The 56,065-nt window shown below is 61.5% G+C and carries 55 protein-coding genes and 1 pseudogene (1 of these 56 cut by a window edge); 25 read left to right on the forward strand and 31 right to left on the reverse strand.

The genetic code is table 11. The annotated features are described in order from the left end of the window. Positions 1–234: 234 nt before the first annotated feature. Positions 235–1,005 carry a LysR substrate-binding domain-containing protein gene (locus HK439_RS22885; protein WP_235988073.1) on the reverse strand — a complete coding sequence of 257 codons (771 nt, stop codon included), beginning with the start codon at positions 1,003–1,005 and terminating at the stop codon, positions 235–237. A 39-nt stretch (positions 1,006–1,044) separates the two neighbouring features. Then, positions 1,045–1,167: pseudogene (locus HK439_RS27400) on the reverse strand (LysR family transcriptional regulator); the annotation flags it as partial. 159 nt (positions 1,168–1,326) lie between these two features. Here HK439_RS27400 and HK439_RS22890 point away from each other — a divergent pair. The 5 genes from HK439_RS22890 (at position 1,327) to HK439_RS22910 (ending at position 6,272) form a co-directional block, all read left to right on the forward strand. Next, positions 1,327–2,418 (forward strand): CaiB/BaiF CoA transferase family protein, encoded by a 1,092-nt coding sequence (locus tag HK439_RS22890; protein ID WP_419247600.1) that lies wholly within the window; start codon positions 1,327–1,329, stop codon positions 2,416–2,418. A gap of 2 nt (positions 2,419–2,420) precedes the next feature. Then, positions 2,421–3,374: a hydroxymethylglutaryl-CoA lyase gene (locus HK439_RS22895; protein WP_190293814.1), complete on the forward strand. Its 954-nt coding sequence runs from the start codon at positions 2,421–2,423 to the stop codon at positions 3,372–3,374. A gap of 81 nt (positions 3,375–3,455) precedes the next feature. Next, a complete protein-coding gene (dctP, locus tag HK439_RS22900) occupies positions 3,456–4,457 on the forward strand; it encodes a TRAP transporter substrate-binding protein DctP (protein ID WP_190293815.1) in 1,002 nt (333 codons plus the stop codon). A gap of 4 nt (positions 4,458–4,461) precedes the next feature. Continuing rightward, positions 4,462–4,992, forward strand: coding sequence for a TRAP transporter small permease (locus tag HK439_RS22905; RefSeq protein WP_190293816.1), 531 nt, complete (start codon positions 4,462–4,464; stop codon positions 4,990–4,992). After that, positions 4,989–6,272: a TRAP transporter large permease gene (locus HK439_RS22910; RefSeq protein WP_190293817.1), complete on the forward strand. Its 1,284-nt coding sequence runs from the start codon at positions 4,989–4,991 to the stop codon at positions 6,270–6,272. Before HK439_RS22905 ends, HK439_RS22910 begins: the two co-directional genes overlap by 4 nt. A 125-nt stretch (positions 6,273–6,397) precedes the next feature. On the opposite strand, the gene HK439_RS22915 is transcribed toward HK439_RS22910, so the two are convergent. Beyond that, positions 6,398–6,598, reverse strand: coding sequence for a hypothetical protein (locus HK439_RS22915; protein WP_190293818.1), 201 nt, complete (start codon positions 6,596–6,598; stop codon positions 6,398–6,400). A gap of 342 nt (positions 6,599–6,940) precedes the next feature. Here HK439_RS22915 and HK439_RS22920 point away from each other — a divergent pair, with 342 nt between their 5' ends. Further along, entirely contained in the window at positions 6,941–7,195 is a 255-nt protein-coding gene (locus HK439_RS22920) for a hypothetical protein (RefSeq protein WP_190293819.1), read from the forward strand. Between the two features lie 431 nt (positions 7,196–7,626). Here the strand turns inward: HK439_RS22920 and HK439_RS27285 are convergent, their stop codons facing one another. Then, the gene (locus HK439_RS27285) at positions 7,627–8,238 is read right to left on the reverse strand and encodes a GNAT family N-acetyltransferase (protein ID WP_190293820.1); all 612 of its coding nucleotides are present in this window, start codon (positions 8,236–8,238) and stop codon (positions 7,627–7,629) included. A 261-nt stretch (positions 8,239–8,499) separates the two neighbouring features. Here HK439_RS27285 and HK439_RS22930 point away from each other — a divergent pair, with 261 nt between their 5' ends. Next, positions 8,500–9,756, forward strand: a complete 1,257-nt coding sequence (locus HK439_RS22930) for a hypothetical protein (protein ID WP_190293821.1) — start codon at positions 8,500–8,502, stop codon at positions 9,754–9,756. Between the two features lie 59 nt (positions 9,757–9,815). Here HK439_RS22930 and HK439_RS22935 read toward each other — a convergent pair whose 3' ends face one another. The 3 genes from HK439_RS22935 to HK439_RS22945 form a co-directional block, all read right to left on the reverse strand. Next, positions 9,816–10,220 carry a curlin gene (locus HK439_RS22935; protein ID WP_190293822.1) on the reverse strand — a complete coding sequence of 135 codons (405 nt, stop codon included), beginning with the start codon at positions 10,218–10,220 and terminating at the stop codon, positions 9,816–9,818. Positions 10,221–10,270: 50 nt separating this feature from the next. Next, positions 10,271–10,660: a curli-like amyloid fiber formation chaperone CsgH gene (gene csgH / locus HK439_RS22940; protein WP_190293823.1), complete on the reverse strand. Its 390-nt coding sequence runs from the start codon at positions 10,658–10,660 to the stop codon at positions 10,271–10,273. 78 nt (positions 10,661–10,738) lie between these two features. Further along, positions 10,739–11,173, reverse strand: a complete 435-nt coding sequence (locus tag HK439_RS22945; RefSeq protein WP_190293824.1) for a curlin — start codon at positions 11,171–11,173, stop codon at positions 10,739–10,741. A gap of 289 nt (positions 11,174–11,462) precedes the next feature. On the opposite strand from HK439_RS22945, the gene HK439_RS22950 reads away from it, so the two are divergent. Then, complete coding sequence (locus HK439_RS22950; RefSeq protein WP_209012018.1) at positions 11,463–12,278, forward strand: hypothetical protein; 816 nt, start codon at positions 11,463–11,465, stop codon at positions 12,276–12,278. Positions 12,279–12,476: 198 nt separating this feature from the next. Here HK439_RS22950 and HK439_RS22955 read toward each other — a convergent pair whose 3' ends face one another. From HK439_RS22955 to HK439_RS22990, 8 genes are all read right to left on the reverse strand, one after another. Further along, positions 12,477–13,262: a crotonase/enoyl-CoA hydratase family protein gene (locus tag HK439_RS22955; RefSeq protein ID WP_190293825.1), complete on the reverse strand. Its 786-nt coding sequence runs from the start codon at positions 13,260–13,262 to the stop codon at positions 12,477–12,479. Then, positions 13,259–14,119 carry a hydroxymethylglutaryl-CoA lyase gene (locus tag HK439_RS22960; RefSeq protein WP_190293826.1) on the reverse strand — a complete coding sequence of 287 codons (861 nt, stop codon included), beginning with the start codon at positions 14,117–14,119 and terminating at the stop codon, positions 13,259–13,261. Before HK439_RS22960 ends, HK439_RS22955 begins: the two co-directional genes overlap by 4 nt. A gap of 3 nt (positions 14,120–14,122) precedes the next feature. Continuing rightward, complete coding sequence (locus tag HK439_RS22965; RefSeq protein WP_190293827.1) at positions 14,123–15,757, reverse strand: acyl-CoA synthetase; 1,635 nt, start codon at positions 15,755–15,757, stop codon at positions 14,123–14,125. Continuing rightward, positions 15,747–17,741, reverse strand: coding sequence for an acetyl-CoA carboxylase biotin carboxylase subunit (locus tag HK439_RS22970; protein WP_190293828.1), 1,995 nt, complete (start codon positions 17,739–17,741; stop codon positions 15,747–15,749). Before HK439_RS22970 ends, HK439_RS22965 begins: the two co-directional genes overlap by 11 nt. Beyond that, a complete protein-coding gene (locus HK439_RS22975; protein WP_190293829.1) occupies positions 17,741–18,256 on the reverse strand; it encodes an O-acetyl-ADP-ribose deacetylase in 516 nt (171 codons plus the stop codon). Before HK439_RS22975 ends, HK439_RS22970 begins: the two co-directional genes overlap by 1 nt. Before the next feature lie 99 nt (positions 18,257–18,355). Further along, the gene (locus HK439_RS22980) at positions 18,356–18,667 is read right to left on the reverse strand and encodes a hypothetical protein (RefSeq protein WP_190293830.1); all 312 of its coding nucleotides are present in this window, start codon (positions 18,665–18,667) and stop codon (positions 18,356–18,358) included. 14 nt (positions 18,668–18,681) lie between these two features. Then, positions 18,682–20,289 (reverse strand): carboxyl transferase domain-containing protein, encoded by a 1,608-nt coding sequence (locus tag HK439_RS22985; RefSeq protein ID WP_190293831.1) that lies wholly within the window; start codon positions 20,287–20,289, stop codon positions 18,682–18,684. Position 20,290: 1 nt separating this feature from the next. Further along, a complete protein-coding gene (locus HK439_RS22990; RefSeq protein ID WP_190293832.1) occupies positions 20,291–20,920 on the reverse strand; it encodes a TetR/AcrR family transcriptional regulator in 630 nt (209 codons plus the stop codon). Positions 20,921–21,097: 177 nt separating this feature from the next. Here HK439_RS22990 and ppk2 point away from each other — a divergent pair, with 177 nt between their 5' ends. Together ppk2 and HK439_RS23000 are read left to right on the forward strand one after the other, a co-directional pair. After that, positions 21,098–22,006, forward strand: coding sequence for a polyphosphate kinase 2 (gene ppk2, locus HK439_RS22995; protein ID WP_190293833.1), 909 nt, complete (start codon positions 21,098–21,100; stop codon positions 22,004–22,006). Between the two features lie 98 nt (positions 22,007–22,104). Further along, positions 22,105–23,118, forward strand: a complete 1,014-nt coding sequence (locus HK439_RS23000) for a Gfo/Idh/MocA family protein (protein ID WP_190293834.1) — start codon at positions 22,105–22,107, stop codon at positions 23,116–23,118. 259 nt (positions 23,119–23,377) lie between these two features. Here HK439_RS23000 and infC read toward each other — a convergent pair whose 3' ends face one another. After that, positions 23,378–23,917, reverse strand: a complete 540-nt coding sequence (gene infC / locus HK439_RS23005) for a translation initiation factor IF-3 (RefSeq protein WP_190293865.1) — start codon at positions 23,915–23,917, stop codon at positions 23,378–23,380. A gap of 351 nt (positions 23,918–24,268) precedes the next feature. On the opposite strand from infC, the gene HK439_RS23010 reads away from it, so the two are divergent. Next, the gene (locus tag HK439_RS23010) at positions 24,269–24,727 is read left to right on the forward strand and encodes a translation initiation factor IF-3 (RefSeq protein ID WP_190293835.1); all 459 of its coding nucleotides are present in this window, start codon (positions 24,269–24,271) and stop codon (positions 24,725–24,727) included. Here HK439_RS23010 and HK439_RS23015 read toward each other — a convergent pair. Continuing rightward, positions 24,724–25,098 carry a YkvA family protein gene (locus HK439_RS23015; protein WP_190293836.1) on the reverse strand — a complete coding sequence of 125 codons (375 nt, stop codon included), beginning with the start codon at positions 25,096–25,098 and terminating at the stop codon, positions 24,724–24,726. The two genes, HK439_RS23010 and HK439_RS23015, sit on opposite strands and share 4 nt — an antisense overlap. A 163-nt stretch (positions 25,099–25,261) precedes the next feature. Here HK439_RS23015 and HK439_RS23020 point away from each other — a divergent pair, with 163 nt between their 5' ends. After that, positions 25,262–25,699 (forward strand): DUF4399 domain-containing protein, encoded by a 438-nt coding sequence (locus tag HK439_RS23020; RefSeq protein WP_190293837.1) that lies wholly within the window; start codon positions 25,262–25,264, stop codon positions 25,697–25,699. Positions 25,700–25,926: 227 nt separating this feature from the next. Here HK439_RS23020 and HK439_RS23025 read toward each other — a convergent pair whose 3' ends face one another. Next, the gene (locus HK439_RS23025) at positions 25,927–27,615 is read right to left on the reverse strand and encodes an acyl-CoA dehydrogenase family protein (protein WP_190293838.1); all 1,689 of its coding nucleotides are present in this window, start codon (positions 27,613–27,615) and stop codon (positions 25,927–25,929) included. Positions 27,616–27,785: 170 nt separating this feature from the next. Here HK439_RS23025 and HK439_RS23030 point away from each other — a divergent pair, with 170 nt between their 5' ends. After that, positions 27,786–28,655: a YihY/virulence factor BrkB family protein gene (locus tag HK439_RS23030; RefSeq protein ID WP_190293839.1), complete on the forward strand. Its 870-nt coding sequence runs from the start codon at positions 27,786–27,788 to the stop codon at positions 28,653–28,655. A 21-nt stretch (positions 28,656–28,676) separates the two neighbouring features. On the opposite strand, the gene HK439_RS23035 is transcribed toward HK439_RS23030, so the two are convergent. Then, complete coding sequence (locus HK439_RS23035) at positions 28,677–29,573, reverse strand: DMT family transporter (protein ID WP_209012019.1); 897 nt, start codon at positions 29,571–29,573, stop codon at positions 28,677–28,679. Positions 29,574–29,809: 236 nt separating this feature from the next. On the opposite strand from HK439_RS23035, the gene HK439_RS23040 reads away from it, so the two are divergent. Next, positions 29,810–30,997, forward strand: a complete 1,188-nt coding sequence (locus HK439_RS23040) for an NAD(P)/FAD-dependent oxidoreductase (RefSeq protein WP_190293840.1) — start codon at positions 29,810–29,812, stop codon at positions 30,995–30,997. A gap of 67 nt (positions 30,998–31,064) precedes the next feature. Here HK439_RS23040 and HK439_RS23045 read toward each other — a convergent pair whose 3' ends face one another. The 8 genes from HK439_RS23045 to secA all read right to left on the reverse strand — a co-directional run bounded on the left by HK439_RS23045 (position 31,065) and on the right by secA (position 42,786). Continuing rightward, complete coding sequence (locus HK439_RS23045; protein WP_190293841.1) at positions 31,065–32,465, reverse strand: uracil-xanthine permease family protein; 1,401 nt, start codon at positions 32,463–32,465, stop codon at positions 31,065–31,067. A 228-nt stretch (positions 32,466–32,693) separates the two neighbouring features. Then, positions 32,694–33,491: an alpha/beta fold hydrolase gene (locus HK439_RS23050; protein WP_190293842.1), complete on the reverse strand. Its 798-nt coding sequence runs from the start codon at positions 33,489–33,491 to the stop codon at positions 32,694–32,696. Positions 33,492–33,569: 78 nt separating this feature from the next. Then, a complete protein-coding gene (locus tag HK439_RS23055; protein ID WP_190293843.1) occupies positions 33,570–34,769 on the reverse strand; it encodes an adenylate/guanylate cyclase domain-containing protein in 1,200 nt (399 codons plus the stop codon). Positions 34,770–34,830: 61 nt separating this feature from the next. Continuing rightward, on the reverse strand, positions 34,831–36,333 hold the full coding sequence (locus tag HK439_RS23060) for a glycosyltransferase family 39 protein (RefSeq protein ID WP_190293844.1): 1,503 nt from the start codon (positions 36,331–36,333) through the stop codon (positions 34,831–34,833). Positions 36,334–36,343: 10 nt separating this feature from the next. Further along, positions 36,344–36,772: a GtrA family protein gene (locus HK439_RS23065; RefSeq protein ID WP_209012020.1), complete on the reverse strand. Its 429-nt coding sequence runs from the start codon at positions 36,770–36,772 to the stop codon at positions 36,344–36,346. Beyond that, positions 36,769–37,794 carry a glycosyltransferase family 2 protein gene (locus HK439_RS23070; protein ID WP_235988075.1) on the reverse strand — a complete coding sequence of 342 codons (1,026 nt, stop codon included), beginning with the start codon at positions 37,792–37,794 and terminating at the stop codon, positions 36,769–36,771. Before HK439_RS23070 ends, HK439_RS23065 begins: the two co-directional genes overlap by 4 nt. Positions 37,795–37,964: 170 nt before the next feature. Beyond that, positions 37,965–39,749, reverse strand: coding sequence for a B12-binding domain-containing radical SAM protein (locus HK439_RS23075; protein ID WP_190293845.1), 1,785 nt, complete (start codon positions 39,747–39,749; stop codon positions 37,965–37,967). Positions 39,750–40,005: 256 nt separating this feature from the next. Beyond that, entirely contained in the window at positions 40,006–42,786 is a 2,781-nt protein-coding gene (gene secA / locus HK439_RS23080; RefSeq protein WP_190293846.1) for a preprotein translocase subunit SecA, read from the reverse strand. A 283-nt stretch (positions 42,787–43,069) separates the two neighbouring features. Here secA and HK439_RS23085 point away from each other — a divergent pair, with 283 nt between their 5' ends. From HK439_RS23085 to HK439_RS23100, 4 genes are all read left to right on the forward strand, one after another. Continuing rightward, complete coding sequence (locus tag HK439_RS23085) at positions 43,070–43,918, forward strand: peptidylprolyl isomerase (protein WP_209012021.1); 849 nt, start codon at positions 43,070–43,072, stop codon at positions 43,916–43,918. A 129-nt stretch (positions 43,919–44,047) separates the two neighbouring features. Beyond that, entirely contained in the window at positions 44,048–45,289 is a 1,242-nt protein-coding gene (argJ, locus tag HK439_RS23090) for a bifunctional glutamate N-acetyltransferase/amino-acid acetyltransferase ArgJ (RefSeq protein ID WP_190293847.1), read from the forward strand. 104 nt (positions 45,290–45,393) lie between these two features. Next, positions 45,394–45,801, forward strand: a complete 408-nt coding sequence (mutT, locus tag HK439_RS23095) for an 8-oxo-dGTP diphosphatase MutT (protein WP_190293848.1) — start codon at positions 45,394–45,396, stop codon at positions 45,799–45,801. Between the two features lie 107 nt (positions 45,802–45,908). Next, positions 45,909–46,079, forward strand: a complete 171-nt coding sequence (locus HK439_RS23100) for a Flp family type IVb pilin (protein ID WP_328804225.1) — start codon at positions 45,909–45,911, stop codon at positions 46,077–46,079. A gap of 12 nt (positions 46,080–46,091) precedes the next feature. Here the strand turns inward: HK439_RS23100 and HK439_RS23105 are convergent, their stop codons facing one another. Next, positions 46,092–46,982: a methyltransferase domain-containing protein gene (locus HK439_RS23105; protein ID WP_190293849.1), complete on the reverse strand. Its 891-nt coding sequence runs from the start codon at positions 46,980–46,982 to the stop codon at positions 46,092–46,094. A gap of 119 nt (positions 46,983–47,101) precedes the next feature. Between HK439_RS23105 and HK439_RS23110 the strand changes: the two genes are divergently transcribed. The 4 genes from HK439_RS23110 (at position 47,102) to HK439_RS23125 (ending at position 49,662) form a co-directional block, all read left to right on the forward strand. Next, positions 47,102–47,890, forward strand: coding sequence for a ComF family protein (locus tag HK439_RS23110; RefSeq protein ID WP_190293850.1), 789 nt, complete (start codon positions 47,102–47,104; stop codon positions 47,888–47,890). A 91-nt stretch (positions 47,891–47,981) separates the two neighbouring features. Further along, positions 47,982–48,239, forward strand: a complete 258-nt coding sequence (gene grxC, locus HK439_RS23115) for a glutaredoxin 3 (RefSeq protein WP_190293851.1) — start codon at positions 47,982–47,984, stop codon at positions 48,237–48,239. Positions 48,240–48,280: 41 nt separating this feature from the next. After that, positions 48,281–49,132 carry a carbon-nitrogen hydrolase family protein gene (locus HK439_RS23120; protein ID WP_190293852.1) on the forward strand — a complete coding sequence of 284 codons (852 nt, stop codon included), beginning with the start codon at positions 48,281–48,283 and terminating at the stop codon, positions 49,130–49,132. Beyond that, on the forward strand, positions 49,129–49,662 hold the full coding sequence (locus tag HK439_RS23125) for a DUF1178 family protein (protein WP_190293853.1): 534 nt from the start codon (positions 49,129–49,131) through the stop codon (positions 49,660–49,662). The genes HK439_RS23120 and HK439_RS23125 overlap by 4 nt, the downstream gene beginning before the upstream one ends. 70 nt (positions 49,663–49,732) lie before the next feature. Here HK439_RS23125 and HK439_RS23130 read toward each other — a convergent pair whose 3' ends face one another. Continuing rightward, complete coding sequence (locus HK439_RS23130) at positions 49,733–50,218, reverse strand: phasin family protein (protein WP_209012022.1); 486 nt, start codon at positions 50,216–50,218, stop codon at positions 49,733–49,735. Positions 50,219–50,440: 222 nt separating this feature from the next. On the opposite strand from HK439_RS23130, the gene HK439_RS23135 reads away from it, so the two are divergent. Further along, positions 50,441–52,288, forward strand: coding sequence for a PHA/PHB synthase family protein (locus tag HK439_RS23135; protein ID WP_190293854.1), 1,848 nt, complete (start codon positions 50,441–50,443; stop codon positions 52,286–52,288). A gap of 25 nt (positions 52,289–52,313) precedes the next feature. Here the strand turns inward: HK439_RS23135 and HK439_RS23140 are convergent, their stop codons facing one another. Next, positions 52,314–53,003, reverse strand: coding sequence for an alpha/beta fold hydrolase (locus HK439_RS23140; protein WP_190293855.1), 690 nt, complete (start codon positions 53,001–53,003; stop codon positions 52,314–52,316). A 54-nt stretch (positions 53,004–53,057) separates the two neighbouring features. Continuing rightward, entirely contained in the window at positions 53,058–53,816 is a 759-nt protein-coding gene (ubiG, locus tag HK439_RS23145; RefSeq protein ID WP_190293856.1) for a bifunctional 2-polyprenyl-6-hydroxyphenol methylase/3-demethylubiquinol 3-O-methyltransferase UbiG, read from the reverse strand. A gap of 181 nt (positions 53,817–53,997) precedes the next feature. On the opposite strand from ubiG, the gene HK439_RS23150 reads away from it, so the two are divergent. Continuing rightward, on the forward strand, positions 53,998–55,248 hold the full coding sequence (locus tag HK439_RS23150; RefSeq protein ID WP_190293857.1) for an aspartate kinase: 1,251 nt from the start codon (positions 53,998–54,000) through the stop codon (positions 55,246–55,248). Positions 55,249–55,321: 73 nt separating this feature from the next. Then, positions 55,322–56,065 carry the 5' end (the start) of a phosphoenolpyruvate--protein phosphotransferase gene (ptsP, locus tag HK439_RS23155; RefSeq protein ID WP_190293858.1) on the forward strand. 1,524 nt of this gene lie beyond the right edge of the window, so only the first 744 of its 2,268 coding nucleotides appear in the window; its start codon is at positions 55,322–55,324; the stop codon falls past the right edge of the window.

Here is a 56,065-nt window from a genome sequence, read left to right on the forward strand (position 1 = left end):
GGGCGACGAAGCGAAGACGTTCCTCCATAACGGACACCTCTTTCCACGGCATCGACACCTCCCGCAAAAACGAAAAGTGTTACCTATGTGTCCGGAACGTTTTGTCACCTATCTCTCAGGTCGGGCACGCGCTATCGGCCTTTAGCCTGCTTGAGCGCGTCCACTGCTGACCAAACTATGGCTCGATCCCAACGAACTGCCGCGGATGTGCATCTGAAGCGATTCGAGCGGACTTCAGGATTCGATAAGCCGTGCGCCGTCCCAGAGGTTTTCGCGAACAGCTTCGCGCACCAGATCGACGACGAGCGAGGTAATCCTCTCGCGAAGGAAAGTCGGCTTTGCATCCAGTGCCGTAACGAGATAGAGCGTGCGGAGAAGCCTCGGGTCGGTCACTTCACGAGCGACGAGCTTACCGCTTTTCAGGTCGTCGCTGACCAGCACCTTGGGGGCCAGCGTACACGCCAGTCCTTCCTTCAGTGCACTTAGCGTACCCGCGATCGAGGCCAGTTGAATGCGGGCCTGAGAGTCCAGCTTCACCAGTTCCGCCGGACGGTCGACCAGAGCACGTGACAGAGACCCGCTTTGCAGGAGCGCAACGGGAAGTTCAGCCATATCTTCAAGCCTGATCGGATCGTTGGAGCTCCCGACAATATCCTTGTGACCGATGCAGAAGAGTTCTTCTTCGAGCAGCGGGGTTCTCAACGTCTGTGAATCCGGCGGAGGATTGAAGATCAGGGCGGCCTCGACTTCCCCGGTCAGAAGCGAGTTGTAGGTCACCGCCGACAACCCCTCCCTGATCAGCAACCTGACGCGCGGAAGATCCTCGATGACCTTCCGCATAAGCACTCCCCCGATGACATTGATCACCGAGAACGGCATGCCGATGGAGATGTTACCGGAGACTTCGGCCAGGCCATGCTTGATGTCCGATGCGGCCGTCTCGAAGGCCGAGAGTATGAATTGCGCGTGCGCAAGCAGTTTCAAGCCGGCAGCTGTGGGTTCCATTCCCCTGGGTTTGCGCGTGAACAGTTTTGTTTCGAGTTCGGCTTCCAGGCTCGCTATGTGATGGCTAAGCGCCGATGCTGCCGTGTTGCAGTGATCGGCGGCATGCGAAAGGTTCCGAAATTCGCAGACGGCCACGAAATATCTGAGTTGTCTGGTGTCCATGCCATCATTCTATATTCGAGAACGTATCCTTCTAAAGGATATTATTTTCCGACCGCTTCCTTTTCTTCATATTCCGTCGTCAAGAAATCTGAGGAGGAAGCGATGACATCCGGACGTCCCCTGGAAGGCCTTCGCGTGGTCGAAATGAGCCATATGGTCATGGGGCCGTCGACAGGCATGTTCCTCGCGTTTCTCGGCGCCGAAGTGATCAAGATCGAACCGCCGGAGGGCGACAAGACCAGAAACTTGACCGGCATGGGGGCCGGGTTCTTTCCGACCTTCAACCGCGGAAAGAAATCCGTCACCCTGAACATCAAGGACGAGAACGACCTCGCCAAGCTGCACACCCTGCTGAAGACCGCCGACGTTTTCGTCGAGAATTTCCGCGATGAAACGTTGGCGAAGATGGGGCTGGCGCCCGAACAGTTACGCGAGAAGAACCCCAGGCTCATCGTTGCGTCCTGCAAAGGCTTCCTCAAGGGCCCCTATGAGCATCGCGCCGCGATGGACGAGGTGGTGCAGATGATGACCGGCATGGCCTATATGACCGGACCTCTCGGCCGGCCGCTTCGCATTGGCTCCTCGGCGAATGACATCATGGGGGGGCTCTTTGCCGCCTTCGGTGTTCTGGCGGCCTTGATCGCCAGGGACAAAACGGGCGAAGGCGCATCGATCCGCTCCGGCCTTTTCGAAAACTGCCTGCTGCTCGTCGCCCAGCACATGGTTCAGTACGACATCGAGGGGACGGAATCGCCGCCGATGCCGGAACGCGTGTTTTCCTGGCCTGTTTACGACCTTTTCCCGACGCGTGACGGCCGGCAGATATTTGTCGGCGCCGCGACGGACGGCCAGTGGGAGAAGCTCTGCAAGGGACTTGGACTTGAACATCTGCTCGACGATCCGCGCCTGCAATCGCGGCCAGACCAGATCGCGGCTCGCGACTGGACACTGCCCCAGATCGCAGAGAAGGTCGCCGCCCATCCGTTCGCCGAGATGGTGCGGATCATGGAAGAGAACGACCTCCTCTTTGCGCCCGTCGCCCGCCCCGCCGAAATGTATGACGACCCGCACGTCAATCGTCCAGGCGGTCTGTTCACCTCGCATTACGCCGATAAGAAGGACTTCCGCGCGCCCGCTCTGCCCGTTGAAATGAACGGCCGCCCGATCGTGTCGGAGAGCGTGGATATTCCGTCGATTGGCGAGAACAACGCCGAGATCCTCGGTGCTCTCAAGGTGGAGGCGGCGGAATAACCATGCCCGATGTTTTCCAAGCTTACCCAAGAAACCGCATTGCGATACGGGAAGTCGGATTGCGTGACGGTCTGCAACTCACAAAGAACTGGCCGACGACGGCCCAGAAAATTGATTGGATCGACCAGGAGTATGCGGCCGGTATGCGTTACTTCGAAGTCGGATCGTTCCTGCCGGTCGACAAGGTGCCACGCTTTGCCGATGTCCGGGACGTCATTGCCGCCGTCGATAAACATGGCGATGCGCATGGCGTTGCTCTGGCCCTTAACCAGCGCGGCGCCACCGACGCACTGGCAACGCCGGTCGGAGAAATCACCGTTGTGGTGTCCGCAAGCCAGGCCCACAACGAGGCCAACGTACGCCGGACCCAGGAGCAGAGCCTGGCGGAAATCGCCAACGTTGTGAAACTCCGCGACGCATCGGGCAAGGACACGATCATCAACGCTGGCATCGCCATGGCGTTCGGCTGCTCCCTGTCCGGCGCTGTCCCCGAGGACAATGTCATGCGGATGGTCGACCGCTGCTTCGAAGCCGGTGCCGACATGGTCGGTCTTGCCGATACGGTCGGCTTCGCCGGTCCGCGGCAGGTCGCTTCATTATGCCGACGTATGGAGCAACGGATCGGCGATCTGCCTTACGTCATGCACTTTCACGATACGCGCGGTATGGGCATTGCGAATGCGGCGGCTGCGATCGATGCCGGTTGCCGGGTGTTCGATGCGTCTCTTGCGGGTCTCGGCGGCTGCCCTTTCGCTCCGGGCGCGACCGGAAACGTGGTGATGGAGGACCTGATCTATCTGGCTGAAACCATGGGCTTCGACACAGGTATCGATCTGGAAAAAATCATCGAAACGCGCGCAATTCCGGCGAAGGCTATGCCGGAGGAAACGCTCTATGGCGCGCTTGCGAAAGCAAGACCGCCGAAATCGTTGGACTGGCGTGCAAGCGCTGCCTGACAGCTCGTGGCTGCGAGGAGGCAGCCGACCGGTGGCCTGAGCCACTCAATCAAATCAGACCTGATAGGGAGGACCCCAAAAATGAAATCCTTGCTCGTATCGACTGCCCTTGCGGCGGTCATGGCTATTGGCGGAACGGCTGCCGCATCGGCTGAAACCGTGATGCGTTGCAGCCACCAGCTGCCGCCGGCCCACACCGTGGCAAAGGTGATCGACCGCTGGGCGGCAGAAGTCGAAAAGCTGTCGAACGGAGAAATCGATGTCCAGATCTTCGGCGCCGACAGCCTTGTCGGTGCGAAGGAAAACATCGTCGCCACGGCGAAAGGCAGCATCGAATGCGCTTTCTCCGTCCAGTTCCAGTGGGGCAAGACCCTGCCGATCATGACGGTGACCACGGCGCCATATGCCTTCTCGGATCTGAAGATCTGGAAGAACTGGGACGGTTCGGAAGCGGCAAATTTCCTGGAAGAAAAGCTGCGCTCGAAAGGGGTGGAGAATGTCGTCTGGCTGTTCCAGACAAACAGCTCGGTCTTTACCTCGAAAGGAAAATTCCTGTCGAAGCCGTCTGATTTCGAGGGTATGAAAATTCGCGGCCTGACGCCGGCCTTCGATGCGGGCCTGGCGGCTCTCGGCGCTTCGCCGACAGCACTGCCCGGATCAGAGGTCTACCAGGCCTTGGCGACCGGTATCCTCGATGGCGCCATGACCGGCACCGACGCCGCCGTTTCGCGAAAGTACTATGAGGTCCAGGATCATTTCGTTGTCTCCCCGGTCATCTCCGTATTCCTCCACGGATATGTGAACCCGCAATTTTATGCAGGCCTGTCCGATACGGCCAAGAAGGCTCTGGACGAAGCGGGACACGAGGCAGCAGGCTGGGCTGTCGAGGCGGCCGAAAGCGCGCTTGCTGCGGCACCTGGCGAACTGGAGGCCAAGGGCGCCAGCGTTCATATTGCGTCCGATGAAGAAAACGCGGCCATGGAAGCCGTCATGCGCCCTGCCTTCGACGCGGCCTTCAAGGCAGATGACCCGGACAGCCAGAAGCTGCTTGAGTTGATCGACAAACTGCGTTCAGGCTCGTGAGGCCATGTCACCGGGAACAAATGCACACGGGGCGGCAAAGGCCGCCCCGATTCCGGAACGGATAGCCACACCGATCGTCTGGCTCGGTGGCGCCATCAGCGCGTTGCTCATCCTCGCGGTTCTGTGCCTGACGACCTATTCCGTCTTCATGCGATATGTCCTGGACCGGCCGCCGGTCTGGATCGACGACCTGATAGGTTATGTCCTCGTCGCGCTCGTCATGCTCGGCGTGACGGAAGCCTACAGAGGCGGAAACCACATTTCGATCGATCTTCTGACCGGGCGGTTGTCGCGACCCATGCGAAAGGTGCAGGCAGTCTGGAGCGACCTCTGCGTGATCGCGTTCTCCGCCGCCCTCATTGTCAGCACCTGGGACGCAATCGATTTCGCGATCAGCTTCGATTCCTACACCTCCGGGTCTATCGAGATCGCGTCCTGGATCCCGCAGGTCCCCTTGCTCATCGGAGGGATTCTTCTGGCGCTGTTCGCTGTCGCGCGGCTCCTGGGGCGCATGTTTCGGGGAACGCGGAAATGACGGCCTTGCTGATCTTCGCAGGCCTGATCCTGCTTCTGCTGACGGGCATTCCGATCTTTGCGGCCCTCGGTCTGACGGCAACGGCGATCCTTCTGATATTCGAAGGCAACATCGGTTCGGTCGCGGACACGGTTTACGCGCATCTGGACAAACCGATCCTGACGACCATTCCGCTGTTCGTCTTCATGGCGAACGTGATGATACGCGCCAAGGTGATCGACGATCTCTATGACATGGCCCACACCCTGATCGGGCACGTGCGCGGAGGTCTCGGCGTTGCGACCGTCATGGCATGTACGATTTTCGCCGCCATTTCCGGTTCTTCCGTCGCAACGGCGCTTTCGGTCGGATCGAGCGCAATCCCGCAGATGCAGCGCTTCGGATATCCGAAACGGGAAGCGCTGGGCGTGGTCGCGGCCGGCGGCACCCTGGGCATTCTGATCCCGCCGTCAGGCCCGATGATCCTCTATGCCATCGTGTCGGAGGCCTCTATCGGGGCGCTGTTCCTGGCCGGGATCATACCGGGGATTCTCCTGGCGCTCATCTTCGCGGCCTACTCGGTCATCAGCGCGACCCGGCGCGGCGGCGAGCGGCCTCCGTTCGCCGGGCGCGACAAAATACTTGCGGCCATCCGGAAGTCGATCTGGGCCGTTCTGGCGCCACCGGTGGTCATGGGCGGCATCTATATCGGTATCTTCACCGCCGCCGAGGCCGCTGCGGCCGGTTCGGTCTACGCGCTGCTCGTCGCCGTGCTCGTCTGCCGGAATTTCGGCTTCCGCGATCTCTGGCATTGCGCCTATGAATCCATGAAGACCTCGATGATGGTGTTCATGATCATCGCAGGCGCCGCGATGTTCGGACATGCCATCACGATCATCCGGCTTCCGGTCGGCGTGACCGAGATGGTCTCCCATATGGGTCTCGGACCCTTCGGCTTTATGCTGGCAGTCATGGCCATGATCTTCATCATGGGCATGTTCTTCGAATCCATCGCGATCATCCTGATCACGACGCCAATTCTGCTGCCGACAATGCACGCGCTGAATATCGACCTCGTCTGGTATGGCGTCCTGTTGATGATCAATCTGGAACTGGCAATGATCACCCCGCCGGTCGGAATTAACCTGTTCGTCATCAAGGGCATCACCAATGCGCCCTTGAGCGATGTGGTTCGTGGCGCGTTTCCCTACGTCCTGCTGATGATCCTCGGGCTGCTCATTCTGGTCCTCTTCCCGCAGCTCGCAACCTGGCTTCCCTACTCGGCGGGCTTCGGTCGCTGAATCGAGGGCCCTGGGCACAAGATCGTTCAGGGCTTCGAGCGTTGTTTTCCAGGCGGCTTCCGTCATCCAGACGGGCTGGAGACGATCCAACCCGACAGTTCGAACCGGAGCCATGCGCTACACCCTCACGCCGCACGATTGTCGATTGTCTGCCCGGTTTTCCAATTCAGGTCGACATATCCCGGGCCATGACCTGGGAAGTCGGTCAGCCGAATTTTCTCATCTGGATTTGGCAATTTCGCTCCGGTCCGGCTCTCCTCCTTGAAGGTGACCCATTTCGGTAAACGGGTAACGAATCCGGCATCTCCACAACTGGTTCTCTTCAATTTTCCGGTTCCGGTTTACCAATTGAAAGGCAAGAAAACGGATTGGGGTTGTCGCAGTGCACCACAACCTTTAGATGTCTCCCTGCTCGGAAATTTTTACGAGTGCATGCAGATAAAGTTACTGAAACGTAAAGCTTGTTGATCGCGTGAAATTCACGCGGATCAATCACATCCTGCAATTGGGCTTTTGATCCAAGCCGGCTGGAACAAGTGTTTTTCGCTTGAACCGCCTGACGAAATCGCCCTCAGGACGACAGGCCGGTAAAGATTTCTTTCCATTTATGTGAGTATAGTGGAGAGAAATTCCGGGGTGCAATGAAATCTAGATTAGCATGGTGTTAAATGGATTATTCTCCCGAAAATAAATATGAGCAGGCAGAAAGCAACGTTGACGAAGCATTCGCTTGTTTCGTGCGCGAGGTGGATAGTCTCGGTATCTTCTATTCTGTGCTGTCGCATGTCGTAAACATCACAGGATTGCCGAGCTTGGATAACCTGACACGAGACGATAAGATGATGATCTTGTCCGAGTGTCGGAAAGACCTGATGCTCGCGCGTAGCCAGTTGAACTCCACGGATGACACAGAGATTCATTGAGTTCCTGAACCCCAGCTACATCCCCCACGGCGCAGGTGGAGAACGGGCACGGGATCTATTCAGGCACTGGTCCAGAACCAAAGGCACTCCCGACGCGGAACTGATCAAGTTCGCGAGGGATGTCGTCTGGTTTGACGGTGCCGATCACGGCACCATCACGCCGCCCATCCTGAGCTGTGGCGTCAATACGCTCACCGCCCTGGTCACGGGCAAGGATGCCGAGGACCTCGTGGCGATCGACGAGTGTATCGGCGAAGACTACCGGCGTTTTGCCCATCTGGCCTATCGCGATGCCGCGGTGAACCGGCTGCCGAATTATTCCATTGTCGCGTCGAATTATACGAACGAGCAAGGCGATACCTTCGACCTGCTCTACGAGCGGCTGATCCTGCCCTACCGCAATCCCAAGGGCGTGCGCCACCTGTTGCTGACTACCAACCTCGTTGAATCTCGTCTGACAGGTCGTAAACAAGATCGGAAAGCGCCGCGGCAGAATTTCCTGCCAGCCACAGTTCACTCACGGAAATATTTTTATCCCGTGCCGCAGGCGGCCTGGACCATTTGATGGCGTCCGGCACGATGGTCTGGAAGCCGCAGGCCTGGGCAAAGCCGGCCGACGCATGCTGGGGCCGCATCCACACATAAAGGCCGGTCACCGGTGAAAACCGCTGGAAGGCCTTCACCTGGATCAGCTTGGCAAGCGTGGCGGCGACACCGCGGTGGCGATACCGTTCGGCGACCCACATTTCCCCCAGATAGATGATCCGGCCCCTTGTCTCCTGGCAGAAGGACGGCTGCCGTTCTTTCAGTTCGACCGGTTTTCCATCCTCGGCCGTGTAGGTTCTCGGCAGATAAATTTTCCAGAAATCGGCGAGCGACGTGGGGCCGAGATCGTCCAGGCGAGCGGCTACCGTGCCCGCAGGGATCCCCCATTCGTCGGTCAGCATGATCCAGAAACCCTGCGGCGGCATGATGGTCTGATACTGAACCGAAAAATGCTCGGTCAGACTTCTGTCGATGCCTCGCAGAGATCCGGAAAACACCGCAAAGTCATCGCCTGATCTTAGAAATAAGCCCTGCGACCGAAGTTCTTCCTGCAAAAACGACACCGCGTTCGAGGCCATAAAGTCTAATACTATAGGTAGCATACAAATCTCTATACAGCGCGAACTAGTGGAGAGACATACCTCAAATTCCTTTCAACTAAGCTTATGAAATTTGCTCGATTTCACTGAACCGCGGAGTTCCACAAATATTCCGAACTACGAATTCCGCTTAATTCTCAAGCATCTGAATATTCAGACGTGTTGGCGATTTCCGAATTCTGCCGCTTCCAGACCGCGCGGGTCTCAATTGCCGATGGCATCAGTCGCTATCGCGGAGCCGTGCGGAAAGGCTTCCCGGACAGTCCGTCTTTTCCGGTCCGGGGCAGGCTGATTGACAAGGCGAATTTTTATTGCGAGAAGAACAAAGAAAGAACAACCTGGGGATGCATGAACATGGTGTCGACGCTTGTCAGAAGCCTTCTTCTCCCGCTCGTCATGGGGCTGCTCCTCTGCATGCCTGCACGCGCGGAAGCGGATTTATCTGCCCGGCAATGGGGGATCTGGGAGGCTGCCTTTAAGATCGGCGGCTACCTTTCGAAGGAAATGCATGCGGAATTCTGGTCGACCATGCCGGGGGCGGGCTTCAAAAACGATCAGGATCGAGATGCCTATATCAAGCGTCTGGAAAGGGCGACGCTTGGTTACCTGACGTTCGAACAGGAAGTCTGGAACAGCAGGAAGGCCTCCCAGGAGGCCGGACAGTTTGTGCAAACACCGGCATACGAAACGGCAAAGGCGGAAGCGCTTGCGGCGCTCGACGAGATAAGCACGCAAAATGACTGGAAAGCCGACATCAAAAGCGAAGACGAAACGATCAAGCCCGGGGCGGAATTGTCCCTTGCCCTGGATCCGGCCAATCCTTTCCATATAACGGCCTCGATGATGGATCAGACCTTGGCCGACATCGAAAAATCACAGGCCAGAATCAGAAAGCTCGCCAACCCGGTCTGGGCCGGAAAGCCTGTTGACCAGGTCTTCCCGGACCTCCACGTGAAAATCCTCTGGGATGGCGAATTCACCAAAGGTGCTCCTTATCAAACGGATCTCGACGGCAAGAAGGTCGATGCGGTCGCGATATTTTACCGTATGTCCATCGATAAAATTATCGTCCTTCGATTTCTCAAACTGAGTACGGGACCGGTGGAGCCGAGCGAGGATGCGTCCCGAACCGTGAGCCTGTCCATGGAAACCTATGGAATCGTCTTGCCGACGTTTCATGCGGTGGAGTCAGAATGGAGGGGCCGGATGACGGCGAGCGGCCAGGGGGCGACCAAGGTTAAGTCCATGGCTACGGGAGAGGAAACGGGTGAGATGTTGACGGTCTCCTCCAGGGCGGTGGTGCTCGAAGAAGAAAACGCCATACTCCTCATCTCTGTGGCAACGCAGGAAACCAAGGATCCGACGGCGGGGCAGATCCGCGAGCGCCTTGAGGAAAAATTGCAGATCCTGAGGTAAACGAAAAACCCGGCGGCACATGTCAAAGGCCGCCGGGTCGGGTTCTGCCGCACATCGTCTTACCAGCCGAACTGGAAGGTAGCGCCGGTCTGGCCGTTGCCGTTCTGGGCAATGTGGGCGTCGGTGCCCTCGCCGAACTGGAACAGGCCGTAGGAATTGTTGTTGCCGTTCTGCTGGATGGTGCCGTTATGGCCGTTGCCTTCCTGATGCACGACGGCGTTGTTGCCGAAGCCGTTCTGCAGGACCCCGGCCACATTACCGAAGCCGTTCTGCTTGATGCCGCCGCCCTGCTTGATGCCGTTGAAGACGGAATACATGGCCAGGCCGGCGCGCACGGCAGTTGCCTGGTCGGCATCGGTCGGAGCGACGTTGATCGAAATCGAGCCGCCGGCAAAGGCCGAGCCGATGGAAACGAAGGTGGCGATGGTGGCTGCCGTGAGGGTTTTTGCGATTGCGGTTTTCATGGGTCTTTCCTCTTCAGGTTCTGTAATGGTCGAATACTGGACGGGGTTGATCAGATGCGGCCGCCGAAGGTCTCCGAACAGCTATGGGTATCGCTGCCGATGGCGATCTTGAGGTCCGCTTCATAGACGGCGCCGGAGTTGCCGAGCATCACCTTGCCAAGCGTGGCGGAGCCATCGGCTGAGGTGGTGAACCGGCCGCCCTGGCTGATGCTGGTGTTGCCGCTGGCGCCGGAACCCTGAACGGTAAGCCGGTAGGTGCCGGACACTTCGGGGCCGGCGTCCACATGACCGGCAAGGGCGATCATGCCGCCGCTGACGGTTGCGGTGATTTCGCAGCGGGTCGTTTCGCTGCCTGCCTGGCTGTCGTCCGCAGTCCACAAGGTGACGCCTGCAAGGGCGACGAGGAGGCCGGCAAGGGCGGGTCTGGAATATTTCAACATGGCTCTTTCCTTTCCGGCGACGGCCGGGCCGTGCCCGGTCCGTCGAGGGTGGTGTCGGGAGAACGTGCCGGTGTGCGGTTACGGGCAGGTCTGTACGAAGGCCGCGACATTGCCGCCTCCGGACTGGGAGACGTTGGCGTTGCAGCCGTTGCCGACCTGGACGCCGGCGGCCACGTTGCCGTTGCCGTCCTGGGTCAGGACCGCGGTGTGGTTGGCGCCGAACTGACCGACGCCGCCGGAATTGCCGTGGCCGTTCTGCCAGATGTCGGCGTCATTGTTGATGCCGTCCTGACCGATGGCGGCGGTGTTGTGATTGCCGAACTGGTGCGTGACCGAATTGTTGTGCAGGCCGTTCTGGAAGACTCCGATGACGTTGTCGAAGCCGGTCTGTTCGCCGCCGGCGGAATTGCCGAACCCGAACTGATCGATGGTGATGCCGCCTGCCATGGCGGGGACTGCGAAGACGGTGAGGGCGACGGCGGTTGCGGTCGAGATGATGAATTTCCGGGTCATGGTTCACTTTCCTCTGCTCTGGTTTGTTGCGGCGAGGCCGCTTGCTGATGACAGAAACAGGATTAGCAACCGCATCCGGAACCCGGACTGAACCGGTCGTTCATATTGCATTCATGACAGGAGACGGCTTTCCGGCTTGTCCTGCACGAAAGGGAATCCCCAGAGGAAAGCGGGAGATTTCTTGACCTGCGAATGAAGCGGATTCACTTTTATCGCCGTCATATCGGGGATCGAATCAAAGTGCGCGTCACGATCCATGATCCTCAAGCCCGGTCAATCGGAGGCCATAGTGGGCAGGTCAGCGAAACTTGAGCTTCTGAGACGTCTGCTGCCGCTTATACTCGGCGTGCTCGGCATCGTCGGTACGCTCAGTTTCCTGAGCCCCCTGAGCGGTCTGCTTTGCCTGATCGCGGGCGTCGGCATCTATACCGCCATGCCGCGGCCGAAGGTGCCGAAGGGGGCGGTGAAGCCGGTGCCCAAACCGCCGGTCTGGGTGACCGATGCGATCGGCTTCACGGTGGGTATTTCCCTGTTTTCCCTGTCGTTCCTGGGCGCGATCTACGGCTCGGGTACCGGTCTGGTGCTGTTTGCGGTCCTGCTCGTCCCGGCCAGTCTGTCCTTCCCGATATTCATGATCGCGGTCCGGCAGGAAACCTCGTGGATGCGTTTTTTCGGCAACGGCTTCGAATTCGCCCAGCTCGGCCTTCGGGCAAGGGTCCCTTACGTGGACCTGAAAGGGGTTCGTGTGCGGGTGTGGAGCGCGCGGGGTGGCATCGGCTGGCTGCTTTCGGCGATAGGCTCCTCCAACCGCGGCAAGGTGGCGCTGTTGTCGGGGGAGAGACAGACCAAGACCCTGGTCTTCACCCGCAAGGACGGGTCGGAATTCGCGGTGTCCTCGGAGGTGATCCCCGATCTGCAACGGATCCTGATCGGCATGGACCGCGCCGGGGTCGACCTGCCGGAGGACCTCAGCGAGCGGCAGCGCAAAAAGATCCGCAAGACCCGCGAGAAGCTCTACGGCCGGGCGCCGGAGCCGAAGAGCGAACAGCTCGACGTCGCCCGGATCGCAGCCACGGTCCGCAAATACCGGCAGAGCAAGACCTGAGCGGGACTATAAATTCTATCGGTCGTCATCCCGGAAAAACCGTCAGGTTTTATCCGGGACCGGAGCGCCTCCGCACTAACGGTTCGGTCCGATTTTCCACTTTACCGCCTCGGCTCGCCGGTCCCGGCTCGCGCTTCGCTTGGCCGGGATGACGATGTGAGGGAAGAGGGCTTTGCCGGCGAACGCGCCTGGGATGACCTAGGCGACCCAGTTCGGCTTGCGCTTGTCGAAGAAGGCGGAGATGCCCTCCTGCGCCTCGGGTGTTTCCCAGGTATCGGCCAGGCGGCGGATGGTGTCGTCGATGACGGCGTCGGACATGTCCGGTCCGAGTGACCGCGCCAGCGCCTTGCTGGCGGCAACCGCCGCGGGGGCGGCGCCAAGGTAGGGTTTTATTTCCGCTTCCACGGCCGCATCCAGGTCTTCGGCTGGCACGACCTTTGCGACGAGATCGAGATCGCGTGCCTCATGCGCCCCGAAGATCCGGGCGGACATGAACACGCGGCGCGCCTTGCCCTCGCCCATGCGGGCCAGAACATAGGGGCTGATCGTCGCCGGGATCAGGCCGAGGCGGACTTCCGTCAGGCCGAATTTGGCACCCTCGACCGCGACCACCGTATCGCAGACGCTCATCATGCCGATGCCGCCGCCGAAGGCCTGGCCCTGCACCCGGCCGATGACCGGCTTGGGCAGTTCGTTGAGGGCCTTCAGCATCATCGCCAGCTTGCGTGCCTCGGCCATGCGGGTCTCGCGGGTGGCGGTAAACTGTTCGCGCATCCAGCCAAGATCCCCGCCGGCGCAGAAGCTTGCGCCGGCGCCGGTCAGAACGACCACGCGCACGGCCTCGTCGGCGGCAAGCTGCCGCGCGGCCTCCGCCAGCTCGTCGATCATCTGCGCGGACAGGGAATTGTGCTTGTCGGCACGGTTCAGAAGAAGCGTCGCGACGCCACGGTCGTCGGTGGTGATCGCAATGGTTTCGAAACTCATTCGCTGTCGCTCCTCAGGCTTCGGGCGAAGGCCGAAACCTCGGCGAGCCTTGCCATGTCGAGGCCGGTCTCGAAGCCCTGTTGTATCATCAGGTCCGCGACCGCTTCCGTTGCGACATTGCCCTTGGCGCCGGGCGCATAGGGGCAGCCGCCGAGACCGCCGATGGCGGAATCGAAGGTGCGCAGGCCTTTTTCGAGACTGACCTCGATGTTCTCCAGCGCCCGGCCCTTGGTGTCGTGATAGTGGCCGGCAAGGCGGTCGGCCGGAACCTCGGCCAGAACCGCGTCGAGCATGCGCGCGATCGTTTCCGGTGTGCCGGCGCCGATGGTGTCGCCGAGGGAAATCTCGTAGCAGTCGAGTTCGTGAAGCAGCTTTGCCACCCGGGCGACGGCTTCCGGCGGGGTCGGACCGTCATAAGGACAGTCGGTGACGCAGGAGATGTAGCCGCGCACCGGCATGCCGTCTTCGTGGGCCTTTTCGATGAGCGGCTTGAAGCGCTCGATGCTTTCGGCGACGGAACAGTTGATGTTCTTCTTCGAAAAGCCTTCGGAAGCCGCACCGAAGATGGCGACCTCGTCGACATAGGCGTTGCGGGCCGCCGTATAGCCTTTCACGTTCGGGGTCAGGGCCGTGTAGAAGACGCCCGGATGGCGGTGGATGCCGGCCATGACGTCCGCCGCATCGGCCATCTGCGGCACCCATTTGGGGCTGACGAAGCTGGTGACCTCGATCTTGCGGAACCCGCAGTCCGACAACATGTCGACCAGCCGGATCTTGTCTTCGGTCGGAACGAAATTCTTTTCGTTCTGCAACCCGTCGCGCGGGCCCATTTCAAAGATGGTGACAAAGTCGGACATGTCTCAGGCTTTCGTTTCTCGTGTGGCGCGGTCACGCAATTCGCGGCGGATCACCTTGCCGGTGGTGGTCATGGGCAGGGCATCGACGAAGCTGATTTCGCGCGGATATTCGTGCGCCGCAAGGCGGGTTTTGACGAAATCGGCAATTTCCTTCGCCAATTCGTCGCTGCCGGTCACGCCGTCCTTCAGGACGATGAAGGCCTTGACGATTTCGGTCCGCTGCGGGTCCGGCTTGCCGACGACACCGGCAAGGGCGACGGCCGGGTGTTTCAGCAGGCAGTCCTCGATTTCGCCCGGTCCGATGCGGTAGCCGGACGAGGTGATGACGTCGTCGTCGCGGCCGACGAAGCGGATCCAGCCCTCACGATCGCGCATGCCGGTGTCGCCGGTGAGCAACCAGTCGCCGGCAAATTTCTTCTGCGTCGCGTCCGGGTTGTTCCAGTAGCCGAGGAACATCACCGGGTCGGGACGCCGGACCGCGATGTTCCCCAGTTCGTCATCGCCGAGAATGGTGCCTTTGTCATCGACCACGTTGACGTCGTGGCCGGGTACGGCGCGGCCCATGATGCCGGGGCGGGCCTCCATGATCGCGGACGAGCTGGAGACGATCATGTTGCATTCGGTCTGGCCGTAGAACTCGTTGATGGTCAGGCCGAAGGTCTTGCGGCCCCAGTCGATCAGTTCCGCGCCCAGGGTTTCGCCGCCCGAGGCGACGGAACGCAGGTTCAGCGTCCAGCGCGTCTCTGGGCTTTCCACCTGGCGCATCATTTTGAGCGCGGTGGGCGGCAGGAAGGTGTTGCGGATCTTCTCGCGCTCCAGCAGGTCGAAGGCGGCCTCGGGCGTGAATTTCCTGAAGCGGCAGGCAACAACCGGAACGCCCAGATAAAGCGCCGGCATCAGCACGTCGAGCAAGCCGCCGATCCAGGCCCAGTCGGCCGGGGTCCAGATGCGGTCGCCCGGCTGGCCCAGGAAATCGTGGCTCATCTCCACCCCGGGCAGGTGGCCAAGCAGGACCCGGTGGCCGTGCAGCGCGCCCTTGGGCTGACCGGTGGTGCCGGAGGTGTAGATGATGATCGCCGGGTCGTCGGCTTTTGTCTGTCTCGGCGTGAAGGTCTCCGGCTGATCCGCCATGGCGGGGGCCAGATGTTCGGCGCCATGGAGAGCGCCGTCGATGCAGAAGACCGTCTGCAGCTCCGGCAACTCACCTCGGATCTTTTCCAGCTTCGCCGCGCCACCGGTATCAGTGACGACGACCTTGGCGCCTGAATTGCCGAGGCGGTAGGCGAGCGCCTCGTCGCCGAAGAGGGTGAACAGCGGGATGGTGATCGCGCCGAGTTTGAGGGCTGCGATATGGGCGAAGGCCGTTTCCGGCGTCTGCGGCAGCAGCACGCCCACCCTGTCGCCCGGCGCGACGCCCCGTGACGCGAACAAATTGGCGAGCCGGTTGGAGCGCCGTTTCAGGTCGGCATAGGTGTAGCTCGTGCTCGCGCCGCCTTCCTCGGCGAAGACGAGGGCTTCGCGGTCCGGCTCCCTGTCGGCCCAGGCGTCGCAAACCGCCGTGCCGATATTGAACGCGTCCGGAATGTCCCAGGAGAAGCGGCTGGCGAGCTCATCGTAGGTCGAGGCCTCAGGCAGCATCGCTTTCCTCCTCCTGAAGCACCAGAAGCACGGTGCCGTCCTGGACTTGTTCTCCTGCGGTCACCAGCACCTCGCCGATCACGCCGTCGCGCGGGGCCTTCAGCGTGTGTTCCATCTTCATGGCTTCGAGGACCACGAGCGGTTGGTCCCTTGTGACCGTGTCGCCGGGTTTGCCCTGCAGCAGCTTGACCAGTCCCGGCATGGGCGCAATGAGCTGGTCGCCGGCCCCGGCGGCCTCGTCCTCGCCCGCGAGCCGGTCAGGCAGGCCGAAACTGTGTGCGTCGCCGCCGAAGAAGACGGTGACATCGCCCTGCCCCATGGCAATCGAGGCGGACCGGCGGGCGCCGTTGCAATTGAAGACGATGGTGCCGTTATCGATCTCGCGCAGGTCGTAGGTTTGCGGTTCTTCGCCCAGATGGACGGTGAACCGGCCCGTTCCAAGCGCGTGCACCTCGACGTCGCGGCGCTCGCCGTCGATTTCCAGAAGCGCGTATTGGCGCGATGCGCTCCACATGCGCCAGCCGGCGAGGCTGTCCCAGGGATCTGCGCCCTTGCGCGGCTCGGTCAGGCCGAGGGCTGCGAGCGCGGCCAGCGCAATGGCTTCGTCCGACGGGGGCGCTTCGGCGATCAGGCTCTGCAGATCGCGGTCGATCAGGCCGGTGTCGACATCGCCCTTCGAAAAGCCTTCATGACGGCACAGGCTTGCCAGGAAGGCGGCGTTGGTCACGCAACCGGCGACTTCCGTTTCCTCCAGGGCCGCAAGCAGCTTGGCGAGAGCCGTATCGCGGGTGGCCCCACGAACGATCACCTTGGCGATCATCGGATCGTAGAAAGGCGTGATCTCGTCGCCGGACCGCACGCCGCTGTCGATGCGAACGGAACCTTCCGGAAACCGCAGATGGGAGAGCGTGCCGATTGCGGGCAGGAAGCCCTTGGGGGCGTCTTCCGCGTAGAGGCGGGCCTCGAAGGCCCAGCCGGAGAAGCTGATCTCCTCCTGGGTCTTGGGCAGGGGATTGCCGGCGGCGACCTGAAGCTGCCACTCGACCAGGTCCTCGCCGGTGATCATTTCGGTCACCGGGTGCTCCACCTGAAGCCGGGTGTTCATTTCCATGAAATAGAACCGGTCGGCGCTGAGCCCCTCGGAGACATCGGCGATGAACTCGATGGTGCCGGCGCCGGAATAGTCGATGGCCTTGGCCGCGGTAACGGCGGCCTCGCCCATGGCCTTGCGCATATCCTCCGGCATGTCCGGGGCAGGCGCTTCCTCAATGACTTTTTGGTGGCGGCGCTGCAGCGAACAGTCGCGCTCGAACAGGTGCACCGCATTGCCGTGGTTGTCGCCGAAGACCTGGATCTCGATGTGCCGCGGCTTGGTCAGATATTTCTCGATCAGCACCCGGCCGTCGCCGAAGCTGGCCTCGCCTTCCCGCTGCGCGCCTTCAAGGGCGCTTGAAAAATCCTTCGGGTCGTCGACCCGGCGCATGCCCTTGCCGCCGCCGCCGGCGCGCGCCTTGATCAAGACCGGGTAGCCGATCTTGTCGGCCTCACCTTTCAGGAACGCCGGGTCCTGGTTGTCGCCGTGATAGCCGGGGACGACCGGCACGCCGGCCTTTTCCATCAGCGCCTTGGCGGCGTCCTTCAGGCCCATGGCGCGGATCGCGTCGGCGCTCGGTCCGATGAAGGCGATCCCCGCCTTTGCCAGTTCGTCGACGAAGACCGGGTTTTCCGACAGGAAGCCATAGCCCGGATGGACTGCTTCCGCACCGCTCCTGCGGCAGGCGTCGATGATGGCGTCGATCTTCAGATAGCTTTCGCCGACGGGTGCGGGGCCGAGCCGGAAGGCCTCGTCGGCCATGGCGACGTGTTTCGCATTGGCGTCCGCATCGGAATAGACGGCGACCGTGCGGATGCCGAGCCTCCTGGCGGTTTCCATGACCCGGCAGGCGATCTCGCCGCGGTTGGCAATGAGGATTTTCCTGAACATCACGATTGAGCTCTCCTCAAAGCGGATTCGAGGTGGGTTTTGCTTGAAGCGTCGAAGGCGACGAGGACCACCTTTTCGATCTCAGGCAGATCGGTGAGTGTCTCGCGGATGGTGCTGACGGCGATCTCCGCCGCCTGATCGGCCGGGTAACCGTAGATGCCGGTCGAGATCGCCGGGAAGGCGAAGGTCTTGCAACCTTTCTCGGCGCCGAGCCTGAGCGAGGTCGCATAACAGGAGGCAAGCAGGGCCGGCTCGCCGTCGTTGCCGCCGCGCCAGACCGGTCCGACCGTGTGGATGACGTATTGGGCGGGCAGGTTATAGCCACCGGTGATCTTTGCATCTCCGGTCTTGCATCCGCCAAGCAGCCTGCATTCATGAACCAGCTCCGGTCCGGCCGCGCGATGGATCGCGCCGTCGACGCCGCCGCCGCCGAGCAGCGACGAATTGGCGGCGTTGACGATGGCGTCGACCTCCAGCTTCGTGATGTCGCCCTGAATGACTTCGATCTTGTCCATGGGCTTACATCCTGAACAGGCCGAAGCGATGGTCGGCGCAACTCAAAGGTCGGCCGACATTTCTTCGGACGCGGGCAAAGAGGAGTTTCCTGAACATGTTCACTTGCCTCCTTCGCCGGGGTCAATCGAACGCGCAATCTGCGTGAGATACCTGCTCAAATCGCTCCTGTTCAGAGCTGTTAAAACAAGGGTTGTTTGCCTCGGCTTTTCAAATTTCTCGCTGGTCAGGCAGTCATTATCTTTGCGAATGGTGTCAACTTTCACGACATCAATGATCTCGGAGCCAATCCGGATTTGATCGCCTTCGGCGAGTTCTCCTTCCGACGGTTGAAATTCCAGGGATGTGCCCTTTAGCGGGACGGTACTTGTCTCGCTGATTTCGAAAACATCATTCAGGGTGCCGCGGAACATCTCGGATAACCCTCCTACATCCTGAACAGGCCGAAGCGCGTGTCTTCGATCGGGGCGTTGAGGGCGGCCGACAGCGACAGGCCGAGGATGTCGCGGGTCTTGCGCGGATCGACGATGCCGTCGTCCCAGAGGCGGGCCGACGCATAGAGCGGATGGCCCTGTTCCTCGAACTGGTCGATGATGGGCTGCTTGAAGGCAGCCTCGTCTTCCGCTGACCAGGAGCCGCCCTTGCGCTCGATGCCGTCCCGGCGGACGGTGGCGAGCACGCCGGCGGCCTGTTCGCCGCCCATCACCGAAATGCGCGAGTTGGGCCAGGTCCACAGGAAGCGCGGGCTGTAGGCGCGGCCGCACATGCCGTAGTTGCCGGCGCCGAAGGAGCCGCCGACCAGCATGGTGATCTTCGGCACCTTGGTGGTGGCGACCGCGGTCACCAGCTTGGCGCCGTCCTTGGCAATGCCGCCGGATTCGTATTTGCGGCCGACCATGAAGCCGGTGATGTTCTGCAGGAAGACGAGCGGCACCTTGCGCTGGGAGCACAGCTCGACGAAGTGGGCGCCCTTGACCGCGCTCTCGGAGAAGAGCACGCCGTTGTTGGCGATGATACCGACGGGCAGCCCGTGAATATGGGCGAAGCCGCAGACCAGCGTAGTGCCGTAGCGCGCCTTGAATTCGTCGAAGCGGGAGCCGTCGACGGTGCGCGCAATGACCTCGCGGATATCGTAGGGGGTCTTCAGGTCGCCGGGCACGACGCCGAGGATTTCGTCCGGGTCGTAGAGCGGATCTTCCGGCGTCTGCCGTTCCACGCTCGCCGGCTTGATCCGGTTGAGACTGGCGATCGCACGGCGGGCAAGGGCGAGCGCATGGGCGTCGTCGCGGGCGAGATGGTCGGCCACGCCCGACAACCGCGTGTGAACATCACCGCCGCCGAGATCTTCCGCTGTCACTTCCTCACCGGTTGCCGCCTTCACCAGCGGCGGGCCGGCCAGGAAGATCGTGCCCTGGTTCTTGACGATGATGGTCTCGTCCGACATGGCCGGCACATAGGCGCCGCCGGCGGTGCACGAGCCCATGACCACGGCGATCTGGGAAATGCCCTTCGCCGACATGTTGGCCTGGTTGTAGAAGATCCGGCCGAAGTGATCCCTATCCGGGAACACCTCGTCCTGGTTCGGCAGGTTGGCGCCGCCGGAATCCACCAGGTAGACGCAGGGCAGGTTGTTCTGCTCGGCGATCTCCTGGGCGCGCAGGTGCTTCTTCACCGACATGGGATAGTAGGTGCCGCCTTTCACCGTGGCGTCGTTGGCGAGGATCATCACCTCGCGGCCTTCCACCCGGCCGATGCCGGCAATCATGCCGGCCGAAGGGGCTGCGCCGTCATACATGTCATGGGCGGCGAGCATGCCGACTTCCAGGAAGGGAGAACCCGGATCGAGCAGGCGGGAGACGCGCTCCCGCGGCAGGATCTTGCCGCGGGAGACGTGGCGCTGGCGCGCGTTTTCACCGCCGCCGTCGAGGGCGGCCTGCGCTGCGGAGCGCACCAGGTCGAGGGCGTCCTCATGGGCCTTGCGGTTGGCGGCGAATTCCGCGCTGCGCGGGGACAGGCTGGATTTAAGGATGCTCATGTCATCCGTCTCCCGTGGGTTTCGACGTTTCGGGTGCCACGCACTTGCGCACCATCGTCAGATAAAGGGTTTCGATGTCTTGTCTGGAAAGGCCTCGGCCGGGCCGGTACCAGGTCGGTATGCCGGTCAGCATGGCGATGATGGCGCGGGTGGCGACCTTCGGGTCGGCGACGGCATAGCGTCCGGCCCGGACGCCGTCTTCCAGAAGGTCGGACAGGATTTTTTCGTATTGCTGGCGGGCGGCCTCGACTTCCGCGAAATTCTCCGGCTCCAGGTTGCGCAGTTCCATATAGGCGACGAACACCTCGTCGGCGCGTTCCAGGTGATAGCGGATGTGGAAGCGCACGAAGGCGTCCAGCGGGTCCTCGCCGGGAGACCTGGTGACCTCGTCCTTGTTCCAGGCAGCCAGCAGGTCGGCCATATGGGCCAGCATCAGATCGCGTAATATGTCCTGCTTGGTCGGGAAGTGATTGTAGAGGGCGCCCGGCTGAACGCCGACGTCGGTCGCGATCTGGCGGACGGAGACGGCCGCATAGCCATGGCGTGCAAACAGCTTCAGCGCCGCGTCGCGCACACGGCGCGCGGTCTCGTCGCCCTTTCTGCGGGCCGGCTGTTCCGCCTCGACTTGCATGTCTTCAATTGTTCTCCCGATTACAAAAATAAATGAACGATCATTCATTTTCAACTTAAATCTGGTGACCTTGAATGTAGCACTCTCGCCCGGTGCCGGATCTGTCAAAAAAGCTACACACAGACGCGGTTGACACTAGGATTGTGATGATACCGGTCAGGAGCGAAGGGAATTGCGATGGGAGACGACAGTGCCAAGAGCTGGGTCGAGGCGGAATGGCAGGACAGCCTGGACGAAGAGCTGGAAATGGAGATCGACGATCTGCTGATCGCCAAGGATCTCGCCTACATTTCGGAGCTGAAGCACAAGTCCGCGATCGACCGGAACACCTATTTTCACGAACTTCTAAGGCTGCAGGCCGAACTGGTGAAAATGCAGGACTGGGTCCAGCATACGGGCGAAAAGCTGGTCGTCATCTTCGAAGGCCGCGATGCGGCCGGCAAGGGCGGGGTGATCAAGCGGATCACGCAGCGGCTCAATCCCCGGGTCTGCCGGGTCGTGGCGCTGCCCGCGCCGACGGAACGGGAAAAGACCCAGTGGTATTTCCAGCGTTATGTTCCCCATCTTCCCGCCGCCGGCGAAATCGTTCTGTTCGACCGGTCCTGGTACAACCGGTCCGGCGTGGAACGGGTCATGGGCTTTGCGAGCGAGCCTCAGGTCGAGGAATTCTTCAACGACGTATCGGAGTTCGAGCGCATGCTGGTGCGCTCCGGCATCCGTCTGATCAAGTACTGGTTCTCGATCACCGACCAGGAGCAGCAGCTGCGCTTCCTGATGCGTATCCACGATCCGCTGAAACAGTGGAAGCTGAGCCCCATGGACCTGGAATCCCGCGTGCGCTGGGAGGATTACACCAAGGCGAAGGAAGAAACCTTCGAGCGGACCAATATTCCCGAAGCCCCCTGGTTCATCGTGGAGGGCAACGACAAGAAGCAGGCGCGGCTGAACTGCATCAGCCATCTGCTGTCCATGCTGCCTTACGAGGAAATTCCCCACGACCCGATCACGCTTCCCGACCGGGTGTTCAATCCGGACTATGAGCGCAAGGTGCTGCCCGAGCGGCTTTACGTGCCGGACAAGTACTGATTTGCCCTCTTGGGCCTTGCCACCCCGGCGGGGACTTGCCATGACTGTCGCAACGATCTGAGGGGCGTTCCTCAAAACCGGTTGCAAGGAGGCGGAAAATGGCGGGACAAACGAAAACCATCCGGTGGGGGATCCTGTCGACGGCCAGGATCGGCGTGGAGAAATTCATCCCGGCCATCGGGCGCTCGCAAACCGGAACCACTGTCGCGATTGCCTCGCGGGGTCTGGAGCGGGCAAAGGCAGCGGCTGCGGATCTCGGCATTCCGAAAGCCTACGGCAGCTACGAGGAACTGCTCGCCGACCCGGACATCGACGCGATCTACAATCCCCTGCCGAACCACCTGCATGTGCCGTTGACGATCCAGGCAGTCGAAGCCGGAAAGCATGTCCTGTGCGAGAAGCCGGTTGCGCTCAACGCGGAAGAAGCACGCCAGCTTCTGACCCTGCCGAAGGACCGGCTGGTGGCCGAGGGCTTCATGGTGCGGGCCCATCCGCAGTGGATCCGGGCACGGGAGATCGTCCGTTCCGGCGAACTGGGCGAGCTTCGCGCGATCCAGTCGTTTTTCAGCTACTACAACGCCGATCCGGGCAATATCCGCAACATGGCCGATATCGGCGGCGGCGCCCTTCTGGATATCGGCTGCTACCCGATGGTGGCGGCGCGCTATTTCTTCGAGGCCGAGCCCAGTCGGGCCCTGTCCATGATCGATCGGGATCCGGTCATGAAGACCGACCGTCTTTCCAGCGGCATCCTGGATTTCGGCGAGGGGCGCCGGCTCGATTTCACCGTGTCGACCCAGATGGTTCCCTATCAGCGGGTGAACCTGTACGGCACGAAGAAGCGCCTGGAAATCGTGATCCCGTTCAATGCCCCTCAGCAGCAGGAGACGGTCATTCGTCTCGATGACGGCTCCATCCTCGGTGACGGGGCGGTGATCTCCGAGACGATCGCGCCGAGCGATCAGTATGCCGAACTCGTCGATACCTTCGGCCGCTCGATCCTGGGAGACATCAAGCTCCCCTACGGCCCCGAAGACGCCGTCCAGAACATGGCCATCCTCGACGCGCTGTTCGCCTCGGAAAAAACCGACGGCTGGGCGGCGATCGGATAGCTGCAAGCGGTGTCAGGCACGGCCGTGCTCCACACACAACCGTCACCCCGGCCTTGAGCCGGGGCCTACTCGCAGATCCACTTGCCGCAGCGCCGATCAGAAGAACGGAGGCTCTGGAAACGAGTAGGTCCCGGCTCTCCGCTGACGCTCCGGCCGGGATGACGATGGAGAGGCACGGTGTTGTCGATAAACAAAAAACCCCGCCGAATGGCGGGGTTTGTGTTTCAAGCGGACAAAACGTCCGCGGCGGGTTATCCGCTTATTTGATCGGTGCGAGCACCATCACCATCTGCCGGCCTTCCAGCTTGGGATGGGATTCGACCTTGGCGATTTCCGCCGTTTCGTCGCGCACCTTGTTCAGAAGCTTCATGCCGAGATCCTGGTGGGCCATTTCACGGCCCCGGAACCGGAGTGTCACCTTGACCTTGTCGCCGTCGTTGAAGAACCGCAGCATGTTTTTCATCTTCACCTCGTAGTCGTGGGTGTCGATGTTCGGACGCATCTTGATCTCCTTGATCTCGACGGTCTTCTGCTTCTTGCGGGTTTCGGCAGCTTTTTTCTGCGCCTGATATTTGTAGCGGCCATAGTCCAGGATCTTGCAGACTGGCGGCTGCGCGTTCGGCTGAATTTCTACCAGGTCGAGACCGGCTTCCATGGCGATATCCATGGCCTCTTCGGTCGGAATAATGCCCCGGTTGGAGCCTTCATGATCGATCAGCTGAACTTCGCGAACGCGAATTTCTTGGTTGGTGCGCGGGCCTTCCTTGGTCGGGGGCGGGGCGCGGAACGGACGGCGAATGGTCGCTAACTCCTCTAACGTTGCAGTTTCAAGCTCGAATACACTGCCTTCCGGGATGGTGCACCGATACCCCCGCACGCAAGCGCCGAGGTTGAACAGTCATCGGGTGCCGGACAAGGCAGTCCCAGAAAATCCGGCGAAACGGGGAAAATGTCAACCGGAATCAGTGATTCAGCGTAGGTCGGGGTCGATTGTTTCCTTGTTTCGGCACACTTCATGGTCGATGTGACGACACAATGCGCGGTGCCGGATTTTTACCGGTGAAGGCGTTTGAATTTCACAGTCTTGCTCTTTAGATGTGGCATCCGGACGGCGGTCGTGTCGGCGCACCGGAAAAGAGGAAAGCCAATCATGGTTCACAGCGGCAAACTGGTCTGGCAGATCCTCCGGATTGTCTGTGGTTTCATTGCAGGCGTTCTGGCGGCAGGTCTCTTCCTTTCCTGGGGCCTGTTCCAGGCCGCCGGACCGGATCAGGACCCGGTCGCCTTTGCGGCGATGCTGGGGACCGGGCTCGTGACCGCGAGCGTTCTGGGTAGCCTGGCATTCGTCCCTGCTGCCGTGGCCATTGTCCTGGCAGAGGGGCTCGCCTGGCGGGGGATCATCTATCATCTTGCGGCAGCCGGCCTGATCGCGCTCGGGCTGTGGACGCTCGGCGATGAGACGATGGCAACGGGCCCGCGGCCGGGAACATCGGTTGCGCTTGCCGCCGGATTTCTGGGCGGTCTGGTCTACTGGCTGATTGCCGGGCGAAGCTCCGGCCAGTGGCGTTCGGAAAAGCCGGAACGTCCGGAGATGAAGACGGACAGCTAGATTTCGTCGTCTTCCAGGGCCTTGCGCGCGGCATCTCGGTGTTCGTCGCGGATATGGCTCCGGATCAGGGCGATCGACGCCATGAGAACGGCTGCGTCGTCGCCGAAGCCGATGCCGAGCAGAAAATCCGGAATCCCGTCCAGCGGCAGCACGAAATAGGCCAGCGCGGCAATGGCCGTCGTTCGCACCTTTCCCGGTGTCGCCGGGTCGAGCGCGCAATAATAGGTGGCAAGGACTTCATCCATGAAGGGGATTTGCCTTGCGGCCTTGCGCATGGTTTGAGCCAGTTTTTCTCGGACAGTCCGGCGCTGCTCTTCTTCCGGCCCGAGGATTTCGGGATCGAAGTTGAGATCGTCAAACGGCGACGTCATGAAGCTGTCCAATCGTTGGGGATCATGACCCTAAAATAGGATTGGTGCGGCATATCTTCAACCGTTTCCTCCCATCCGCAATCATGCGAGGATGCCGGCTCCCGTTGGGTAAGATGCCGTGGGTCAGGGGCTGTTTCTTGTAAGAGGGTTTCAGGAGGGGATTATGATCAAATTTGGAAATTTGTTTGCGGCCGCCGCGCTCGTCGCGTTTCTGGCGCCGGTTGCGGTACAGGCAGGTGAAACGCCCGCACCGGAGGGAGCCAAGGTCTATTTCATCAATCTGAAGGACGGCGACACGGTCACCAATCAGGTGACGATCCAGTTCGGCCTGTCCGGCATGGGCGTCGCCCCGGCCGGTGTCGAGGACAAGAAGAACACCGGCCATCATCATCTCCTCATAGACGCCACCCTGGAGGGCGAGGCGCTCAACGAGCCGATCCCGTCCGACGACCAGCACCGCCACTTCGGCGGCGGCCAGACGGAAACAAGCGTCGACCTGCCGTCCGGCACGCACACCCTGCAGCTTGTCCTGGGCGACTGGAGCCACATTCCCCACAATCCGCCGGTGATGTCGGAGCGGATCACGATCACGGTGAAATAGCGGTTGGGGACCGTTGGAAAACATCAAAGGCGCGGCAAACGAATGCCGCGCCTTTTTGTTTGGCTAAAAGATTTAATTTTGTCATCCCGGACGAAGCGTAGGCGGAGATCCGGGATCGGCGAGCCAAGGTCTTTGTCAGACCCGTACTGCACCATTCGTCAGGCTATTGGCTCTCCGGCCCCGGTTCGCGCTGTCGCTTGACCGGGGTGACTATGGAAAGAAATGATCTAGTTCACCGCACGGGTATCGAGGATGCGCCGGGCGATGACCTGGGCCTGGATTTCGGCGGCCCCCTCGAAGATGTTGAGAATGCGCGCGTCGCACAGGACGCGGGAGATGGCATACTCCAGTGCGAAGCCGTTGCCGCCGTGGATCTGCAGGGCGTTGTCGGCAGCCGCCCAGGCGACGCGGGCGCCGAGAAGCTTGGCCATGCCCGCCTCCAGATCGCAACGGCGTCCGGAATCCTTCTCCCAGGCGGAGAAATAGGTGAGCTGACGGGCGATCATCAGTTCCACGGTGATCATGGCCAGCTTGTCGGAGACCCGCGGGAAATCGATCAGCGGCTTGCCGAACTGGATGCGTTCTTCCGCGTAGCGCAGGCCGAGATCGAGCGCGCATTGCGCGACGCCGAGGGCGCGGGCGGCGGTCTGGATGCGCGCACCTTCGAAGGTCTGCATCAGCTGCTTGAAGCCCTGGCCCTCCTCGCCGCCGAGCAGGTTTTCCGCCTTGACCTCGAAGCCGTCGAAGGCGATCTCGTATTCCTTCATGCCGCGATAGCCGAGCACCTCGATCTCGCCGCCGCTCATACCCTTGGCCGGGAACGGATCCTCGTCGGTTCCGCGCGGCTTTTCGGCCAGGAACATGGACAGGCCCTTGTAGCCCGGCTCGTCCGGATTGGTGCGCGCCAGAAGGGTCATGACATCGGCGCGGACCGGGTGCGTGATCCAGGTCTTGTTGCCGGAGACCTTCCAGACGTCGCCGTCCTTGACGGCCCGGGTCTTCAGGGAGGCGAGGTCGGAACCGGTATTGGGTTCGGTAAAGACGGCGGTGGGCAGGATTTCGCCCGACGCAATCTTCGGCAGCCACTTCTGTTTCTGTTCTTCCGTGCCGCCGCACAGGATCAGCTCGGCGGCGATTTCGGAGCGGGTTCCGAGCGAACCGACGCCGATATAGGCGCGCGACAGTTCCTCGGAGACGACACACATGGATTCCTTGCCGAGGCCCAGTCCGCCGTATTCCTCCGGAATGGTCAGGCCGAACACGCCGAGTTCCGACATCTGCTCGATGACCTCAAGCGGGATGTAGTCGTTCTTCAGATGCCATTCGTGGGCATGCGGCGTGACGTTGTCCTCTGCAAACCGGCGCATTTCGTTGCGGATCTGCTCGTAGGTCTCGTCGAGTCCGGTCTCGCCGAAGGTCGACTTGCCGGCCTGGTGGCGGATCAGTTCCGCAATCCGGTGACGGATTTCCGGCGAGCTGCCGGCCGCGATCAGCCGGTCGATCTCAACTGTGCGGATATCGGCGATATCTTCCATCGTCAGGCCGAGGTCCGTCAGGCGGACGATCTCGCCCTGGTTCATCGGAATGCCGCCGAAGATCTGCGCCAGATACTCGGAGAAACCGAGCCGGACGATCAGGTCTTCCAATTCGCCGTATTGCGACTGTTCGGACAAGCGTCTTGCATAGGCGTCGAGCTGGCGCAGGGACTCCACGTAAGTTGCGAGCCAGGCAAGCCCGTGGGTCGCGCGCTGCTCGCGTTCCATGGCCGACGACGAGATCCGGCCGTCGTCGGAGACCTTTGCCCGGACCTGGCGCGCGGCCCTGTCGAGCAGCCGGTCGAGGCTGGAGACAGCGGCGGCTGTCATTCCGGAAAAATTGGCTTCTGGCTCGGGCGTCGGCACGGTTGCAGTCGACATTTACGCCACTCCGTTTTCATTCGTTGCTTATTGTGTCTCAAATTCGCAGCTATGTTGCGTTGCAGCAGGCCATTTGTCGAGCCGATATTTCTCCGCCTTTCGGTGCATAGGCTTTCGGTGAGAAGGGTCCCTTTGTTGACCTTTGTCCCCGGTAAGGGCACATCAGAATTATGAATTGGAAAAGTCAGGCCAGCGCAACTTATCAGGTCCTCAAAGACGTCATCGGCCATTTCAATCGCGACGACGGGTTCGCCATGGCAAGCCATGTGGCCCTGTCGGCCCTGCTGGCGGTGTTTCCGCTCCTGATTTTCATTGCAGCGCTTGCCGGCTTCTTCGGCCTGGAGAATGCGGCGACACGGGCCTCCGATCTGGTTTTCGAAGCCTGGCCGCAGCGGGCGGCCGAACCGATCGTGCGCGAAATCCACCGGGTGCTGACCGTGCCGCGCGGCGATCTGCTGACCTTCGGTGCCGTCGCCGCGCTCTGGTTCGCCTCCAACGGCATCGAGGCCATGCGCGCCGCGCTCAACCGGGCCTATCGGCAGCGCGAGACACGCAATTTCATTCTTCTGCGGCTTCAGTCTCTCGTGCTCGTGATCCTCGGGGCGGTCGTCCTGATCGTCTATACGTTCCTGGTGGTGCTGGCGCCACTGGTGCTGTCGGGGCTTGAGGCCTGGGTACCGGCGGTGAAGCCGTTCATCGTCTCGATCGATATCGCCCGATATTCGGTTGCCGGCTCCCTGCTGATCATCGGCCTGATCTGCATTCACTGGCTGTTGCCCGTCGGAAAACGGAGGTTCGTCGATCTCCTGCCCGGGATTTTCGCCACGCTGGTGATGTGGATGGTTTCGGGTGCCGCCTTCGGGGCCTATCTGGCGACCTTCGCCAACTACGTCTCCACCTACGGCGGCCTGGCCGGGATCATGACCGCCCTGGTGTTTCTCTATATTTGTTCCATGGTGTTCATCCTGGGCGGGGAGCTCAATGCCGCGATCATCCGCCAGCGGGCCATCGCGCGGGGGCACCTGCCGGATGGCGCCTGACACTCAGGACGTTCACGTCGCTCAGGATGCCGGGGTGGATCTTGCGCCGGCGGATTTGCGCCGGATCAGGAGGACGGCAAAGACGATCAGGGCCATACCCGAAATCTGGACCAGGGCCAGTGTTTCGCCGAACAGGAAATAGCCCTCGATCGTGGTCGCGACCGGCACGAGGTAGAACAGCGAGGCGACTTCCGAGACTGCGCCCTGGCGGATCAGGAACATCAAGAGAAGAATGGCGCCGATCGAAAGCACCAGGGTCAGCCATCCGAGCGCGAACAGGAATTCGCCCGACCAGATCACGGTCCAGCTTTCGGTAAACGACAACGGCACGGTGACGAGAAGGGCGCCGACATATTGCCAGAAGGTCGCCGCCATCAGGTCCGTGGTCGGCACGAAGCGCTTCTGGTAGACCGTGCCGAGGCTGATCGCCACAACGGCGGCGAAGGCGGCGGAAATGGTCTGCAGGTCAATGCCGGATCCGGCTTCACCCAGTTTCGGCCCGAGCACCAGGAGGAGACCGAGACCGCCCATGACGATCCCGCCCCAGTGTTTTGGCAGGATCCTCTCGTGGAGCAGGGGCGCCGCGGCAAGCGCGGTCAGCACCGGCTGCAGCCCGACGACAATCGCGCTCGCGCCGGCGGGCATACCGTTGTGGATCGCCCAGAAAACGCCGCCGAGATAGACCCCGTGCACGAGCATGCCGGTGACGATGCAGTGGCCGATCGCCCGGGCCCTGTCCGGCCAGCGCGCGCCCATGAGGGCCGCAATGCCTCCGATCAGGGGCAGGACGGCCGCAAAGCGGATGCTGAGAAACACCATCGGATCCGCGTAAGGCGAGCCCATTTTGGAGCCGATGAAGCCGGTCGACCACAAGAGCACGAAGACGCCGGGAGCGACGAGGATGAGGATCCGTTTCAAGAGAAATCCGGTCGATTGGAGAAACTGAGCGGGAGTGACTTGATAGACGGTCGGGCGTGGAAGCGCAATCGATTGCTCGCCGGCCTATAGGCAAAGACTTGAGGGGTCCGGTGAATTCCGGAGTTTCAATCAACGCATTTTCTGCAATTGTGACGCGGCGTTGTGTCTGTCTGGCGAAGGCGGGAAAGCCGTGCTAGGTCGTAAACGCATAAAGATTGAACAAGAGGCGGAACGGGATGCAGGAAACGATCGTCATAGTTGGTGCGGGGCAGGCCGGGGCACAGGTGGCGCAGTCGTTGCGCCAGGGCGGCTATCAAGGGCCGATCCGGCTGATTGGCGATGAACCTTACGCCCCCTACCAGCGTCCCCCGCTTTCCAAGAAATTCCTGTTGGGAGAGATCGGCCCGGAAGGCCTGTGGCTGCGTCCGCCTGCATTCTACACGACACAGAATATCGACCTGATCCCGGATACCAGGGTCTTGTCGATCGACCGCGCCGCCAAGCGTATCGAGCTTCAAAATGGCGATACGCTCGGTTACGACAAACTGATCCTGACCACGGGGACCAAAGCCCGGTCCGTCCCGCTGGCAGGCGCCGAACTGGACGGGGTGATGTCCCTGCGCACCATCGCGGATGTGGATGCGATCCGCTCAAAGCTCGAAGGCAAACGCAATCTTGTCATCGTCGGCGCCGGCTATATCGGCCTGGAGGTCGCCGCGGTCGCGAAGTCGCTCGGCAAGGCGGTAACCGTGGTCGAGGCGCTGGACCGGCCGATGAAACGCGTGGTTTCGCCGGTCGTGTCCGAATATTTCACAAAATTGCATCGCGCAAAGGGCGTCGATCTGCGCCTGAATACGGGCGTTGAGGCCTTCGTCGGCGAGGGCAACGTTTCCGGGGTCCGGATTGCGGGTGGGGATGTCCTGCCGGCCGATCTGGTTCTGGTGGCCGTCGGTGCGGAGCCGAACGAAGGCCTGGCCGCGGAAGCCGGTCTTGAGGTCGACAACGGGATCATCGTCGATGGCTGCGGGCAGACCAGTGACGAAGCGATCTATGCGGCCGGCGACTGCACCCGGTTTTTTTCCAACCGCTATGGCCGGTCGGTGCGCATGGAAAGCGTGCAGAATGCCATCGACCAGGCGAAGGCTGTGGCGCAGGCGCTGCTGGGCGAGGAGGATGTCGACTATGATCCGCTGCCGTGGTTCTGGTCCGATCAGTATGACATCAAGCTGCAGATCGCGGGTCTGTCGGACGGCTATGACGACACCAAGGTCGTCGGCTCTCAGGACGCCAACAAGTTCTACGTGGCTTATCTGAAAGACGGACAGCTGATCGCAGTCGACAGCATCAACTCGCCGCGGTCGCACATGATGGCGCGCCGGACGATCGGCGAAATGTGGCGCGACGACCTGCTGCCGGATGCCTGAGAACAGATGACCGTTCCGGCATGAAAAACGCCCGCGCACTGCGCGGGCGTTCTCTTTTTACGACCGGTTATTCTCCGGCATGGCCGGCATGGCCACCGGCGATTTCATCCGTCTGCTCGTCCGTCAGGTCTTCCGGCAGGACCAGATTGAGAACGATCGCCAGGAAGGCCGCCGGCAGCAGGCCGGAGGTCAAAAGCACCTTGGCGGTGTCCGGCAGATGCTGCAGGGCGCCGGGCTCCAGCTGCAGGCCGAGGCCGATGGACAGCGATACCGCGAAGATCACCATGTTGCGCCGGGTCCAGTTGACGTCGGACAGCATGGAGACACCGGCTGCGACCACCATGCCGAACATGACGATCACGCCGCCGCCGAGCACCTGGATCGGCACGGTGGAGATCGCCGCGCCGACTTTGGGAATGAAACCTGCCAGGATCAGGAACAGCGCGCCGATGGTCACAACATGCCGGCTCATGACGCCGGTGATGGCGATCAGGCCGACGTTCTGGCTGAAGGACGTGTTGGGCAGGGCGCCGAAGACGCCGGCAACCGCCGTGCCGAGACCGTCCGCATAGGTCGCGCCCGTGATTTCCCGGTTGGTCGCCTTGCGCCCCGCGCCGCCCTTGGTGATGCCGGAAACATCGCCGACCGTTTCAATTGCGGAAATGATCGCCATCAGACAGAAGCCGATGACCGCGGCCACGGAGAACTCGAAGCCGAAGTGGAACGGGTCGGGAAGGGCAAAGGGCGCCGCACGGCCCACATTGGCGAAGTTCACCATGCCCATGGCGAAGGCGACGATATAGCCGACGATCAGGCCTATCAGGATTGCCGATACGGACAGCATGCCCTTGGCGAAGAACTTGAAGCCGAGGGTGACGACAATCACCACCAGCGCCACGGACCAGCTCTGCAGACTGCCGTATTCCGGCTTCCCGATCGCGGGAACGCCGCCGGCGGCATACTGGATGCCGACCTTGACCAGCGCCAGCCCGATCATGGTGACGACCAGACCGGTGACCAGCGGCGGCAGGGCGAAGCGGATCTTGCCGACGATGGGCGCCAGGCAGGTGTGGAACAGGCCGCCGATCATGACGCCGCCCATCAGTACCGCCATGGCTTCCACACCCTTGCCTGCGACCAGGGGAATCATGATCGGAATGAAGGCGAAGCTGGTGCCCTGGACAACGGGCAGGCGCGCGCCGACCGGGCCGAAGCCGATCGTCTGGAACAGGGTCGCGATCCCGGCAAACAGCATGGACATCTGGATCATGTAGATCAGGTCCGGGAAGTTGGGAGAATTGGACCCGAATCCGAAACCGGCGGCGCCGGCAACGATGATGGCCGGCGTCACGTTGCTGACGAACATGGCGAGCACATGCTGGATCCCCAGCGGAATCGCCTTCGCCAAAGGCGGCGTATAGTTGGGATCCTTGAGTTGTTCGGTCGTCCCCAAAGAAGTGGATGTCATTCTGGCTCCTTCGTCCGGGTCGCACGAAGTGCCCCCTCTAGCCCCCCGGATCTTTACCGTTTGTTAACCGGCTTATTAGGGGCGCTTTTTTGGGCAAGGACAATCTGGAGGCGGCGGCCGGAACAAAGATTTTGTCAAACGGTCAGAAAATCCCTCATTTATCCGCAGGAAAGTTCGCCACCGATCATCTTCGATCTTTCCGGTGGGCCGCCGATTTCTGCGCGCGAATCAGACGCACGCGGTGTTCTGCAGGATCAGCCGGGTGACTTCCTGCGGAATTTCCAGATGGGGCATATGGCCGACCCGCTCGAAGATATGGGTGGCGACGATCCCGGGGAGCTTGTGCGCCTGCCGGGTTGGAAGCACCCGGTCCTGGGTGCCCCAGACCACCTTGATCGGCATGGGCAGGGCGGCGAGTTCGGCGCGGGGCAGGGTCTTCTGGGTGGTGCCGTCGATGATCTCGTCGGCGATGGCCTGAAGGGTGGCCGCCGCGCCCGGCCGGGCGCGGGATTCCGCGCTGGTGCGGGCAAGCAGGCGCGGCAGTTTGAATTCCCAGCCGAAAAACTGCTCCATCAGCATTTCCATTTCGTCCGGGTTCGTTGCGGCCGCATAGCGGCGCAGGAGCTTGTGATTGATTTCCGGGCCGAAGCCGCCGGGCGCCAGCAGGGTCAGGCTTGCGATCCGCTCCGGCGCGCGCAAGGCAACCAGGGCCGCGATGGCGCCGCCCATGGAATGGCCGACCAGATGGACCTTCTCCAGCTCCAGCGCATCCAGCGACTGGCTGATCGCCTTGGCGGCGACGCCGGCGTTGCCGATCCGCGGCCAGTCCAGGGCGTCGCCGTGGCCGGGCAGATCGAAGGCGATCGAGCGGCGGGCCGGTGCAAGCGCGGTCTGGATGTTCAGCCAGGTCGCCTTGTCGCTGCCGAAGCCATGGAGAAGAACCACCGGTGTGTTTTCAGCAGCTTCCGAGCCTTTCTGGTCATGGTGGGGAAGGTGGGCAGGAACGGTCGGGCGAAGGTCGGTCATGGAAGGTCCTGAACTGGAATTGCGGTTGGATCGGGCAGGCGTTGCCAGGGGATGCGTCCGGCCCGGAAGATGAGGTGTTTAACTGGCGGGTTTCAGAGAGAAAAGGGGGCGTTTGGAGGCAAAGCCGGTCAGCTCGAACGAGCCGGCCGGCTCCTGCCGGTCCGGCACGAGGTCGGCAATGTCCCTGGTCATCAGGGTCTCGACGCCGACCGCCTTGGTCAGGGCCTCGATCCGGGCGGCGGCATGAACGGTCTGGCCTATCACGGAGAAGGTCAGCCTCGTGGAAACGCCGATGTTGCCGAACATCACGTCGCCGACGGAGAGGGCCATGCCGACCTTTAACGGATGCTTTTCTTCGCCTTTGCGATTGAGTTCTTTCAGCCGGCTCCGGACTTCGTCGGCAGCCGCTATGGCCCGGCGGGCGGCCTCCTCCAGGCCCATGTCGCTGATCGGAAAGACGCCCAGCACCGCATCGCCGATGAAATCGAGAACTTCGCCGCCTTCCTTCAGGACCGCGCCGGCGGTGACATCGAAGTAGGTATTGAGGAATTTCAGATACCGGTCCGGCCCGAGATCCTCGGCAATCGATGTGGAATTGCGCATGTCGCAATAAAAGATCACAGCCTTGATCGTTTCGCCATCGCCGTGGCGGATCTGGCCGCTGAGCACCTTGGATCCTGCCCAGGCGCCCAGATAGGTTTCGGCAATCGTCTTGGTGATCTGGGCTTCCAGATTGGCCCGGGCTGCAAGCGCCAGGCGCTTCTGGATGTAATGGATGGCATGGAGCGCGTCGTCGGGAAAACCGCCCGGTGTCCGCGTCGCCCAGCTGACGATAATGCCGGTCTTGCCTTCCATGTCCGCGATGGCGGGCATGTCGAAATGAATCTTGAGGACAAGATAATCGGTGTAGCCGGCCTCGGCCAGTTCCTGGCAGAGCGGATAGTTATGTTCCGCATTCGCCTGATCGAGGCGCCGCCTGAGCATCGGTTCTGCGCTGTCCAGAAGCGCGCGCATCGGGCTCGCCAACCAGGCCTCGCCGTCGGTTTCGCTGTGCTCGATCCGTTCGTGGCGCACCGCCTCGCCGGCCTGCCAGAAGGCGATCTCAGACCGGATGAGCGGATGAAGGGTCGCCCAGGCAAGCATGGCCCGGTCCACCGGCACCTGACAGTCGCGCAAACGCCGGCACATTTCGCCGAACATGTCGGGGACCAACGCGGACCCGAGCGCCTGCTCGATCAGCCAGTCTTCCACCGCGTCTATGTCTTGCATGTTCACCATGGGCGCCACGTTAAATTGGTTTTTTGCTGTTCGCTATGACGGGTTCGGCTGAAGACGGAATTTATTCAGATCCGGCGTCTGCGACCTTGCCCGGCGGCACGATGATCCAGTTGAGGGTGACCGGCCGCATCACGCCCGAAGCCTGGGCCGGGAAGCTTTTGGAGCCTTGCCGGGTGGCCGAGGGATAGAGGCGTTTGAACATGGCCGGCACCTCCGCGTCATCGCCGGTCCAGACCAGCAATACGCCCTTTTTCTGGACGTCCTTCATATCGATCCACGGGCTTAAGGCCGGATCATGATCGAGGAACATGGACGGGCGGCTCGGGGCGAACAGGGTCAGGTGGGCGGCCGGCCACATGTCGCCTGCCACATAGGCGAGGGGCGTCCCCGTTTCCTTCTGCCATTCGTCGGACAGGAACAGAGCGGTCTGGCGGCCCGGATAGTGGATCCGCGACAGCTTTTTCTTCCACTGGGGCTCCAGCAGGGCCTGGCCGGTGATGATACTCAAGAAAATCGCCTGAACGAGGGCCGCCGTCACGAAGGCGCGTTTCGGGGAACTCCAACCCGCGGGAACCCGGAACGTGCCGACTGCGAGGATGCCCGAGAGGACGAACATGGGCGTGCCCCACATCTGCTTGAACTCGTTTCCGGTCACGGCCGATGCCAGCAGCACGACGCCGAGCGGCAGGAAGGCAAACCAGAGCAGGAAGAGGGTGTCGGACCGGTTTTCCAGATCCGGAGCCGGTATTCCCGGCCTGATCTTTTTCAGGCTGGCCAGGCTGAAACCGGCAATCACGACCAGGAACAGGCCGGCGTGATTGGCGATCTGCGCGACCAGGAAGTTGACCGGGTTGTAGAGATGATCGGTCCAGCCGGTCGCCCCTATGCTGCGGCTTGCGGCATATTTGAAGGTGATGAAGTCGGTCTTGACCAGCCAGGCCAGATGCGGGGCGAAGGCGAGCAGGCAGACGGCGGCGGCGAGCCAGGGACCGGGCGTCATCACGTGGCGGCGGGCGGAGGGAAACACCAGCGCATAAAGGCCGATGGCGCCGATCAAGAGGGCGACGAAATATTTTGTGTAGAGGCCGAAGGCCGCCAGAAGGCCCAGGATCACCCAGTCGGTAAGCCGGCCCTTCTCCAGCGCCTTGTGAAAGAACAGGATCATGCCCGCCCAGACCGGGATCTGCAGGATGTTCGGGTTGAACTCCGACGCGGGCAGGGTGAAGTAGAAGGTGACGCTGGTCAGGACAATGGCCCAGAAGGCCTGCCTCGATGTCAGACCAATCCGCCGGGCCAGGTGCCAGATGGCGAGATAGCCGAGGCCGATGGAGATCTGGCTGAGCCAGTAGGCGCCCCAGGTCTTGCCTCCGGTCAGGCGGAAGCTCAGTTCCAGAAGCCAGGCCTGCATCGGCGGATGCTTGGTGTAGCCGAGCGCCATCTCCCGGCCCCAGGCAAAGCCCTCCACCACGTCGAGCGGCGGATTGGGGAAGAACAGGGAGGGGATCAGCGCCCAGAGCAGGCAGAGCGTCAGACCGTAGACGAAAGCGGAGCGTTCGGCGGACATTCGTGCTGCCTCACAAGCTGCGCTGGGGGGCGGAGAAGGCCCAGAAGCGGGCGCCGAGGAAGGTGAGTGCGGGTACGATCGCGATCGCGAACAGGATCCCGAGTGTGTCCGGCCAGGGAGTGAACGCGAGCCAACTGGCGAGCACGCCGGAATTCAGAGCGAAACCGCTGATGGCCAGCAGAAAGAACCGACCCATGCGCCGGAATGTTTGCCCGGGCGTATGGGTTGCCGCAAAGCTCCAGAAATGGTGGCCGCTGAAGGACACCGCAAAGGCAACCAGAAAGCCGACGATGTTGGCAGGGAAGGCGTTTAGAAGGTTTAAGTTCAAGAGGGTCACGGCGACGCCGGCGTGGGTCAGCGTGGCGACGGCGCCGACCACGGCGAACCGGCCCGCCATGCCGGCTTCGGCGACGACCTTGCTCCGGGCGGTCTCGTTCACTTGGAGGGCGCCTTCTTCTTCTTGGGAGTTTTGCCCTCGATCACGTCCTGAACCAGATAGACCGGGCGCTGCTTGGCTTCGTTGAACAGACGGGCGACATATTCGCCGATCATGCCGATGGACAGGAGCTGGACGCCGGAAAAGAACAGGAGGCCGACCATCAGCGAGGCATAGCCAGGCACATCGATGCCTTCGACCAGCACGCGGATGACCAGGTAAAGCGCATAGGCAAAGGACAGGGTTGCCACCAGCGCGCCGCCATAGAGCCAGACCCTGAGCGGCATGGTTGTGAAGCCGGTCAGGCCGTCGATGGCGAAGTTCCAGAGTTTCCAGTAGTTCCACTTGCCTTCGCCGGCGCGCCGCGGCGGACGTTCGTAGGGAAGGGCCATCGAAGGATAACCCACCCAGGCGAACAGGCCCTTCATGAAGCGATTGCGCTCGGGAAGCTTCAGAAGCGCATCGACGACAACCCGGTCGATGAGGCGGAAATCGCCGGCATTGGCGGGCATGTCGATATTGGCGAGGCGGTTGAACAGCCGGTAGAACAGATCCGCCGAGCCGCGCTTCATCAGCGTGTCGGAGGACCGGTCGATCCTGAGGCCATAGACGACGTCGTAGCCGGCGCGCCAGCCGTCGAGCATCCGCGGGATCAGATCCGGAGGATCCTGCAAGTCGACATCGATGATGACGATTACGTCACCGGTTGCGTGTTCGAGGCCGGCGGAAAGGGCGGCCTCCTTGCCGAAATTGCGCGACAGGCCGACAAGCCGGCCGGACAAGCCGGCATTCAGTTTTTCGGATAGCAGATTGGCGGTGTTGTCCCGGCTGCCGTCGTCGATGAAGACATATTCGTAAGGCAGGCCGAGCGGATCGAGCACCGCCCTTGTGTCGGTCAGGAAGTGATCGATGACGTCTTCTTCGTTGAAAACGGGCACGACGATGCTGATGAGCGGGGTGTCCGGGCGGGCCTCGACCCGTCGGCGCAGATAGGGGGTACTGTCTTTTTCAATCATCTCGTTCATGCATCAAACCGGTCGTCGCCCGCCACTCCGAGTATGGGCTTGCGGCCCATGCGCCCTGCCTACTCCGGTTTTCGGCAAATGTCACACGGGAAGACCGGACACCGTTAAACGGCGCCGGTTTCGATGCAGGCAGGGTGTCGGTTTAGACCTCTATGCCCCTTCCAGATGGCCTATTGCGCGGCGTCCAGCGGGGCTTCGTCCTTCGAGCGGGAGCCCTGGAGGATTTGTTTTTGCTTCTTGGCCTTGGCAACGGCGGCGCGGGAGGCGTCGTTCAGTTCGAACATCTCCAGGCTTTCCTCCTCGCCCTCGACGACCGGCTTGATGGCGAGATCGGTGTAATTCCGGTTGCTCTTGTCCTTCTGGATCCGCATGCGCATGCGGTTGAGCTTCCAGGCATAGGCGCCGAATTTCACATATTTGATCAGGCTGTCGACGGCAAAGACCGGATAGAACAGGACCGACGGGATCCGCTTGAAGCCCGGACGGCGCTGTTCCGGGTCCTTCAGGCGGAGATAGCCGCACTGCTGCGGATGGACGCCCTCGAAATGCATGGCACCATAGATCTGCAGGCACATGCGCCAGACGCGGACCGGCTTGATGCCATAGGCCATGTTCCGGCGCATCAGGGTCTCGATATGCTCGTCCGTGTAATACCAGTCCCAGATATCTTCGTAGGTCTGCTGCCAGACCTCCTTGCTCATTTTCGGGTGCTCGATGGTGGCGTGTTCCAGGTCGTAGCGGTTGAGATCGGGATCGAGCCAGGTGCCTTTTTCGTAAAGCACCTTGTGGTCCTCGGAGCCGGGCAGCGGGGTGAGCATGGTGAATTCGAGAACGTCGACCGGCAGTTCCCGCTTGATCAGTTCGATGTCGCGCCGGATGCTGTCGGGCGTGTCGTTCGGCAGTCCCATGATGAAGCCGGCATAGGTCATGATGCCGTGCTCCTTCCACATCTGGAACATCTTGCGGTATTCGGTGATCCGGTTCTGGCCCTTCTTCATGTGGGCCAGGTTTTCCGGGTTGATGCTCTCCAGGCCGATGAAGACATTGGTGCAGCCGGCCTTTGCCGCCTTTTCGATGAAATTCGGCAGGCGGTGGGCGAGCGTGTCGACCTGGATCAGGAAGCGGATATTGATGCGTTCCTTTTCGCGCAACTCGATTATGCGGTCGAAGATCGGTTCCCAGTTCTTGTTGCGGGCGAAATTGTCGTCGGTGATGAAGAACGAATGGATGCCCTGGGCGTGGTTGGCGCGGATCAGGGTTTCGATGTCATCCGCATCCCGCCAGCGCGACTTCCGGCCCTGCACGTTGATGATGGTGCAGAAGGAACACTGGAACGGGCAGCCCCGTCCGGCGTCGAAGGAAGACGTCTTGCCGTCGTACTTGCGGACGATGCTCTCCGGCAGGATCGGCGCCACCTGATGCTGCAGGGCCGGCAGGTCGTTCATCTTGTTGTAGACCGGCTTAAGGCTGCCCTCGTAGGCCTCCGTGAGGAAGTCGTCGAAACATTCCTCCACCTCGCCGGCAAAGAGCGTCACGCCCAGGTCGAGGGCGTCCTGAAGGTCTTTGGGAAGATCCTTCAGCATGGAAATGCAGCCGGACACGTGGAAACCGCCGATGGCGACGGTTATGCCTTGGGCTCGCAGTTTCCGGGCGATATCCATGGCGCGGGGGTACTGGTTGGACTGAACGCCGACGAGGCAGACGATCCCCTTGTTGTCATTGGCCTTGATGGTGCGGACGATCCGGTCGAGCGGAAGGCGCATGGTCATTTCGTCATAGGCGTTGACGACAATGTCGACATCCTCGCCCAGGACCTTGCGGTCGGCGCTGTCCTGCGCAATCGCGTAGAGGCAGGCCATCGAGTTGGAAGGGATCCATGCCTTCCACCACTGCAGAACATAGCCGTCATTGTCGTAGTGGGACGGCTTGATGATCTCGATATGGAATTTAGGCATATCCGATGGCCCTTTGCCCGCAGCGCCGGATCGTCAGTTCATCCCGTCAACGGCCTTGTCTCGCGGATTTCCTGCCGTCTTGAGCTTGCCTGTCCGGCTTTACATTTCCTTAACTCAGCGTAATGCGCGCAGGTAGTTTCATCAAGCGGCATATTTGAGCGGTGTGGACCGAATTACGGGCAGGTTTCGACAAAAAAACCGCCATCCGAATGGATTCGGACGGCGGCTTGATGATCCTTGATCTGTCGGGTGCCGGTCAGGTCAGGGCACCGTGGCAGTGCTTGTATTTCTTGCCGGACCCGCAGGGACAGGCCTCGTTGCGGCCGACCTTGCCCCATGTGGACGGGTCCTCGGGGTTGCGCGCTCCGCCTGGGGCCGGCGCGGCCAGCTGGGCATCGGCCAGTGCCAGTTCGTCCATACCGGTCGTCGCATCGACGTGGTGGGCGTGCATTTCCGGCAGTTCCTCTTCCGCGAAAGCGGGCGCCTGTTCCTGAACCAGTTCCACCCGCATCAGCTGCGCGGTGGTCATCTGGCGGAGCTGGGACAGCATGGTCTCAAACAGGGTGAAGGCTTCGGTCTTGTATTCCTGCAGCGGATCGCGCTGGGCGTAACCGCGGAAGCCGATAACCGATCGCAGGTGGTCGAGGTTCGACAGGTGATCGCGCCACAGGTGATCGAAGGTCTGCAGCAGGAAGGCTTTTTCCACCTGGCGCATGATGGCGGGGCCGTACCGGGCGACCTTCTGCGCCATGGCCTCGTCCGCGGCGCGGCGCAGGCGTTCCTTGACCTCTTCGTCGGCGATGCCTTCCTCTGCGGCCCAGTCCTTGATCGGCAGGTCCATGTTGAGGGTATTGCGGACCTCTTCCTGCAGGCCTTCCGTATCCCATTGCTCCGGATAGGCACGCTCGGGGATATGGCGGGCGACAAGGTCTTCGATCACATCGTGACGCATATCGGTCACGGCTTCCTGGATGGCCTCGCCGTCCATGAGTTCGACGCGCTGCTCGAAGACCACCTTACGCTGGTCGTTCATCACGTCGTCGTACTTGAGCAGGTTCTTGCGGATGTCGAAGTTGCGCGCCTCGACCTTCTGCTGGGCCTTTTCAAGGGCCTTGTTGATCCACGGATGGATAATGGCCTCGCCTTCTTCCAGTCCGAGCTTCTGCAGCATGGAATCCATCCGCTCGGAACCGAAGATGCGCATCAGGTCGTCCTGCAGCGACAGGAAGAACTTGGAGTGGCCGGGGTCGCCCTGACGGCCGGAACGGCCGCGCAGCTGGTTGTCGATCCGGCGGCTCTCGTGCCGCTCGGTGCCGATCACGTAGAGGCCGCCTGCTGCAAGGGCCTTTTGCTTGAGGGCTTCGACCTCGCTACGAATGGCCGCGATCCTGGCGTCGCGCTCTTCGCCTTCAGGAACGTCGGCGAGTTCGCGTTCAATGCGCATGTCGGAGTTGCCGCCGAGCTGAATGTCGGTGCCGCGGCCGGCCATATTGGTTGCGATCGTTACTGCGCCCGGCAGACCCGCCTGGGAGATGATAAAGGCTTCCTGCTCGTGATAGCGGGCATTCAGGACTGCGAAGATCTTCTCCTTCGCCGAGCCGTCATAGAGCGGGGCGAAGCCCTGGGGGTCGGTCACGTCGATCTGCTTGTAGCCGTGCTTCTTGAGAAGCTCCGCCAGATATTCGGATTTCTCGATCGAGGTGGTGCCGACCAGGATCGGCTGGCCGCGTTCCTTGCAGTCGTCGATCAGCTTGACGATCGCCTGGTATTTCTCCTCGACCGTCCGATAGACCTCGTCGTCGTCGTCGACACGCGACACCGGCAGGTTGGTCGGGATCTCGACCACGTCAAGCCCGTAGATGTCCATGAACTCGTCCGCTTCGGTCCAGGCCGTACCGGTCATGCCCGCCAGCTTGTCGTACATGCGGAAGTAGTTCTGGAAGGTAATGGAAGCGAGCGTCTGGTTTTCCGGCTGGATGCGAACCTTTTCGCGGGCCTCGAGTGCCTGGTGCAGGCCTTCGGAGAACCGGCGGCCGGGCATCATGCGGCCGGTGAATTCGTCGATGATGACCACTTCGCCGTTGCGGACGATGTAATCCTTGTCGCGCTGGAACAGCTTGTGGGCCTTCAGGGCCTGCTGCAGGTGGTGCACGACGGCGACGTTTTCGACATCGTAGAGCGAGTCGCCCTTCAGGAGGCCGGCTTCGCTGAGCAGGTTTTCCAGCTTTTCGTTACCGGCCTCGGTAAAGTTGGTCGACCGCTGCTTTTCGTCGATTTCGTAATCTTCTTCCGTCAGGTGCGGAATGAAGGCATCGACGGTGTTGTAGAAGTCCGAACGATCTTCGAGCGGGCCGGAAATGATCAGCGGGGTTCGCGCCTCGTCGATCAGGATGGAGTCCACTTCGTCGACGATCGCGTAGGCGTGTTCGCGCTGAACCATCGACTCGCGCTCGTGCTTCATGTTGTCGCGCAGGTAGTCGAAGCCGAATTCGTTGTTGGTGCCGTAGGTCACATCCGCGGCATAGGCGGCGCGGCGCTCCTCATCGGACAGGCCGTGGGTGATGCAGCCGACGGAGAGGCCGAGAAAGCGGTAGACCTGACCCATCCAGTCGCTGTCGCGCTGGGCCAGGTAGTCGTTGACGGTGACGACATGGACGCCGCGGCCGGTCAGGGCGTTCAGATAGACCGGCGCGGTTGCCACAAGGGTCTTGCCTTCACCGGTCCGCATTTCGGCGATCCGTCCCGAATTCAGGACCATGCCGCCGATCAGCTGGACGTCGTAATGGCGTTGCCCGAGCGCCCGCCTTGCGGCCTCGCGGACCGTTGCGAAGGCGGGAACCAGGAGGTCGTCGAGGGACGTCCCGTTCTTGTACTGCTCGCGGAACTGGTCGGTTCGGGCGCGCAACTCATCGTCCGAAAGAGCCTGTATTTCCGGTTCAAGTGCGTTGATCTGGTCAACTGTTCCCCGGAATGATTTTACTTTGCGGTCATTGGCGGAACCGAAAATCTTACGTGCTAAAGCGCCAAGGCCAGCCATGTGGCGGTCCTTCCCCTGTCGGGCGGCGACCAATAGACAGTGTCAGGCGCCAGCCCATGAAATCGTCTCAATTGCTGTCCACTTTCTCCTGATTGTGCCAGCGCACAAGCAGAAAACTCGCGGCGAAGGTCGTGTCCGAAGCCGATGGCAAGGACGCACGACAGATAAGAGGGGCCCTGATGCTTGTCAACGCCGCTGGTTTCAGCAAAGTTGCATCCACCTGCCGGGTAGGGCGCCAGGTAGGGTGTTAGTAAATTCAGTTCCGAATTGTAAAGGACACCAAATGTTCCATTTTTCCATGCGCCGGTCCGCTCGGTCGCTTCTCGTGCCGGTGATCGCACTGACGCTGGGTAGTACGGCCGTTCGTGCGGCAGAGCCGGGCGATGTCGTCGCAAAGGTCGGCGATGCGGAGATCACAGAGGCCGATCTCGCCTTCGCCGCTCAGGACATCGGTAACGATCTTCAGAAGTTTCCGCCGACGCAGTGGCGTTCCATCCTGCTCGATGTCCTCGTCGACATGGAACTGTTCGCCCAGGCGGCCAAGAAAGACGGCCTCGACCAGAGCGACGACGTCAAGCGGCAGATGAATTTCCTGACCCTCAAGGTGCTGCGCAACGCCTATCTGAAGGACAAGATCGACAGCGAAATCTCCGCCGACGATCTGAAAGCGGCCTACGAGAAGAAATACGCCGACTTCAAGGGCGAGGAAATCAGCGCGCGCCATATCCTCGTCAAGGACAAGGCGGAAGCCGAAGCGATCATCAAGCAGCTGGAAGACGGCGCCGATTTCGCCGAACTGGCCAAGGAAAAGTCGACGGGCCCGTCCGGACCCAACGGCGGCGATCTCGGATATTTCGCCAAGGGGCAGATGGTGCCGGATTTCGAAAAGGCCGCTTTCGCCCTGGAAAAGGGCAGCTTCACCAAGGAGCCTGTTCAGACCCAGTTCGGCTGGCACGTGATCAAGGTCGAGGACAAGCGCCCTCAGGAAAAGCCGAAATTTGAGGACGTTGCCGCAAAACTGCGCCAGGAGCTGATCCGTGCGCGCTACGACAAGGTCATGGAGGAACTGAAGGCGGAAACGCCGGTCGAGATCCTCGATCCGACGCTCGCCAAGCAGCAGGAAGCAAAATAAGCGCATTTGCGACCAAACACGCTGTTTGCGTTTAAACCCACTGGACGAGACCGCTCCGGCACAGGCATAAGAGCCTGAACCGGAGCGGTTTTCTTTTTCTTGATCCCACGTGCTGCAGGAGTTTGGCCGATGGCCGCGTCAGTTTCTCCCCTTGCCCCCAAATCCTATCCGGACATGCCGGAAATCGACGGTGTCCGGTTTGCGACGGCCGAAGCGGGCATCAAGTACAAGGGCCGGACCGACGTCCTGCTGGCCAGGATCGACGAGGGAACGACCGTCGCCGGCGTCTTTACCAAATCGCGCTGTTCGTCGGCTCCGGTGGACTGGTGCAAGTCCATCCTGAAGGCGGGACGCGCCCGGGGCCTCATGGTCAATTCCGGAAATGCCAATGCCTTTACCGGCAAGAAGGGCAAGGCGGCGGTGGAACTGTCCGCCCGGATCGCCGCAAGGGCGCTGGACTGCAAGCCTGAGGAAATCTTCCTGGCGTCGACGGGCGTCATCGGCGAGCCGCTTGCGGCCGAGAAATTCGAGGCGGTGATCGACGGCCTTGCGGCGATGGAAAAGCCGGCCGCATGGATCGATGCCGCGAGGGCGATCATGACCACCGACACCTATCCGAAGGTGGCCACCGCCTCGGTGGATCTCGACGGCGAAACGGTGACCATCAACGGCATGGCCAAGGGGGCCGGGATGATCGCCCCGGACATGGCGACCATGCTGTCGTTCATCTTCACCGATGCGGCGATTTCCGCCGATGTGCTCCAGGCCATGCTCTCCGGCGAGGTCGACGGCAGCTTCAATTCCCTCACCGTCGACAGCGACACGTCGACCTCCGACACGGTGCTTTTGTTTGCGACCGGCGCGGCCGCAAAGCGGGGCATCGAGCCGATTTCGTCCCTCAGCGATCCGCGCGTGGCCACGGTGCGGGCCGCGCTCGCCGACGTGATGGTCAACCTGTCGCAGCAGATCGTGCGGGACGGGGAAGGCGCGCGGAAGTTCGTCGAGATCCAGGTGGAAGGCGCCGAGAGTGATACCTCGGCCAAGGTGATTGCGATGTCGATCGCCAATTCGCCTCTGGTGAAGACTGCGATTGCCGGTGAGGACGCGAACTGGGGCCGTGTGGTCATGGCGGTCGGAAAGGCCGGCGAACCTGCGGACCGGGACCGGCTTGCCATCTGGTTCGGCGACGTGCGCGTCGCCGTGGAGGGAGAACGCGATCCGGACTATTCCGAAGCCGCCGCAAGTGCGGTTATGAAGGAAGAGGAAATCGTCATTCGCGTCAATCTGGGTCTCGGCAACGGCTGCGCCCGGGTGTGGACCTGCGACCTCACCAAGGAATATGTCGCCATCAACGGCGATTACCGAAGCTGACGGCGGGAGGACGGCAAAACCCGCCCGCGACTGCGATTAAGAAGTGTTGCGAAACAGGGTAAACCGTCCGTAAGCCGTCTGTCAGACAGTGGAACATTCATTTCATGAGCCGTATTGTCCTGGTCGCCGCCTGTGCCCTTGTCGATCTTGATGGGCGTATCCTGCTTGCCCAGCGGCCCGAAGGAAAATCAATGGCCGGATTGTGGGAGTTTCCGGGCGGAAAGGTCGAAACGGGCGAGCGTCCGGAACAGACACTTATCAGAGAACTTTACGAAGAACTCGGCATAACCGTTAACGAAGCGTGCCTCGCACCCCTGACCTTTGCGAGCCACGCTTATGAAGATTTTCATCTGTTGATGCCACTTTACGTGTGCCGTCGCTGGGACGGAACACCGAGGGCCATGGAAGGCCAGACCCTTAAATGGGTTCGCCCCGTCAAACTCCGTGAATATCCCATGCCTCCCGCCGACGAGCCGCTGATACCGCATCTCATGGATCTGGTGTCGATGTAAGGGGCACGTTGCCCCGATCCGAGTGGTGAAAGGGCACACTGATGCAGCGACCTGGGCAGCTTGCAGGAGAGGCAACCGGTTTCTTCAGACCTGGAATGGCTGCTGCCGTGCAACGTTTCGCTCGCGACGAGACCGGCGCCACAACGGTCGAATACGGTATGATCGTCGGCATGATCAGCGTCGCCATCATCGCCACCCTGACGTCGATCGGCGTCACGATCCGGGATGACATCTTCGGCGTGATTTCCACCAGCATGAGCGGCGGCGAGGCCGAGTAAGGCCTCATACGGCTATTTATCCAAATCGCCTTCCTGTGCCTTCAGCGCATCGGCAAGGCTCGTCTTCGCGGATCCGGGCTTCAGGGGTTTCTGCTGGCTCTCGTGCGGGGCCCAGCCGGAGAGCGACACGAGAGCGAAGGTCGCCCTGATCCGTCCGTCCGCATCCGCGTGGCTGCTGGCGTAGAGCTCCGCCGCCCTCAAGAAAACCTGTTTCGGCAAGGGCTGTCTGCTGCGTTCCTGCAAGACGGAGGCGGCGCCCATCGCCCTCAGGTCGTTCATCAGGTCGAACAGCGTATCGTAGCGGACGGTGATCCGGTCGAGATCGGTGACGGGCAGGGCGAAGCCCGCCCGCTGAAGCAGGCTGCCGAGTTCCCGCACATCCGTAAACGGCCCGACACGGGGAGCCGCGCCGCCGGAAAGTTCCAGTTCCGCCCGCATCAGCACGTCGCGCAGCTCGAACAGCGTCTCGGACCCCGGCAGCGTTGCCAGAAACAGGCCGTCCGGCTCCAGCGCCCGGCGGATCTGGATCAGGGTCCCGGGAAGGTCGTTGACGAACTGCAGGGAAAGCGCGGAGACGATCAGTCCGACCGAAGCATCCTTCAACGGCGGGAGCGCATCGTCGAAGACGAAATCGGGCGGATCCAGCGCCGGATCAGGATCGAAAAGGTCTCCCCGATAAACGGATTCGACCTTGCCGCTGCGTCTGAGCATGTCGGCGACATGCCCGGTATGGCCGCCCAGATCGATGCCCGTTTTGAAGTTGCGGCTGATCATCGACAGCCGGTCGCCAAGGTCGTCGCTAACGGTCTTCAGGAGGAAATCGGCACCGCCCACTTTTTTCCGAAGCGCGTTGAGGCGGCGCTGCCTGAGAAGCCGGCGGTCGAAGATGTCGGGAGCGGTCATCGGATTTCACGGGTCCTTGCGGCCGGGCTACCCGGCGCTGATTTTTCAGGTGACATAGGCAATGCGACCGCCGTCGTCAAAACATGATAGGCTGAATGCAATTTTTAGGGGGCTGGTCCATGGCGCAAGTCACGGTGGCCGGAAAGAGGCTATTCGGATTGACCGGGCGGTGGGGCCGCCGGGCCGCCGGTGGTTTGCTCGATCTGTTATTGCCGCCGCGGTGCCTCGCCTGCACGGCGGTGATCGATCAACCCGGCGGGCTTTGCGCCGAGTGCTGGCGTGACATGCCGTTTCTGGAGGCGCCCTGGTGCGCGCGCTACGGCACGCCGTTTGCCTACGACATCGGCAAGGACGGCCTGTCTCCGCGCGCCATCGCGGATCCGCCGGTGTTCGAAAGGGCGCGGGCCGTTGCCCATTATTCCGGTCCGGCGCGGGATATGGTGATGGCCCTGAAATTTTCCGGGCGGCGGGACCTGGCCGGTCCGATGGGGTGCTGGATGGCCCGCGCGGGCCGGGAATTTCTGGATAAAGACAGCGTGATCGTACCGGTGCCGCTGCACCGCATCCGCCTGTGGCAGCGCCGCTTCAACCAGTCCGCCGATCTTGCGCGGGCGGTCGCCGGGGTGTCCGGCGGAACCTATGTGCCTGAATTGCTGCGCCGCAAACGCCGGACCCGTCAGCAGGTGGGGCTCGATGCCGCCGCCAGGCGCCAGAATGTGCGCGGTGCATTCGGAGTTCGTGAGGATCTGGAGGAATTTGTTTACGGAAAACAAGTGGTTCTCGTCGATGATGTACTGACGACCGGCGCGACGGTCTCCGCCTGTACCAAGGTGCTGAAATCGGCGGGGGCTGCCGGTATCGATGTCCTGACGTTTGCAAATGCGGATCCGGCGGGTGTTCTGTCTTGACCGTAAGATGTCGCAATTGTACTCGGCTTGAAAATATCCACATAACGGGGCAACTTTACGGGCGAATGGCCCGAAAACCCAAGGAAACACAATGGCCGAAGTCGTCATCTACACGCGCCAGCTTTGCGGATTCTGTACGGCGGCAAAACGTTTGCTGGAGAAAAAGGGCGTGGCTTACCAGGAATTCGACGCCACGTTCGACCCCGCTCTCCGGCAGGAAATGGTGCAGCGCGCAAACGGCCGCGCGACGTTTCCGCAGATCTTCATCGGATCGACCCATGTCGGCGGCTGCGACGAGTTGCACGATCTGGAGCGCGCGGGCAAGCTCGATCCGCTTCTGGCCGCCTGAAGACGGGGCGGCCGGGTGAAACCGAAACACGGGAGCCGGCAATGAACGAATTCACTGCAGCATGCGTGCAATTGCGCAGCGGGAAAAACGTTGCCGACAACATCGAGCTGTGCTCGGACCTGATCCGTCAGGCGGCTGCGGCCGGCGCCCGTTTCATCCAGACACCGGAAATGACCAATGTGCTGGTGCGCAGCCGGGACGAGCTGCTGGAGCGCATCACTTTCGAGGACGATGACCCGACCCTGCTGCATCTTGGCAAGCTGGCGAAGGACCTCGGCGTCTGGATCCAAATCGGGTCGCTTGCGGTCCGTTTCGGTGACAAGGTTGCGAACCGGGGATTTCTCCTGTCGCCGGAGGGGGGCGTGGCTGCCCGCTACAGCAAGATCCACATGTTCGACGTCGACCTGCCCAACGGCGAGAGCTGGCGCGAGTCCGCGACCTATGAGCCGGGCACCAAAACAGTGATAACCGACCTGCCCTGGGCCCGTCTGGGGCTGGCGATCTGTTATGACGTACGGTTTCCCGCGATCTTCCGCGAGCAGGCCCGCCAGGGCGTGGAGGTCCTGACGGCTCCGGCCGCCTTTACCCGCCAGACCGGCGAGGCCCATTGGCACGTGCTGCAACGCGCCCGCGCCATCGAGAACGGGGCATATGTGATTTCGGCCGCCCAGGGCGGGCGCCATGAAGACGGACGGGAGACCTACGGTCACAGCCTGATTGTCGATCCCTGGGGTGTCGTGGTCGGCGAACTCGATCACGACGAGCCGGGCTTCGTGACGGCCGTCATCAAGCCGGAGGAAACCCGCAAGGCGCGCCAGCGTATCCCGGCGATCGCCAATGAGCGGACGTTCTCGGTCGAAATCGTCCGGCAGGTTCAGGAGGCGATGAATTGATCCGTTACGCGCTGACCTGCGACTTTACGCATGATTTCGAAGGATGGTTCCGGAATTCGGATGATTTTTCGACCCAGAGTGCCAAAGGGCTGATTTCCTGCCCGGTCTGCGGGTCGACCGACATACGGAAAAAACTGATGGCGCCGGCGGTTTCCACGTCACGGGCGAAACAGGCCTCGGCCGAAAGCCAGCAGACCGGGCACACGCAAGCCGTTCCCGGCGCAGACGTCCCGGCGCCGGCTGCTGCGGTCGAAAGCGCCGACGCGCAGGTCATTCAGCAGGCCGCGCTCATGCCTCAGGACGTGCGCCAGAAAGAGATGATCGAGGCGCTCAGGACCTTGCGCAAACGCATGGTCGAGGCGTCCGATTATGTCGGCAAGGATTTTCCCGAAGAAGCCCGCCGCATGCATTACGGCGAAACGGAAGAGCGCAATATCTACGGGGAATCGAGCCCCGAAGAAGCCAAGGCGTTACTCGATGAAGGGATCGATATCCTTCCGCTTCCCGTCCTGCCGGACGAAAAGAACTAGGCGCCACTCACCCGTGTGGGAAAGGCCTTGAAAGGCCAATCCCTTCCTGTCTTAACGATGAAGGCGGGCTTCAACTCTTGCTGGCCGGGGTCTTCTTGCGGGAAACCGGCTTGGTAGCTTCCTGAGCGCTTTCTTCCGCGGCATGGGCCAGTTCGGATGCGGTTTCGAGAGCAGTTTCGCCCAGTTCTTCCGCGGTTGCCATGCTTTCGTTCAGGCCGTTCTGAAGCAGTTCGAACTGCTTCTTGAAATGGCTCTGATATTCGTCGGCCATTTTCGTGTAGAAGGTCTGCAGGGTAGCAAAGGCCTGGTCGGGCATCGTGCATTCGCCCAATGCCTTGGCGCATTCGAAATCCTCATGCAGCCGGTGGCTGACGAAATTCATGTGATCGTCAAACGCCTTTTCCGCCTGGTCCCAGACCGTACGGTGGGCGTGCTGGAAGCCTTCGAAGGTCTTCTCCTCAAGCCTGTCTTCCCGCTCCGCAAAGGCCCAGTTCGAAAACGCGGGCATCATCATCCTGGTGATGTCGAACGGTGTTGTGGTGGTCTTTCCCGACATGACGTTCCCCTTTGCTGTTGAAGCGAATGAACTCAAGGATGCCTGCGGCTGCGGCTCCAATCGAGCCTTGTCGTTAGCCGGCTTTTAACATTGCCAAGCAATTAACATTATTGCAATGCACCCTAATTGATCTACGTCATAGAGTTGTGACGATTTTAAGGGAAATTTCGCGCTTCAGATGCCAATATTTCCCTGGCCGAAACCCGAGGTACGGAGGGCGCGATGCCCGTAACACCCGACAAGCCGAAGTCCGTGTCCCGGAAGCGGGACAGCGACACGCCTGCAAGCGAACCTTTCCCGCTGGATATCGAACGCGATCTTGATGCCCTTGAGGACAGCTATTCGGTGACCGCATTCGCGGAACTGATGGACCGGGCGACGCGGGCAACGATCGCCCGGACCACGCTTGGAATATCGCCGGCCGCCCTGTGGAGCGCCTATATGGACTGGGCGCTTCATCTGGCCATGTCGCCCGGCAAGCAGGGTCGGCTTGCCGAAAAGGCCTGGACCAAGTGGCAACGGCTGGCCCGGTTCTGGGCGGCTTGCTGCGCGACCCGCGGCAACGGCGAACGTTGCATAGAACCCTTGCCGCAGGACCACCGCTTCGATCATCCGGGCTGGGAGAAGTTTCCCTTCAGCCTCTATTCCCAGAGTTTCCTGCTCGGTCAGCAGTGGTGGTATAACGCCATGACCGGTGTGCGCGGGGTGACGGCCCATCACGAGAAGGTGGTCGATTTCACGACCCGCCAGATCCTCGACTTCTATTCGCCTTCCAATTTCTTCTGGACCAACCCGGAGGTCATCGAGAAGACGGTACAGGATGCGGGGATCAATCTTTTCCGCGGGGCGCATTACTTCATCGAGGACATGGACCGGCAGAGCCGGCATCTGCCGCCGGCGGGCCTCGAGGATTTCGAGGTCGGCGGGAATCTGGCGAACACACCGGGCAAGGTTGTCTTCCGGAACCGCTTGATCGAACTGATCCAGTATACGCCGACAACGGACAAGGTCCGGCCGGAACCGGTCGTGATCGTGCCCGCCTGGATCATGAAATATTACATCCTCGACCTGTCGGAGCAGAACTCGCTGGTGCGGTATCTGTTGAGCGAGGGCTACACCGTCTTCATGATTTCCTGGAAAAACCCGGGCCGGGAAGACCGGGACCTGGGCATGGAGGATTACCGCAAGCTCGGGGTCAAGGCGGCCCTGGATGCAGCACTTGCCATCACCGGCGCGGACAAGGCCCATATGGCAGGCTACTGTCTGGGCGGCACGCTGCTTTCCATCGCTGTTGCCGGCATGATGCACAACGGCGGGCATCATGTGGCAAGCATGTCCATGTTCGCGGCCCAGACCGACTTCACCGAGGCCGGCGAGCTGACCCTGTTCATCGATGAAAGCGAAGTCTCGTTCCTGGAAGACATGATGTGGGAACAGGGCTTCCTGGACACCAACCAGATGTCAGGCGCGTTCCAGCTGCTCAGGTCCAATGATCTCATCTGGTCGAAGGGCGTGCGCGAATATCTCATGGGCGAGCGCGCGCCCATGTTCGATCTGATGGCGTGGAACGCGGACGGAACGCGCATGCCCTACAAGATGCATTCGCAGTATCTGACCGAACTGTTCCTGCACAATGACTTTGCCGAAGGACGATACGAGGTGGACGGCCAGCCGGTTTCGGTCGAGGACATCCAGGTGCCGATCTTTGCCGTCGGGACGGAGCACGACCATGTGGCGCCCTGGCATTCCGTCTACAAGATCGTTCATCTGGCGGATACGGAAGTGACGTTCGTGCTGACTGCCGGCGGGCACAATGCCGGGATCGTCAGCGAACCGGGGCACAAGCACCGCCATTACCGGATCATGACCACGCCCGAACACGACGGCTATCTCGATGCCGACGGCTGGAAGGAACGCGCGGACATGTGCGAAGGCTCCTGGTGGGAGGCCTGGTCCGACTGGCTCAATCACCGTTCCGGCAAACCGGGCGACCTGCCTCCCATGGGGAACGCGGAAAAAGGCTATCCGGTCGTCTGCGATGCGCCTGGCACCTATGTCCGCATGAGCTGATTGCCTGGAGCGACACGCTCCAGCGTCATTCCGAGAGCCAGCGCGTCAGTTCCGCGGTCACGGCCGCGGGCTCTTCCAGGGTCGACAGATGGCCCGAGCCTGCAATGACCGCCAGCCGGCTGTTCGGGATCAGGCCGTGAATCTCTCGGGCGAGGTCGGGCGGCGTCAGGGTATCGCCCTCGCCGACCAGGACCAGCGTCGGGCATTCGATCTCGTGAAGTGTGGGCCGTGAGTCATCGCGCCGGATCAGGGCCGTCTGCTGCCGGATGAAGGCTTCAGGCCCGGTCTCCATGGCCATTTCGACCACGATGGCCTTCAGCTCTTCGTCGTATTCGCGGCTTGCATGAACAAACCCCGGATAAAGCAGGTGGGGGACCTTCTTGAAGTCTTTTTTCCGGGTCAGATCGATCAGGAACTCGCGCCGTTCGGTCTGTTCCGGCGTATCCGCGCGCGCATTGGTGTCGAGCAGGGCCAGCCGGCTTACCCGTTCGGGGGCGATCCGCATGATTTCCATGGCGATGTAGCCACCCATGGAAAGTCCCGCGAGGGAGAATTTCTCCGGGGCCTTTTCCAGAATGCTGGCCGCGATCTCCGGAATGGTGTCGTGCTGCCGGTGATCGGCGATCATCAACGGCCGGTCCGCGAAGGCGACGATCTGCGGCGTGTAGAGAAGTTCGGTGCACAGCAATCCCGGCACAAAAACGATCGGTTCCATATTGCGTTCGCTCTTCGGCTGAAAATATCCGGATCAGGTTTCAGTCTTCGGATTTCAGGTTTCCGGCCGTTCGGCCAGAAGCATGTAGTTCACATCCATGTCCCGGGACCGGTTCCAGGTGTCGGCGAGCGGGTTGTAGCTGACGCCGCACCGGTCGATGATGCGCATGCCCGCCGCATTGAGCGGCGCTTCGATTTCCTCGGGCCGCACCAGCTTTTCAAATCTGTGCGTTCCTTTCGGCAGCCAGCGCAGGACATATTCGGCGCCGATGATCGCAAGGCCGTAGGCTTTCAGCGTGCGATTGATGGTCGCAACGAACATCAGGCCGCCCGGGCGGACCATTTTCGCGGTTTCGTTGAGGAACAGCGGGGCATCCGCGACATGCTCGACCACTTCCATGTTCAGGACGACATCGAAGGTTTCGCCCGCGGCTGCAAGCTCTTCGGCGGTCTGGGCCCGATAGTCGATCTCAAGCCCGGAACTCTGCATGTGCAGCTTCGCGACTTCGATGTTCGTGGTGGAGGGATCGGCGCCGACCACATCGGCCCCAAGGCGCGCCATGGGTTCGCTCAGGAGGCCGCCGCCGCAACCGATGTCGAGGAAGCGCAGGCCCTTGAAGGCCTCGGGAGACTTCGGATCCCGGCCGAATTTTTCGCAGACGGTTTCCTTGATATAGGCGAGGCGAACCGGACTGAACTTGTGCAGGGGACGGAACTTGCCGGTCGGGTCCCACCAGTCGGCCGCCATGGCCGAAAAACGGGCAACCTCTGCATCGTCGACGGTGCCGGCGCTTTGGGCGGTCGCGTCACTCATGTCGGTACCTTTCCTCAGGGCGCTGCCTGAATGTCTTAATATATCGCCGAGAACTTGAAGCTCGGTGGCGTTTTGTCAAGACGCCCTGTTGCGGCGAATGACCTGTGCCTGTATGTGTGTCGCCCGATCCGCCGGGCGCGGTCAGCGCTCTCGTTCCTTTCATGAAAAGACTACGACCACAATGGCGCGACTGGTAATGAAATTTGGCGGCACATCCGTCGCCGACCTGGACCGCATCCGAAATGTGGCCCGACATGTGAAACGCGAAGTCGACGCAGGCCATGAGGTGGCGGTGGTCGTCTCCGCCATGGCCGGCCAGACCAACAAGCTGGTGGATTTTTGCCGCGCGGCTTCTTCGCTCCACGATGCCCGAGAGTATGATGCCGTCGTCGCTTCGGGCGAACAAGTGACCTCGGGGCTGCTGGCAATCGTGCTTCAGGATATGGGAGTCAACGCCCGCTCCTGGCAGGGCTGGCAAATCCCGATCAAGACCGACGCGAGCCACGGGGCGGCCCGGATCACGGATATCGACGGCAGCCTGCTGATCGAGCGGATTTCCCAGGGCCAGGTTGCGGTTTGCGCCGGTTTCCAGGGGATTTCCCCGGATAACCGGATTTCCACGCTCGGCCGGGGCGGCTCCGATACCAGCGCGGTGGCGATTGCCGCCGCGATCAAGGCGGACCGCTGTGATATCTATACCGATGTCGACGGGGTCTATACGACCGATCCGCGTATCGTGCCCAAGGCGAAGCGCCTCGACCGGATCTCCTTCGAGGAGATGCTGGAAATGGCATCGCTCGGTGCAAAGGTTCTGCAGGTCCGTTCGGTCGAGATGGCCATGGTTCATGGCGTGGGCACTTTCGTGCGCTCCAGCTTCGACGACCCGGATGCGCCGCAGATCGGTGTCGGCAATCTTCCCCCTGGAACCCTTATTTGCGACGAGGACGAACTCGTGGAACAGCAAGTTGTGACCGGCATCGCTTTTGCCAAAGACGAAGCCCAGATTTCGATTCGCGACGTGGCCGACAAGCCGGGCGTGGCCCATTCGGTCTTCGGTCCTCTGGCCGACGCACATATCAACGTCGACATGATCGTCCAGAACATCTCGCCGGACGGCAAGACGACGGACATCACCTTCACCGTGCCGGAAACCGATTACCAGCGCGCGATCAAGGTTCTGGAAGATAACCGCCAGGTCATCGGTTTCCAGAATCTGGAAGGCGCGACGGATGTGGTCAAGGTGTCGGTGATCGGCATCGGCATGCGGTCCCATGCGGGCATCGCCGCCCAGTGTTTCCGCGCGCTTGCGGAAAAGGGCATCAACATCCGCGCCATTACCACATCGGAAATCAAGATCTCCGTTCTGATCGATTCTGCCTATACGGAACTTGCAGTCAGGACTCTCCATTCGCTATACGGATTGGACGGATAGAACGGTCCGGCAAAGGCAAAGGGGCCGAAAAGGCTCTCCGTTTGCCGACAATGCGAACCTGACGGGGTAGGCGATGCGCAGCAACCTGGCCGGTCCGCGCCTGTTGCTCCGCAGGCTCCGCGAGGTCATGGCGGAGCCGATCACGGCGCAGGAGCGGCTCGACAAGATTGTGGTCCTGATCGCGGCGAATGTGGTCGCCGAGGTGTGCTCCGTCTATATCCTGCGGGCCGATGGAGTGCTGGAACTCTATGCCACGGAAGGCCTGAAAGCCGAGGCCGTTCACCAGGCGTCGCTTCGGGTCGGGCAGGGCCTTGTCGGCCTGATCGCGGCGGAGGCCCGTCCGCTCAATCTTCCCAACGCCCGCGCCCATCCGGGCTTTGCCTATCTCCCCGAAACGGGCGAGGAAGAATACAATTCCTTCCTCGGCGTGCCGATCCTGCGCGCCGGCCGGACGCTGGGCGTCCTGGTCGTACAGAACAAGTCGCACCGGACCTACCTCGAAGATGAAGTAGAGGCGATGCAGACCACGGCAATGGTCATTGCCGAAATGGTCGCCGCCGGCGAACTCGAGGCGATCGCCCAGAAAGGAACCGGCCTCGACCTGTCGCGCCCGATCCATGCGATCGGTGTCGCGCTCTCCGAAGGTGTCGGTCTCGGCCATGTGGTGCTGCACGAGCCCCGCGTCGTGGTCACCAACCTGATTGCCGAAGACACGGACAAGGAGAGCCACCGGCTCGAGGCGGCCATCAACCGGCTGCGCCTGTCCATCGACGATCTCCTGTCCAGCGGCGAAATCGCGGCGATCGGCGAGCACAGG

Origin of the sequence: Roseibium aggregatum, assembly GCF_014692675.1 — a bacterium.
Taxonomy (GTDB): domain Bacteria; phylum Pseudomonadota; class Alphaproteobacteria; order Rhizobiales; family Stappiaceae; genus Roseibium; species Roseibium aggregatum_C.

What these genes read in the sequence shown, in the direction of transcription:
- HK439_RS23010 (WP_190293835.1), top strand. Translation starts at nt 24,269, where the DNA reads ATGGTTCACAGCGGCAAACTGGTCTGGCAGATCCTCCGGATTGTCTGT.
- mutT (WP_190293848.1), top strand. Translation starts at nt 45,394, where the DNA reads ATGAGCCGTATTGTCCTGGTCGCCGCCTGTGCCCTTGTCGATCTTGAT.
- HK439_RS23015 (WP_190293836.1), bottom strand. Translation starts at nt 25,098, where the DNA reads ATGACGTCGCCGTTTGACGATCTCAACTTCGATCCCGAAATCCTCGGG.
- dctP (WP_190293815.1), top strand. Translation starts at nt 3,456, where the DNA reads ATGAAATCCTTGCTCGTATCGACTGCCCTTGCGGCGGTCATGGCTATT.
- HK439_RS23055 (WP_190293843.1), bottom strand. Translation starts at nt 34,769, where the DNA reads ATGGTGAACATGCAAGACATAGACGCGGTGGAAGACTGGCTGATCGAG.
- HK439_RS22970 (WP_190293828.1), bottom strand. Translation starts at nt 17,741, where the DNA reads ATGTTCAGGAAAATCCTCATTGCCAACCGCGGCGAGATCGCCTGCCGG.
- HK439_RS23040 (WP_190293840.1), top strand. Translation starts at nt 29,810, where the DNA reads ATGCAGGAAACGATCGTCATAGTTGGTGCGGGGCAGGCCGGGGCACAG.
- HK439_RS23075 (WP_190293845.1), bottom strand. Translation starts at nt 39,749, where the DNA reads ATGCCTAAATTCCATATCGAGATCATCAAGCCGTCCCACTACGACAAT.
- HK439_RS23130 (WP_209012022.1), bottom strand. Translation starts at nt 50,218, where the DNA reads ATGTCGGGAAAGACCACCACAACACCGTTCGACATCACCAGGATGATG.
- argJ (WP_190293847.1), top strand. Translation starts at nt 44,048, where the DNA reads ATGGCCGCGTCAGTTTCTCCCCTTGCCCCCAAATCCTATCCGGACATG.
- HK439_RS22920 (WP_190293819.1), top strand. Translation starts at nt 6,941, where the DNA reads ATGGATTATTCTCCCGAAAATAAATATGAGCAGGCAGAAAGCAACGTT.
- HK439_RS23120 (WP_190293852.1), top strand. Translation starts at nt 48,281, where the DNA reads ATGAACGAATTCACTGCAGCATGCGTGCAATTGCGCAGCGGGAAAAAC.
- HK439_RS23060 (WP_190293844.1), bottom strand. Translation starts at nt 36,333, where the DNA reads ATGTCCGCCGAACGCTCCGCTTTCGTCTACGGTCTGACGCTCTGCCTG.
- HK439_RS23020 (WP_190293837.1), top strand. Translation starts at nt 25,262, where the DNA reads ATGATCAAATTTGGAAATTTGTTTGCGGCCGCCGCGCTCGTCGCGTTT.
- HK439_RS22960 (WP_190293826.1), bottom strand. Translation starts at nt 14,119, where the DNA reads ATGTCCGACTTTGTCACCATCTTTGAAATGGGCCCGCGCGACGGGTTG.
- HK439_RS23070 (WP_235988075.1), bottom strand. Translation starts at nt 37,794, where the DNA reads ATGAACGAGATGATTGAAAAAGACAGTACCCCCTATCTGCGCCGACGG.
- HK439_RS22885 (WP_235988073.1), bottom strand. Translation starts at nt 1,005, where the DNA reads ATGGAACCCACAGCTGCCGGCTTGAAACTGCTTGCGCACGCGCAATTC.
- HK439_RS23110 (WP_190293850.1), top strand. Translation starts at nt 47,102, where the DNA reads ATGGCGCAAGTCACGGTGGCCGGAAAGAGGCTATTCGGATTGACCGGG.
- HK439_RS23025 (WP_190293838.1), bottom strand. Translation starts at nt 27,615, where the DNA reads ATGTCGACTGCAACCGTGCCGACGCCCGAGCCAGAAGCCAATTTTTCC.
- HK439_RS22945 (WP_190293824.1), bottom strand. Translation starts at nt 11,173, where the DNA reads ATGACCCGGAAATTCATCATCTCGACCGCAACCGCCGTCGCCCTCACC.
- HK439_RS22935 (WP_190293822.1), bottom strand. Translation starts at nt 10,220, where the DNA reads ATGAAAACCGCAATCGCAAAAACCCTCACGGCAGCCACCATCGCCACC.
- HK439_RS22955 (WP_190293825.1), bottom strand. Translation starts at nt 13,262, where the DNA reads ATGAGTTTCGAAACCATTGCGATCACCACCGACGACCGTGGCGTCGCG.
- ppk2 (WP_190293833.1), top strand. Translation starts at nt 21,098, where the DNA reads ATGGGAGACGACAGTGCCAAGAGCTGGGTCGAGGCGGAATGGCAGGAC.
- HK439_RS23150 (WP_190293857.1), top strand. Translation starts at nt 53,998, where the DNA reads ATGGCGCGACTGGTAATGAAATTTGGCGGCACATCCGTCGCCGACCTG.
- HK439_RS22965 (WP_190293827.1), bottom strand. Translation starts at nt 15,757, where the DNA reads ATGCTGCCTGAGGCCTCGACCTACGATGAGCTCGCCAGCCGCTTCTCC.
- HK439_RS22890 (WP_419247600.1), top strand. Translation starts at nt 1,327, where the DNA reads ATGGGGCCGTCGACAGGCATGTTCCTCGCGTTTCTCGGCGCCGAAGTG.
- HK439_RS23105 (WP_190293849.1), bottom strand. Translation starts at nt 46,982, where the DNA reads ATGACCGCTCCCGACATCTTCGACCGCCGGCTTCTCAGGCAGCGCCGC.
- ubiG (WP_190293856.1), bottom strand. Translation starts at nt 53,816, where the DNA reads ATGAGTGACGCGACCGCCCAAAGCGCCGGCACCGTCGACGATGCAGAG.
- HK439_RS22975 (WP_190293829.1), bottom strand. Translation starts at nt 18,256, where the DNA reads ATGGACAAGATCGAAGTCATTCAGGGCGACATCACGAAGCTGGAGGTC.
- HK439_RS23140 (WP_190293855.1), bottom strand. Translation starts at nt 53,003, where the DNA reads ATGGAACCGATCGTTTTTGTGCCGGGATTGCTGTGCACCGAACTTCTC.
- HK439_RS22990 (WP_190293832.1), bottom strand. Translation starts at nt 20,920, where the DNA reads ATGCAAGTCGAGGCGGAACAGCCGGCCCGCAGAAAGGGCGACGAGACC.
- HK439_RS23000 (WP_190293834.1), top strand. Translation starts at nt 22,105, where the DNA reads ATGGCGGGACAAACGAAAACCATCCGGTGGGGGATCCTGTCGACGGCC.
- HK439_RS23045 (WP_190293841.1), bottom strand. Translation starts at nt 32,465, where the DNA reads ATGACATCCACTTCTTTGGGGACGACCGAACAACTCAAGGATCCCAAC.
- secA (WP_190293846.1), bottom strand. Translation starts at nt 42,786, where the DNA reads ATGGCTGGCCTTGGCGCTTTAGCACGTAAGATTTTCGGTTCCGCCAAT.
- HK439_RS23030 (WP_190293839.1), top strand. Translation starts at nt 27,786, where the DNA reads ATGAATTGGAAAAGTCAGGCCAGCGCAACTTATCAGGTCCTCAAAGAC.
- HK439_RS22905 (WP_190293816.1), top strand. Translation starts at nt 4,462, where the DNA reads ATGTCACCGGGAACAAATGCACACGGGGCGGCAAAGGCCGCCCCGATT.
- HK439_RS23050 (WP_190293842.1), bottom strand. Translation starts at nt 33,491, where the DNA reads ATGACCGACCTTCGCCCGACCGTTCCTGCCCACCTTCCCCACCATGAC.
- HK439_RS22910 (WP_190293817.1), top strand. Translation starts at nt 4,989, where the DNA reads ATGACGGCCTTGCTGATCTTCGCAGGCCTGATCCTGCTTCTGCTGACG.
- grxC (WP_190293851.1), top strand. Translation starts at nt 47,982, where the DNA reads ATGGCCGAAGTCGTCATCTACACGCGCCAGCTTTGCGGATTCTGTACG.
- HK439_RS23085 (WP_209012021.1), top strand. Translation starts at nt 43,070, where the DNA reads ATGTTCCATTTTTCCATGCGCCGGTCCGCTCGGTCGCTTCTCGTGCCG.
- HK439_RS22980 (WP_190293830.1), bottom strand. Translation starts at nt 18,667, where the DNA reads ATGTTCCGCGGCACCCTGAATGATGTTTTCGAAATCAGCGAGACAAGT.
- csgH (WP_190293823.1), bottom strand. Translation starts at nt 10,660, where the DNA reads ATGTTGAAATATTCCAGACCCGCCCTTGCCGGCCTCCTCGTCGCCCTT.
- HK439_RS22985 (WP_190293831.1), bottom strand. Translation starts at nt 20,289, where the DNA reads ATGAGCATCCTTAAATCCAGCCTGTCCCCGCGCAGCGCGGAATTCGCC.
- HK439_RS22895 (WP_190293814.1), top strand. Translation starts at nt 2,421, where the DNA reads ATGCCCGATGTTTTCCAAGCTTACCCAAGAAACCGCATTGCGATACGG.
- HK439_RS23135 (WP_190293854.1), top strand. Translation starts at nt 50,441, where the DNA reads ATGCCCGTAACACCCGACAAGCCGAAGTCCGTGTCCCGGAAGCGGGAC.